This window comes from Meiothermus cerbereus DSM 11376 (assembly GCF_000620065.1).
In the GTDB taxonomy this organism is placed as follows: Bacteria; Deinococcota; Deinococci; order Deinococcales; family Thermaceae; genus Meiothermus; species Meiothermus cerbereus.
Genome location: NZ_JHVI01000013.1, coordinates 55675 through 101318, shown reverse-complemented (window position 1 = coordinate 101318; position 45644 = coordinate 55675). Strand labels below are relative to the sequence as shown.

The window sequence follows — 45644 nt, the reverse complement described above, 5'->3', positions numbered from 1 at the left end:
CTACCGCTCCTGAGCGGCAGAGCTGGTCGGAAGAGGCCCGCAGCGCAATCCAGTACCTGGAGCAAAGGGCCGATCGGATGGACTACCCGGCCTATAAAGCCCGGGGCTGGCCCATCGGTTCAGGCCAGGTGGAGGGGATGAACAAGCATGTCATCGGTGCCCGCATGAAACGCTCGGGGATGCAGTGGAGTCGCCCTGGGGCTTCGCGCACAGCAGCCCACCGCGCCCAGCTATGTAGTTCCCATCCGCTGGTGGCCTTCGAGGCCCTGAGGTGGAGGGCTTTCCCTGTACGGAATTGCTGAGATGCACCCTTGTCTTGTCTAAGGCTTTTCGAGCGGCTGGGGGTTATGGTAGACTTTGAAGGCTTGTGTTTTGAACCCCTCCTATTGGGGTGGTGTGAGCAAATAAGAAAATCCAGTGCTGGTTGATGTCTGGCAACGGAAAAGTTTTGGAGGAAGGGAATGGAATACCGCATAAAAGCCCAAACCCGTGGGAATGAAAAGCCCGCGGCCCTGCGTGACGCCGGCAAACTGCCCGGGGTGGTCTACAACCGTAGCGAAAACTACAAGGTCATGGTGGATCTTAAAGAGTTCAACAAGGTCTTCATGGCCGCGGGGATTCACCATGTGATTACCCTCGAGCTCGACAACGGGAAAACCGTCGACACCCTGGTGCGTCAGATTAACCTTGACAAACGCCGCCGTCGTCCCGAACACGTAGACTTCTACGCCCTCTCGGATGAGCCTGTGCTGATGTGGATTCCGGTCAAGATTGTGGGTACGGCTCAGGGCGTGCGTGAGGGGGGTGTGCTCCAGCTGGTCAACAACGACATCCAGGTCAAGGTTTCGCCCAAGGCCATTCCGCCCCACATCGAGGTCAACGTAAGCCACCTGCGCATTGGCGATAGCATCCACGCCGATGAACTGAGCCTTCCCCCAGGCGTCAAGCTTGCCATGAACCCCCGCGATACCATAGTGGCCATCGTGCCACCCGAGGATGCTGATAAGCTCACGGCCGAGGCGGCAGCCACACCTGCCGAAGTAGAAGTTATCAAGAAGGGCAAGACTGAAGAGGAGAAGTAAGCCCATTACCCAGGCTTGGGGCCGAAGGCTGCCGTTCTCGAGGGCTTTCGGCCCTTTTTATTTGTATGCTCTTGATTGTCGGACAAGGGAATCCTGGAGCCCAGTACGCCCGAACCAAGCACAACGTGGGGTTTTGGGTGCTGGATCGGCTCAGCTCGGATTTCCGCCCCAATGGCAATGCCCTTATTGCTGAAATACGGTTTCAGAAGGGCTCGGGTGAGTGGGTTTCGGGCTTGCTGGTCAAGCCCACCACCTTCTACAACGCTACCGGAGAGGCTGTAGGGCCGCTGGCCCGGTTTTACAAGATTCCACCCGAGCGCATTCTGGTAGTTCACGACGAGCTGGATTTGCCGCCAGGGCGCATGCGCTTTAAAGCAGGGGGAAGCAACGCTGGTAATTACGGTTTGGAATCCATTACAAGCCATCTGGGCACCCGGAATTTCCACCGTCTTCGCATAGGAATTGGCAAGCCCCCCACGCCTGAGCAGGGAGCGGGTTGGGTGCTCTCCGGTTTTCACCCCGAGCTAGTGCCGGTGATGGAAAAGGTAGTCCAGATGGCCGCCGAAGCGATTCAAGTCTGGGCGACCGAAGGTATTGAAGCCTGTCAAAAGAAATACAATGGCCTCAACCTGGCTACTCCACAAAAACCCACCGAGCCCAAACAGACCACCTGACCGCCGTTATCGAACTCTTCACGCGTGTGGTCTCTCATCCGAGAGGCCAATGTGCTGTGTGAGAGATTCAAGAACCATGAAGAGCGCTCTAATGAGGTTCTTGTGGAAGCCGGCGACCCCGCCAACCAGCTTGTGGAAGCGCTTATCCGAAGCGACCGGTAATGTAGGCCTCAGTGCGTTTATCTTTGGGGGTGGTGAACAACAAACTGGTGGGGCCAAACTCCACCAGATCGCCGTTCAGGAAGTAGCCGGTGAAGTCTGAAACCCGGCCTGCTTGCTGCATGTTGTGGGTTACGATGGCAATGGTAACGTGATTTTTGAGTTCATTTAGCAGGTCTTCGATGGACTGGGTCGAGATGGGGTCGAGGGCGCTGGTGGGTTCGTCCATTAACAAGACCTCGGGCTCCACGGCCAGGGCCCTGGCAATGCACAAACGCTGTTGCTGTCCCCCCGAGAGGCTCATGCTGGGTGCATGAAGTCGGTCTTTGACCTCGTCCCACAAAGCCGCCTGGTTAAGTGCGCGCTCCACAGCCTCATCCAGAAGAGATTTTTTGCGTATGCCCACCAACCGCAAGCCTGCAACTACGTTGCCATAGATGGACAGGGTAGGGAAGGGGTTGGGCTTTTGGAACACCATTCCTATTTTGCGTCGCACCTCTACCGGGTCTACACCAGGGGCATAGACATTGACGCCATCCAGCAGAACCTCGCCGGTTACGCGGGCGGTGGGTGTCAGGTCGTGCATTCGGTTCAGGGCACGAAGAAAAGTGGTTTTCCCGCAGCCCGAAGGGCCAATCAGGGCTGTCACCTTGTTGGCGTAGATGGGCATGCTTACGTCTTTAACGCCTGATTTTTGACCGTACATTACGGTTACGTGTCGGGTCTCGACGCGGGGCTTAAGGGTGGGGTCGAGGGTCATAGCTCCGTTTTGGTCGGATTCGATCAGGGAACTAAATTCACGCATGTTTTACTCCCTTAACGCCCGCGGGTCGCCCAGCGGGCCAACAGACTGGTTAGCACAACTAGACCAAGCAGCACCACGGCAGCCGCCCAGGCCTGGCGATGCCAATCCTCGTAGGGGCTGATGGCATAAGCGTACAAACGCAGTGGAAGAGCGTCCATAGGCTTTGAAAGGTCGAAGGTAAGAAGGCTATTGCCAAAGGCAGTAAAGATAAGGGGGGCTGCTTCACCTGCGGCCCGGGCAGTAGCCAGCAACAACCCGGTTACAACGCCACTTCTGGCGGCGGGCAAGACCAGGGACAAAATTACCCGCCAGCGGGGTAAACCCAGGGCCAGCCCCGCCTCGCGGATATTCCAGGGAACCAGCTTGAGCACGCTTTCGGTGGTTTTGGCAATGATAGGAATCATGATAAAAGCCATGGCCAGCGATCCGGAGAAGCCTGAAAAAGAGCCCTGGGTCTTGACTACCAGCACATAAGCCAGCAACCCCTTCAGGATGGCTGGCATTCCGTTTAGGGTATCGGAAAGCAGGCGCAGGGTGGGATTAAGTTTGTTGTCGGGGTACTCAGCCAACAAGATGCCAGCCCCAACCCCGAAGGGGGTTGCCATTAGCAAGCCCACGCCGGTGATGAGCAGCGTACCAACGATGGCAGGGGCCATACCACCCCCGAGTTCGCCTGGAGGTTTGGGGGCCTTGGTAAAAAAATCCCAGTTGAGCGAAGAAAAGCCATTGACCAATGCGTAGCCCAGCACCAGCGTGAGCGGCAGGGCTGCCAGGATGGTGCCGACGATGACCACGATGAAGATCAGGCGGTCGCGGGTATAGCGTGCTTGAAGGTTGCGCATAATATTATCCTCTAAGCCCGTTGCTCCCCCACTTTTAGTTTGTTGAGCAGGTAGCTTGCAGTTGCGTTGACGATAAAAGCGATTAGAAAGAGGTAAAAACCCACTCCAATAATGGCCGAGTAGTGCAGGTCTTCCACGGCTTCTTTCAGCTCGAGGGCAATTACGGCTGGCATGGTGGAAGCGGGGCCAAAGAGGGTGTAGGGCAGAATGTTGCCGTTGCCAATTACCATCGCTACCGCCATTGTTTCACCCAGGGCACGGCCCAGCGCCAGCATGGCCCCAGCGAAAATGCCACCCCGGGCGTAAGGCAGGATTACCATTTGCATGACCTCCCAGCGGGTGGCTCCCAGGGCATAGGCACCCTCGCGCTGGGCGGCAGGAACCAGATTGATGGCATCGCGCGAGAGGGCGGCTGTGAAGGGAATGACCATGCTCGACAAAATTACGATGGCAGTAAACATGCCATAGCCAGAGGGGTTACCTAGATAGCGAGACAACCAGGGGGCGTTTTCTGCAGCCCACAAAAAAACAGGCATATAAAAGATTTCTCGCAAAAACGGGGCCAGAACAAAGATGCCCCAGATGCCATAGACCACGCTCGGCACAGCAGCCATCAGGTCTACTAGGTAGTTGATAAAGCCCGCCAGCCAGCGGGGAGCGTACTCGGCGGTAAAGACGGCTGCCGCAAGGGCCACCGGAACAGACAAAACTAGTGCTGCTAGGCTTGTAACCAGCGTTCCCACAACATAGGGCCAGATGCCAAACTCGAGCTTCAAAGCCGGATCCCAGGTGGTTCCGGTTAAGAAACCAAAAACCCCTTCTTTGTTTATAGCCAGTGACCCACCCAGATAGAGGTAGTAACCCAGACCCAGGGTGAGCAAAACGATGCTCAAAGCCAGCGCTAGAACTAAAACCAAGAAAATACGATCGCCCAGAACCCGGTAAATTGCCGAGGGCTTTCGTTTGATAAGGGGAGACTGTATAGGAACCTCTTGCATGCGCACGCCTTTAGTTTACAAAAGAGGTGGGAGCCCATGAGACCCCCACCTCCAGCATGTATTTAGCGGCCTACAATCTCCTTGCCGATGGGTTTGTCCTGGTAGGTAATGCGCGAGATCAGCGCAAGCGCACGGTTTTGAGCCACTTCGGTAATGCGGGCGTAGGTTAGAGGCTCGTTGAACTTTTGACCCTCTGTGACAACCCACTTAAGCATCTGCACAAAGGCGCGGGCCTCCGCCTCGCTTTTGAAGGCTTTGTTTTTGTCCAGCTTTTCGTAGGCCAGTATGTAAGAAAAGCTCGAGATTGGATACCCATCGGGGGCTTTAGTATCTGTCAGCGAAATGCGGGCATCCCCAGGCATGACCACGTTTGCGGCAGCAGTGATGGTTGGGAGATCGGCCACAATGGCCCGGCCAGCCCGGTTGATCACGGCACCATACTGAATGCGGTTCTGTACAGCGTAGGTTACTTCGTTGTAGCCGATGGCCCCGGGGGTTTGCCGCACCACGCCAGCCACCCCTTCGTTGCCGCGCCCACCAACTTTATTGGGTGCAGGCCAGTTGACGCTGTTGCCGCGTCCCACCTTTTGAGCCCACTCCGGCGAAACCTTGGTTAGGTAATCGGTGAATACAAAGGTTGTGCCCGAGCCGTCGGAGCGGTGTACTACGGTGATTGGCAGAGGAGGAAGCCGCACACCTTCGTTCAGTTTGACAATGGCGGGGTCATTCCAGGTTTTGATATTGCCCAGGAAGATGTCGGCCAATAGCTCCCCACTAAAGACGAGACGCTGCGTTACGCCCGGAAGGTTGTAGGTGGGTACCACGGCTCCCAGCACGAACGGGATGTTAAGCGCGGGTGAACCGGTGTTCTTGCGAATGTCGGCCATCTGCTGGTCGTTGAAGGGGTTATCGGAAACCCCGAAGTGCACGGTTTGTTCGATAAGCTGACGCTGTCCCCCACCCGAGCCGATGGACTGATAGTTAACACGCACCTGGCCGTTGGTTACTTTTAGGTATTCGTCAAAGTATTTGGCGAGAACCGGGAAGGGAAAGGTGGCCCCAGCCCCGGTCAAGCTCACCTGGGCCAGGCCGGAGCTGGCCAGACCCAAGAGTGTAGTGGTGGCTATTAGCAGTTTTTTCATTAACGCCTCCTGTTTGATTTGTGATGCGCTTCGGCACCACGAACGCCTATAGCTTGTCAGCCCCATGTCAGGATACTGTCAGGAATATCACAAAAAACTCATGACCAACGGGAAATTCAACCATTCGGTTATACTAGCAGCAAATGCAGTGGAGTGGGGCCATTTTAGCAGGGGGAGCGTCCAGTCGGTTTGGGCAGGACAAGGCTTTGTATGCATACCGGGGAAAACCCCTTGTTGCCTGGGTTTTGGAATCTATGGCAGGAGCCTCGGAGTCCTTTGTGGTTGCTAACCGGCCTTACCCTGGCTTGGGGACGATGTACCCAGACCTCAGGTCTGGGGGGGATACCCTTACGGGCCTGCACGCTGCGCTGGCCCACGCCAGGTACGACTGGGTAGCGATTGCGGCCTGCGACCAACCTTTTCTAACCCAGGATTTCTGGCGGTTCATGCTGAGCCAGGCCAGGCCCGACAGCCAGGCGGTGGTGGCGGCTTCAGGCAGTTTTTTCGAGCCGCTGGGGGCTTTCTATCACAAGTCGCTCGAGCCCGAGGTCTTGCGTCGGCTCGAGGCGGGGGAGCTCAAAATGCAGGCCCTTTTGCGCAGCATCCCCCTGGTGGTGCTGGATAAGGAGGCGCTCGAGGCCCGTTTTGGCCCCCACTTGTTCTTGAATGCCAACCGTCCCCAAGACCTGCCGGATTTTTAGCCGCCCAGGGCTTTTTTGAGCTCTTCCAGCTGGATGCGCAGGTCGCGTACTTCGACCTCCAGAGCCTCGAGGCGGCGCTCGAGCTCACTTCTGCTTTCCATCCGAATGATGGGGGCCGGTGTGCCGGCAAGAAGGTGCGCGTAGCGTACCTCCCGCTCGCCCGGCTGGCGCTCGAGCTGGGTTACGAGCGGATGGGGTGCCAGGCTTATCAAGGACTGCACTACTGCTTCAACCTCTTGCAACGAAGCAAACCTGTGGTTCATGCTCTCGGCCCTGGTTCGCAGCTCGCCTAAGGTCTGGGGACCGCGCAGCATCAGCAGGGCCATCAGGATGGTGGCGGGGGGCTCGAGCTTAAACTCCCTATCTAAAAACTGCCGGTATTTGGGTGCTCGTGCGCCATGCTCGCGGAACATGCCGCACAGCCGCTTGTGCTGTAGCGCGTCGAGGGCTTCGCGCACCTCTGCTTCACTCAAGTGGGTGACGGGGTTACGGTTGTTTTTTTGGTTGGCCCCCAGCCGGATGGCATTCTCGGTCATGGGGTAGTGGTCGGGGGTGGCGTACTGCTTCTCGATCAGGGTGCCCAGTACCCGCACCTCGGCTTCGTTCAAAAGCTTCACGAATACAGATTTTATCGCACTCTTCACAGACGGGGCCTCCCCTCTGGGAGACAACTGTGCAGTGCAGGACAAAGCAATCAAGCTGTAAGCAGCTCAATATTTGCGAAGAACGCTCTGAACACTGGAACCTGCTACGCCCATGCCGTCCAGTAGTTTGCTCTGGTGTTAATTCACTTTTTATCACCAGGGGCTAAATTAGCAAGACCATGAGCCTGGCCGAAACCGTTACCCAGATGGCCGCGATGGGGGATGCCCGCGCCCGGAAGGTGTTGCGGCAAACGCGCGAACTTGCCGAGGCCGTGTGTGCCAGCGTAGGGGATCGCCGTTTCCTGCAGCCCCTGATAGACGCAGGGCTCAACAACAAACTGGATTTGCTGTTGCTCAAGCAGAGTGCCGAACAACACTACCTTAACCGAAACCGGCTAGCCGAGTTGCTGGAAAGTTTTTCTGGGCGTTCCTGAACCACCCTGCGAGCTGGTTATAAAGCAGTTTGAACTGGAGGCGGGAATGCTGGCTTCACGTAGGCGCACTTCAATGAGGTGCATCGCTGTGAAGCCTGGCGCAAACCCCTCACTCCGTTTGGCGAAAAAAGCATTGTCCAGTGGTGCTCACTGGTTCAAATGGTTGTCCAGGCCATCGCTTGGGCATCGCCTCCTTGTCAATAGCGAAAGCCCCAGTTTAGAGCGGTCTTTAGAGGGAATGGTAAAATCCCGATCATAACAAGTACTGTTCAGGGCGGATTTTTTGCCGCTAGGGCACTCGAAAACATGCGTCTGGGCTAGGTTAGCCACACTGTGGCTATGGCTCACGCCACCCCCTGGAAGACGCATTTTCATTTTCGTGCAGCGGCAAAAAAGGTGAAGACCGCGTTGGGCGAAGTGGACTAGCGCGTTCCTAGAACCTCGAGCGCCAGCCGGTAGGTTTGGGCATGGCCTGCGATGGTGGTCTGGGGGTCGCGGTTGTAGCCGCCGCCCATCACGATGACCAAAGGCAGATTGGCCTGCTGGGTTTTTTCCAGAACGCGCCGATCCCGCTCGGCCAGCCCTTGCAGGCTAAGCCCCAGGCGACCAAAGCGGTCGTTTTGCAGCACATCTACCCCCGCGTTGAAGAAGACCAGATCGGGCTGGTGGCTGAAGGCCTGTTCCAGCGCAGGCTCCAGGGCCTCGAGGTAGGCTTTATCCCCGGTGGCATCCTCTAGGCCCACGTCCAGGTCGCTCTGCTCTTTTTTGAGTGGGTAGTTGCGCTCAGCGTGTACCGATAGGGTGAACACGGTGGGGTCGTCGCGAAAAAAGGCCGCGGTGCCATTGCCCTGATGGGCGTCCAGGTCTACGATCAACGCCCTGCCCTGCCAGCCCTGGGCCCGCAGGTGGGCCAGGGCCACGGCCACATCGTTGAACAGACAGTAGCCCTCGGCCCGATCCGAATAGGCGTGGTGGGTTCCTCCGGCCAGGTTGAAGCCCAGCCCGGTTTGCAGGGCATCCAGGGTAGCGGCCAGGGTGCCCCCAGCCGCGTGCAGGGCCCGTGTTAGCAGGCTCTGGCTCCAGGGCAGCCCAACCTTGTGCGACTCCTGGCGGCTTAGCCCTTCCAGGCGAAGCTTTTGCAGGTAGTCCTGGCTGTGGGCCAGGGCTAGGGTCTCCCAGCTGATGGCTGGGGCTGGACGAACCTCGAGGTGGCTTTGCAGGGCCTCAGCCACCCCGGCGTACTTGTATTTTGGGAACGGATGGTATTCGGGCAGCTCGAGCACACAGTGGGAGGTGGAGTAGGCGCGGTACATCGCCTTCAGGATGCCACAGACTTTTTCGGCCTTATGTGGTTTGCACAGGCTTCAATATCTTTTGCATAACTTGTTGCTAGGCTACTGTTGCTTGGCCCTGAGCCACCCCTGCTCATAAGGTTCCCATTGGAACCCCTCGGGGCCAAGCACCTAACCTGGCGCCAAATTCCCCCTGCATTTTGCCCAGGCATATTCGCCCCCCCGTCCTGGGGGGATTGATTTTTTTCTGACCCCGCCTGTAGCCACGGCTTACCGCAACTTCAGGTGCCGAGTTTTCCCCCAAACCGCTCAAAAATCGATCTCGAGCTTATAGCGTTCGCTCCGGCCCTGCTGGTCGAGCTCGAGCTTGAAGCGTTCGGCACCCCGCTGATAAACGGCCTCGACCTTGGTTGCAGGGCCTTTGTACTCCAGGCGTGTGCGCACCCAGCCCCGGTTCACCAGCCAGTTGGGGAAGAAAGCGTAGATCTGCAGCATGGGCATAAAGCGGCCAGGGGCTACCTCTATGCAGTAGATTTGCGGAATGTTCCCATAACGCGAAGACAAAATCCCCCAGGGTAGCTTATGGGGGCGACTTCCGGTAAAACATAGGCGGGAGTTCTGGATGCCTACCCTCAAAGAGCTTTTTGCGCTATTCGGTCAGAGCGGCCCGGCCCAGGAGGCTCTGGGTATAACCCACGACTCGCGCCTGGTGCAGCCTGGTTTTGTGTTTGTGGCCGTTCCCGGCGTGCCCCTGCCCAGCCGCAAGCCGTTCGACGGGCACGACTACATTCCCCAGGCCATCCAGAACGGGGCGGTGGCGGTGGTGGGGATGCGGGCGCTGCGCCTAAATGTGCCCTACCTGCAGGTTTCGGACTCGCGGGCGGCCTTGGCCGACTTGTCGGCGGCGTTCTGGGGGTATCCGGCCCACAAGTTAGAGCTGCTGGGGGTCACGGGCTCCAAAGGCAAAACCACCGTTACGGTCTTGCTGCATCACCTGTTGCAAGCGGCCCATCCGCCGGTGGGGCGGCTTTCCACGGTGGGGATCAAAATTGGTGACGAAGAGCTTTTCTTGCCCGGCCACTTTACCACTCCCGAAGCGCCGCAGGTACAGGAGATGCTGCAGCGGTTTGTGGCGGCAGGCTGCAAGCAGGCCGTGCTCGAGGTGAGCAGCCATGCCCTGGCGCTGGAGCGGGTGCGGGGACTGGAGTATCAGGTGGGCATCTTCACCAACCTCTACGAAGACCACCTCGACCTGCACGGCAGTATGGAAAACTACTTTGCCGAGAAAAAGAAGCTGCTGGAGCGCTCGAGGTTCGCCATCGTCAACCGCGACAACCCCTGGACGAGGTCGTTGGCGGGGCGCTCCGATACCTGGACGTATGGCGCAGAGGGCGACTGGCGGGCCCAGCACCTGGAGCAAAGAAGCGATGGACTGCACTTCGAGGTGGCCTCACCCATTGGAACTTTTGCTGTGCAGGTGCCAATGGTGGGGAGCTTTAATGCCGACAACGCCCTGGCCGCGATGGCGGCTGCGGCCCGGATGGGACTTTCGGTAGAGCAGCTTCAGGCGGGCCTGGCCGGCTTCCCCGGCGTGCCGGGCCGGATGCAGCTTGTGCAGAGCGAGCCCTTTCGGGTGATTGTGGACTTTGCCCACACCGGGGCCAGCCTCGAGGCCGCCCTCAAGACCCTGCGCCCCACCACCCAGGGCCGCCTGCTGGTGGTGATCGGGGCTGCCGGCAACCAGGACCCCAGCCGTCGGGTGGGCATTGGCCGGGTGGCGGCTCAACTGGCAGATTTTGCCGTCTTCACCGAGGAAGACCATCGCACCGAGTCGCTCGAGGCCATTTTAGAGACCATGGCCCAGGCCCACGGCGACCCCCGCCGCTTTGCCCTGATACCCGACCGGCGTGAAGCCATCCGCTATGCAGTGCGGGAAGCCCAACCGGGTGATACCTTGCTCTTTAGCGGCAAAGGCCACGAGCGGACGCTCGAGCGGGGCACCGAAACCATCCCCTGGAACGAAGTAGAAGAAGTTCGCGAGGCATTGAGGGAAGGCACATAAACGGCCTTGTGCTTTTAGCTGGGCAACTTCGGCTTTAGACTGACAGCTATGTACCGCGATGTTTTAGTACGTTGGCTGGATGAGTATCTCAAAATCCACGACTTCAAAGATCCCTCGCTCAATGGGTTGCAGGTGGAGGGCAGGGCCGAGGTACGTCGAATAGGGGTCTCGGTAGACGCAGCTCAGGCGATTTTTGATAAGGCTGCCCTGGCCCAGGTGGATTTTTTGATTACCCACCACGGGCTCTTTTGGGGGCAGCAATTCCCAATTGTGGGCCACCAGAAGAAGCGGCTGGAAAAACTTTTTTCGGCGGGAATCAACCTTTACACGGCCCATCTCCCGCTGGATGCCCACCCCGAAGTGGGCAACAACGCTGTCCTGGCCCGCGAGCTGGGGCTGCAAAGCCTGGAGCCCTTTCCCCACCCCAAGTATGGCAACATCGGCTGGGTAGGCCACTTTGCCGAGCCACAGCCACTGGCCCTGGTAGAAGAGCGCATCGGTGAACTGACCGGCATGCAACCCCTGGTGGTTCGGGCCGGACTGGAGGCGGTGCGCCGCGTGGGTATCGTTTCGGGGGGTGGAGCGGGCGACGTGGGGCTGGCTAAAGCCCTGGGCTGCGACCTCTATATCACCGGCGAGCCCTCGCACGCCCACTACCACGAGCCCTTTGAGCTGGGTATCAACGTGATTTATGCCGGCCACTACGACAGCGAGACCTTCGGGGTCAAGGCCCTGGCGGCCCGGCTGGAGCAGGAGTTTGGCCTGCCGTGGGTTTTCCTCGAGCATCCGACCGGACTATGAAAGGTTTGTTCATCACCTTTGAGGGCCCGGAAGGGGCGGGCAAGTCCACCCAGGCCCGCTTGCTGGCGGACTGGCTGAGGGAAAAGGGCCGCGAGGTGGTGCTGACCCGTGAGCCGGGCGGCACCCGTCTGGGACAGGCTATCCGAGAGTTGCTGCTCCACCAAGACCACATGTGCTTCGAGGCCGAGTACCTGCTCTACTCCGCCGACCGCGCCGAGCACATGCAGACCCTCATTCGACCCGCTCTGGAGAGGGGTAGGGTGGTGCTGTGCGACCGCTGGCTGGACTCCTCGCTGGCCTACCAGGGTTATGGGCGGGGGCTGAACCTGGGCTGGCTGCAGGCGGTGGCCTCGGGTGCGACCCAGGGTATAAAGCCCCGCAAAACCTTCCTGTTCGACCTGCCGCCCGAGGTGGGTTTGGAGCGCTTTGAAGGGCACGACCGCCTCGAGCGCGAGCCTCTGGAGTTTCACCAGCGGGTGCGGCAGGGCTACCTCGAGCTGGCCCAGGCCGAACCCCAGCGCTTTGTGGTGCTGGACGCAACCCAGCCCCCGAAGGCCCTGTTCGAAGAGCTAAAGGGCCATCTACAAAACCTGCTGGCCGAGGCCGGACTGGATAATCCTTGACCCCGGTCTCATTCATCTTTGGGGGCTTGCGGTAAGGTAAAAGGCGTGGCTCGAGCGTTCTTTACCCTCCTGGCCCTGCTGGGGATGGCCCTGGCCCAGCCCCAGATTCCGGTCTGGGGCTTCCGAATCGTGGGCACCTACCCCCACGACCCCCAGGCCTTTACCCAGGGGCTCATCTACCACCAAGGTTTTTTGTACGAGGGCACCGGCCTTTATGGTCAGTCCAGCCTGCGTAAAGTTGAACTCAAGACTGGGCGGGTGTTGCAAAGCCGGGTGCTGCCGCAGAAGTATTTTGGCGAGGGCATTACCCTGTTTCAAAACCGCCTGTACCAGCTCACCTGGCAAAACCAGGAAGGCTTTATCTACGACCTGAACTTCAACCCGGTGGGGCGTTTTACTTACCAGACCGAGGGCTGGGGCCTCACCCACGACGGACAACGCCTGATTATGTCGGATGGCTCGGCCCAGCTCTTCTTTCTGAACCCCCGCACCCTGCGGCCCGAGCGCACCCTCACGGTGCGGGCGGGGGGGCAGCCGGTGACCCGCCTCAACGAGCTCGAGTACATCCAGGGCCGCATCTGGGCCAACATCTGGATGACCCACCGCATCGCCATCATCAACCCTCAGAGCGGTAACGTGGAAGCCTGGCTCGATCTGACCGGGCTGTCCCTGCTGGCCCAAGCCCGCAACCCCAACCCCGATGCCGTGCTCAACGGCATTGCCTACGACAGCCAGAACCAGCGTATTTTTGTAACCGGTAAACTATGGCCTTTTTTATTCGAGATTGAAGTGGTGTCAAACCCATGAGTCAGGGGCATCTGCGAGGGTACGGCCTGGGGCTCTTGGCCCTGGCGGTGGCGCTATCCACAACGGGCTACTTTTTGGCGGGTCAAATCCTGAACCGCTCGCCAGAGCGTATGCCGCTCACACCCACAGCGGTGGCGCGCATCACCAGCCCTGGCGGAACCGTGGAGCTGTCGGTGTACAGGCTGATCAACCCCAGGGGGGTTACCTTGCCTCGGCAAAGTCCGCAGGCCGACCGGGGCATTCTGTATAGCTTTATGCAGCCCCGCGATGACGGCTGGACAGGGCTAGGCCTCAAGACTCCAGTCACAGTGGCCTTTTTGGATAGCCGGGGTAAAGTCCTGACCATCCTCGAGGTCGAGCCCTGCCCCACACCCCCCCAGGGCAACGGCTGTCGCGTCTACGAGCCGGGGGTGGTGTACAGACAGGTGCTCGAGGTAAAACAGGGCTGGTTTGCCCAGAACCGGATTGGGCCTGGCGCTACGGTTCGCCTAAAGCCGCGCGAGGCTGCCCCCTAGCGTGCGGGCTGGGCTGGCTGGCTGAGGTTTTGCAGACTGCGCAAATCCAGCAGGAAGTTACCGGTGGTGGGCACCATGATGGTGTTGATGTTGGGGGCCAGTTTTTCGGCCACTGTAAGCTGGATGACCTGCGGGCTTTGCCGCAGGGCCTCACCCCGCAACCGGATGGCCTGGGCCTCGCCTTCGGCCCGTAAAATGGCGGCATCGCGCTCGCCCTTGGCCTGTACCACGGCCCGCTGGGCAGCAATTTCGGCCTGCTGGCGGCGGTTAATCTCAACCTGTACCTGCTGTTCAGCAGTCTGCTTCTCCTCGATGACCTTGGCCACCGAAGGCGGGATATCAATTCGGCGCAACAGCACCGAGATGAGCTCGATATGCTGGGCCCCCAGGTCTTCGCGCAGCTCTTTGGTAACGGCGGCCTCGAGCTGGGTTCTTTGCGTGCTGATCAGCTCGGCAGCGTTGAACAGGCCCACTGCGTCGCGCACCTTGCTGCGGATCTGCGGCACGATCAGGGTATCCAGGTAGCCTGGCCCTAGGTTGCGGTGAAGCTGCGGGGCCTCGTCGCGCTTGATGCGGTACTGCACCGTGATGTCTACCCCGATTTCCAGCCCTTCCTTACTGCGCGCATTGATGGCGTCCTCGCCGGGGCTGCTGGCACCGGCTGGGGCTGGCCCCTTAGCCAGGGTTACCTCCTTTAGGCGGGCATCGTAGAGAATTACGCTTTGAATGCCGGGTATCACAATGCGAAAACCTTCGCCCAGGGGAGAAGGCTGAACGCCGCCAAACACGTTGAACACCACCCCCACGTGGCCCGCCGGAACCACCACAAAGCTTTGCGATATGGCTGCTATGGCCAGACCGGCTATGAGGAGCGGCACCCCCAGGGCGCGCCGGCCACCCGGTTGAGCCAGCAAAAAGATTCCCAGGATAGCTACTACGATGCCTACGAGTAAGAACATACACACCTCACCTCTTTCACCACACGCCATTCAGTATGGTGCATTGAACGCCTGTTATGAAAGAGGAAAGAAGCCACAAGCCTTCTGGAGCGCTCGCGGCTTCTTGTTAGCTTTGGGGTTGTTTCAATCTGCTGCCGTGCTGCAAGCACCGGTGGCACAGCTCGAGCCCGCATTAGACGAGGAAGAAGCGGTCGAGGCCTTGGAATCCTTGATGTACCAGCCCGAGCCCTTAAACACCACTGCCGGGGCAAAGATCAGGCGCTTGATGGGTGCGCCGGTTTCGGGGTGATGGGTGTAGGCGGGGTCGTGAAAACCCTGCTCGAACTCGTATTGCTCGCCGGTCTCGAGGTTCTGGTAAACGTATCTGGGCATAGTTGACTCCTGGGGGACAAATTTGTCTCGAGGGGTCACCTCCCTCACCCATAGGATTTTGACAGACAACACCTGCGACTGTCAACCAGCCTTTGGTTATCGCCCCAATAACTTTTCGTTGGTGGGCAGGCCAGCTTTTGGTGAAATACTGACAGCTATGAACAAGGCTGAACTCCGGCGCTGGGCCAAGGAAGTACGCAAAAACCTGCCAGTTGAGGAGCTTTCACAAGCGCTCAACCGGCACCTGGCGCGCTTCCTGCAGGAGCATCGGGCTGGGCACATTTTGCTCTACAGCGCTTTTGGCTCCGAGCTAGACCCCGCCGGGCTGCAAGGCCTTTACCCGGCCACCTACTACCTGCCCAGGGCGAGAGCCTACCAGCTCGAGGTGCACCCCCTGCCCTGCAAGCTGGTCAAACACAAGTATGGCTTCTGGGAGCCTGCTGCAAAGACACCCCGGGTGGAGCCCGACCTCCTGGATGCGGTGCTGGTGCCGGGGCTGGCCTTCGACCCCTGGGGCCACCGGCTGGGGTATGGGCAGGGCTTCTACGACCGCTTTTTGGCCAGGCTACCCCCCCGTACCCTGACGGTGGGCCTGGTGGCCGAGGCGTTGCTTCTGCCGGAGCTGCCCCACGACCCCTGGGACGTGCCGGTGCAGTTTCTGGCGACCGAGCAGGGAGTTCGTCCGGTGCTCACTGCCGCCCAGTAGCAGGCCGGTATTACGGAGCGCTCAAGAACCAGGGGGCGGGGTTGGTGGGGATGCCGCGTACCCGGATTTCAAAGTGCAGGTGGGGCCCGTTGGAAAGCCCGGTGTTGCCCGAGTAGCCCAGCAGGTCGCCCGCCTGCACGGTCTGGCCTGGCTGCACCACAATGCGCGAAAGGTGCCAGTAGCCGCTGCACACCCCCAGCCCGTGGTCGAGCGTAACCGCGCCCCCCCGCACAAAGAGCCGCTCGGCCAGGCCCACCACCCCGGGGGCCGGGGCATAGACCGGGGTACCCTCGGGGACGCCGTAGTCAAGCCCCTCGTGGTAGGAAAACGTGCGCCCCTGGTCGTAGCTGCGGCGGGTGCCAAAGGGGTCGGTGATGCGGTTGGTCTGGATGGGCTTACGGAAGGGGCCACGCCACTGCTGGGGCCGGTTGAAGTCGCAGGAGCCCACCACCCGCAGGCGCTCGGCCCGCAGCCGCTCGGGCACCAGCAGGGCCTGGCGTTCGGGGGGGAGCTGCAGCACAAAGCGCCCAAAGCTCCCGGCCACCACCCGAACCTCGAGCCGAACCACATCTTGGCCCAGGCGCAGCAGGGCGGGGTAGACCCCAGGGGCTTGCAGGGCCGGTACGGGCAGGAGAACACGGTTTTGCTGGATGGGGTAGGTGTTGTTCAGGAAGCGAACCTCACCCTGTACCGCTTGTGGGGCGGTGATGCGGATTACCGCCAGGTGGCCCTGCACAGTCTGGCGGGGCCACTCGAGGGCCTCGATGGGGGCCGGCGCCTGGGTGAGCCGGTTGAGGGCGGTGCTGGGCTGCCCGCTTACCCGCAGCACCTGCCCCACCCGGAGCTGGGTGGGGTCGCCGATCTGGTTGAGCACCTGCAAGGCTTCCACGGTGGTGCTGTATTGCTTGGCGATACGGTACAGGGTCTCGCCGGGTTGGACGGTGTGGGTGACCTGGGCAAAAGCCAGGGAGCACAAAGTTAGGAAGGCGAAAAGCCAGTAACGCATGGGGTCAGTCTAACGGGTGGGGGGTGAACTGGGGCAAGGCGAGAAGCACCGATCCCCACTTCAGAAACAGTCGTAATCGGGCCAGTGCTGCACGGCCTGGGTGGCGCTCTCGAGGCCCCGCCGCAGCTCGGCAATAAAGCTCCAGTCGTTCCAGGGGCGGCTGTTGAACAAAGCCGCCAGCACCACGCCGTTTGGCAGGCGTAACAGCAAGGTGCGGCTGCCGGCAAAGGTTCCGTCGTGGCTCCACTCGAGCTGTTTCCACGGCAAGGTGAGCACCAGGGGAGGCTGGCCCGCTGGGGTGTGGGGTTCGCTGCTGCCCTGTCCGCTGGCCCTGGTCGGGGGTGGATTGAGGGCCTGGGGCTGGGGTACCCGCACCCCCCAGCCCAGGGCGTAGTAGCGCGGGTTTTTTTCGTACTGGGGCAGTTTGGGGCGTCGGAACATCTCGGCCAGGGTTTCGCGCGAGAGCAGGGCAGGCGGGCGCAGGCCTTCCAGCGCCACCACAAAGCGCACCAGATCGGGGGCCGAGGCCACCAGGCCCCCGTTGGCGCCATGGGCCTCGAGGTAAAACTCGCCATAAGGGCGGTTGACCAGGCTGCCGTCCAGTACCGACCTAACCAGGGGGGCTTTGGGAAAGTCGTAGTAGCGCACCTCGCCCGGCAGGCGGTCTTGCAGGCGGGTTTTACCGGCCCGCACGCTGTAAATGCCCAGCGGTTGCAGCATCGCCCGCACATAGCTTTGGTAGCTCTGGCCGCTCAATTGCTCAATCACCTGTCCCAGCACGGCATAGCCCAGGTTGGAGTAGGCCGAGCGGCTGCCGGGGGCAAACTGGAGTGGGCGGCCCATCATGAAGCCGATAAGCTCCTGGCTGCTCAGGGTTTCGGGCCGCTGCATGGCCCTGGCAATATCGCTCAAGGTGGGGCGGAACATGGGGTCGCCGGCCCAGCCCCGGTGCCAGCCCCCCGAGTGCTGCAAGAGGTCGCGCAGGGTGATGCGCTCGAGGCGGGGGTCGGCGATCTGCCCGCCATAGGGCCTGATCTGGACAATCTGGAAGGCTTTTTGGCTCAGGAAGGCGTTCAGGTTGGGGTAGACGCCCCGAAGCACCAGGCCCTCGCCGAGGTGCAACACCGCAGCCGCAGTGATGGGCTTGGTGAGGCTGGCCAGCCGAAACAATGAGCCCGGTTGCACGGGTTCTTTGGCCTGCAGATCGGCCCAGCCGTAGCCCCTAGAGAGTACCAGCCGCCCATCCTTGGCCACCGCCAGAGCCCCGCCGGGGATATGGTAGCGCTCCATCAGCCGCTGCATGACCCGGTCGTAGGGCTCGAGGCTGGGGGCGCTCAGGCCGGTGATGGGGCGGCTCGGGTGGGGCGCCTGGGCCGGGGGTGGGCAAAGGGTCTGGGCCAGGGCTGCCCCGCTCAGGCCGATCAGGGCGAAGAAAAAGTGTACAGCACGCGACATATTGTTCAGCGCTCGAGGTCGTGGTCAGGGGGTTTGCTCCAGGGTCTCTTCCAGCACCACCAGCCAGTAGGGCAGGGCGCGGGTGACTAAATCCCAGAGAATTTCGTCCTGGATGCCAAAGTGCAGGTGGGTTACCAGGTCGGGCAGATCCAGGATGCTTCTCCAGGGTAGTTCGGTCAGCGCTTCGCGCTCGCTTTTGTGCAGAGCGGCGGCCACAACGCCCATGCGGTGCAGGTTGTAACGCACGGCATCCTGGGTGCGGGGGTCGGCGCTGAAGGCGGCAAAGTCCATTCCGGCGGTGTAGTCCAGGATGCGCTGGGCGGCTTCTTGCATCTGCTCGAGATGCACCCGCAGTAGCAGGTGGGGGTTGGGGGTGTTGGTGTGGCGCATAAGCCCCTTTCAAACCAACCGCACCGCATCGGCCTCGAGGTGCGGGCGCAAACCGGCTGGCACTTTTTTAGCGCTCACCAGGTCAACCTTGCTGCCCAGCATGTCCTCGAGGTGGTGTTTGAGGCCGATGTAGTTTTCGAAGGTGGGCTGCTCCAGACGCACCAGAAAATCCACGTCGCTGCTCGAGTCGGCCTCGTCGCGGGCGGTGGAGCCGAACAGGTACAGGCTCTTAATCTGGTAACGTGCGGCCAGACCTGGCAGGCGCTCTTCCAGGATAGCCAGCACACTTCCCCTGCGCATGGAACCATAGTACAGCCTGGCTTTTACCAGGCTGGGTCGTTCAGCATGCTATTTACCGGGTTTTAGGGGGCATCCTCTGGAGATACACGCGACTTTCCACGACCCACCTTTCGGGCCAACTTGCGTCCGTTTTTCTAAATAGTATAGGCAAATTTCCCAGACTTCTGGTAAGATTGACCCATGGAAACCACCTACTTCAAGCTCGAGCCCCTGCTGCGCCAGCACAAGAAAACCCCTCTGGCGCTGGCCCAGGTCAGCGGGCTGTCCAAGACGACGGTGTACAACCTGGTCAACAACAAGGCCAAGGCGGTGGAACTCCAGACCCTCGACAAGCTAATGGCAGGCCTCGAGCAGCTCCTGGGCAGGCCCGTGCGCTTCGACGAAATTCTCGAGAAGCGCCCTTCCTCCAAGCAGGAGCGGCTGACCCGACTGCTGAAGGATGCCAAGCCCTTCTGTTGGAAGGACGTTCAGAGGGATCTGCCCCCCCTAACCCTGGAAGAAAAGGCCGAGAACGAGGCGTTCATGCGGTTGCTCGAGGAGGCCCGCAAGACCGACCTCGAGCTGAGTCAAGTGCGCGACCGACGGCTGCTCGAGCTTTTCGAACCGCAAAAGCCCCGCAAGAAGGGTGCGGTGCCCAGATGAACCTGCTGGTGGATACCAACATCATCAGTTACGCCTACAACGAGCACAGGCTCTGGGAGGTCTATCAGCCGATGCTGGAGGGCCAGCAACTGCTGGTGGCCGCCCAGTCCGTGGCCGAGCTGCGCTTCGGGGCTTTGTTCAAGAACTGGGGCGAGCGCAAGCGGCGCCGCCTCGAGGTCTTGCTCAGTAGCTTCGTGGTGGTTCACACCGACGACGAGATCTGCACCGCTTGGGCCAGGGTTCGCAGCGAGGCCCTGACCAAAGGCCGCCCCATCGGTGCGGGCGACGCTTGGATCGCCGCTACCGCCAGGGTGCTGGACATCCCTTTGGTAACCCACAACCGCCGCGACTTCGACTTCCTCGAGAACATAACCCTCATTTCGGAGAACGGCTAGGCTTGTTGCAATACCCAAGGGCTGGTGTTGCAGGCGGCCTGGGCGTGGATGGATGGCTTCCCGTGTCTTCCTGAACCCAATTCGATGGGGCGGTTGTGCGGTTAAATGGAAGTATGAAAATCTACACCAAAACCGGCGATGCGGGCGAGACCGGCCTTTACGGGGCCGATCGGGTGGGCAAAGACCACCCCCGGGTGGAGGCCTACGGCACGGTGGACGAGGCCAACAGCGCCATCGGGCTGGCTCGGGCGGCCCTGGCAGGGGCCCACGCCGATATCGAGGCCGACCTCGAGTACATCCAGAACGCCCTCTTCGACCTGGGGGCCGACCTCGCAACCCGCGCGGGCGGCCCTTACGAGCGCAACCTGGCCCGCATGGACGCCAGCGACGTGGAAAAGCTCGAGGCCCTGATCGACCGTTACCAGGAAGAAGCCCCCCCGTTTACCGGCTTTATTCACCCCGGCGGCCACCCCGCCGCGGCAGCTTTGCATCTGGCCCGCACCATCGTCCGGCGGGCCGAGCGCCGGGTGGTGGAGCTAATGCGCCACGAAGAGGTGAATGGGGAGGCCATGCGCTACCTGAACCGGCTCTCGGATCTGCTCTTCACGCTGGCTCGAGTGGTCAACCGGCGCGAAGGCTTCGCCGAGGATAAGTGGCTGGTCAAAAAGCGTCGATAACGAGCGAACCCGTATGCGCCTGGTGAGCCTGACCTGCTCCAACACAGAGATCGTCTGGGCCCTGGGCTGCCTGGATAGTTTGGTGGGGGTGGACAGCCACTCCGACTTTCCCCCCCAGGTGACCCAGTTGCCCAGGGTAGGGCCCGACCTCCAGATCGATCTGGACAGGGTGCAGGCCCTGAAGCCCGACCTGGTGCTGGCCAGCCTGAGCGTGCCGGGGATGGAGCGGGTAGTGGAGGGCTTGGCAAAGCGCCAAATTCCCCATCTGGTGCTCGACCCGCAGACCCTACAGGACGTCTACGCGGACATTCAGCAGGTGGCGCGGGCGCTGGGGGTGGAGCAGCGGGGCCAGCAGGTGGTATGGGCCATGCAGCAGATGATGGCCCAGGCCAAAGGCTCGCTGCCGCACTGGGTGCGCCCGCCCAGGGTGATGGTGGAGTGGTGGCCCAAGCCCATGATTGCCGCTGGGAAACATAGCTGGGTCACGCAGATGCTGGAAGCCCTGGGGGCCCAGAACGCCTTTGCCCACCTCGAGGTGCGTTCCAAGCCCCTCACCCCCGCCGAGGTGGAGGAGGCCCAGCCCGACCTGATCACGGTCTCCTGGTGCGGGGTGAGAAAACTGCGTCCGGAGGTGGTTTTGCGCCGCAAGCTAAACATTCCCGCCCTGAGGCATCGGCAGGTGTTTGCCCTGGAAGAAGCCTACCTGGGCCGTCCGGGGCCGCGCCTGGCCGAGGGGGTCAAAAAGCTGGCCGACCTGCTGCGGCAGGTGCCGGTCTGGCAGCACGGAGGCCGACCATGACCCCCCTCAAGGTGGTGACCTTCTGGGTGCGGCCCCTGGACGAAGAACCCCTGCCCGAGGCCAGAGCCCGGCTGGAGGCGCTTCTGGCCGTGTTCTACCAGGCCTTCCCTGAATACACCGGGGCGCTGGCTTTCAGCCAGTCCCCCCGGCCCCCCCGCTATGTGTTTGTGTATACCAACCCCAGCTGCGCCGGGCTGTTCCCCTCCGCGGGGCAGTTTTTACAGGGGCTCTTGCAGCAAGCCTTCCCCCAGGGCGAGGTACGCCCGTATGGGCGGGTCTGGCTGGAAACCTCCTGATGTGAACCCTGCCTGAAGCTTTTTGTTTTGGGCAGGTCAGGGCCGACCGGATGCAAGGGCAACTCCTGGCACAGCTTCAGGTGGGGGCCCCAGCAAAAGGACATCATGGCTTAAACAGCGCAATCGTTCCGGCTTGCCGCAGGGTGCCGCTGCCCACGGCCAGCCTGCCGTCGCGGGCCCAGGCCACTGCGTAAAGGGGCCGTACAAAACCCGAGGTGGTTTGTAAAAGCTGCCCCTGGACGCTCCACAGGCGCAGGGTTTTGTCCCAGCCCACGCTGGCCAGCCGCTTTTCGTCGGGCGAGAAGGCCAGGGCCTGGGCAGCCTCGGTATGGCCGGTCAGGGTTTGTAGCAGCTTACCGGAGCGGGCATCCCAGAGCTTGAGGGTCTGGTCGTGGCTGGCGGTGGCCAAAAGGCCCCCGCCCGGGCTCAGGGCCAGGCCATAGATGCCCCTGGAGTGGGCCATGATGCGGCGCTCGAGCCGTGCCCCCTCGGGGCGCAAGCGCCACCAGGCCAGGCTTTCGTCGGCGCTGCTGCTGTAAAGGGTGCGGCCATCGGGGCTAAAGGCCAGGCCGGTCAGGTGCGACTCGTGGGCGCGGAACTCGAGTGCCTTCTGGCCTTTGGCCCAGTCCCAAACCCGAATAAGCCGATCGCGCCCGCCGGTGGCCAGGGCCCGACCGTTGGGGGCGAAGGCTAGGGCCCCCACCCCGTTGCCGTGGGCCTCGAGGCGCTGCACCAGCCGCCCGCTGGTCGTTTGGTAGATGCGGGTCAGGCCGTCGCGGCTGCCTGCGGCCAGGTGCTCTCCGTCCGGGCTAAAGGCCAGGGCGGTAATCTCCAGCGTGGCCTCGCGGAGCTGGCGCACCGGCTGACCCTGGCGGTTCCAGAGCCAGACCTCGCCGTCCCAGCCCCCACTGGCCAGCCAGCTTCCATCGGGGCTATAGGCCAGGGTGGTGACCGAGGCGGCGGGGGGCTTTAGGGTTTGCAACAGCAATCCCTCCCGGCTCCACAGCCGGGCCTGCCCATCGTCGTGCCCACTCAGAAGCTGGTTTCCAGCCAGCGCCAGGCTCAGCACCGAGGCGGTTTGCAGGCTTTTCAGGGGTCTGTTGCTGTCCCAGAAAATAATCTGGCCATCCTGCCCCCCGCTGATGAGCTGCCCATCGTCGCTCCAGACCAGGGCCCCCACCGCCAGGCGGTGGGCTTTCCATTGCTGCACAAAGCGCCCCTCAGCATCCCAAAGCTGGATCTGCCCCTCGCGGTCGCCGCTGGCCAGCTGTCCCTTCGGCCCCCAGGCCACAGCCCGCACCGAGATCTGCCCCAAAAGCGGCAGCCGGTAGCCGGTTTTGGGATTCCACAAAAGCACCCCATCCTGTCCACCGGCAGCCCACAGATTTTCCCTGGGGCCAGGCCCGAGGCTGTATACCCAGCCGCGCCCCATAGAGATGGACTGGCTCGAGCCTCGCGCGTCCCACAGGCGCAACTCACCGTCGGCGCTGCCGCTCAGCACCTGCTGACCATCTGGACTGATGCGGGCCGACCAGACCTGGTCGCGGTGGCCTTGCAGCACACCCTTCAGCAGACCGCTCTGGGGGTTCCACAGCCGCAGCGTGGTGTCGGACGATGCGCTGAGCAGGGTGCCATCTGGGGCGAAGTCCAGCGCACGCACCGTGTCGGCGTGTCCGCTCAGGGTACGCAAAAAAACCCCATCGGCGCGGTACAGCTGAACATAGCTATCGGCGCCCAGGGCCAGCATACCCCCCGGGCCGAAGCCAACTGCGCCCACCGGCGCCCGATGTCCCACCAGAAGCTGCTGCGGCTGCTGGGCCAGCGCCAGCGAGCAACATAAAAGCCAGCCAATCCACCTGTACACGGTTACAGACTACCGAACTTTGCAATAATGCATAGCTGAGGCCGGGCTGGGGTTTTTGGCAGAGGTAAGCGCCCTGGCATAGAATTCCAGCAGGAGCCAGCATGAACAAATACCGCATCCAGCCCAATGGTTCTTTTCGCCTGAAGGACTATGACCCGGACGAGACCAGCGCCTTCAAGGGCGGCAAACAGGAAGCCCTGGAAGCCCTGGCCAAGCTCAACAAGCGCCTGGAAACGCTGCAAGAGCTGCTCTATGCGGAAGGTAAGCATAAAGTGCTGGTGGTGTTGCAGGCCATGGATGCGGGTGGCAAGGATGGCACCATCCGGGCGGTTTTCGATGGGGTAAATCCCAGCGGGGTACGGGTAGCCAGCTTTGGCGTACCCACCGAGCACGAGCTGGCCCGCGACTACCTCTGGCGTGTCCACCAGCAGGTGCCGCGCAAGGGCGAGCTGGTCATCTTCAACCGCTCCCATTACGAGGACGTGCTGGTGGTGCGGGTCAAAAACCTGGTGCCTCAGCAGGTTTGGCAGAAGCGCTACCACCACATCCGCGAGTTCGAGCGCATGCTGGCCGATGAGGGTACCATCATCCTCAAGTTCTTCCTGCACATCTCCAAAGAAGAGCAGCGCAAACGCCTGCAGGAACGCCTGGACAACCCCGAGAAGCGCTGGAAGTTTCGCAAGGGCGACCTCGAGGATCGAAAGCTATGGGATCAGTACCAGGAAGCCTTCGAGGTTGCTATCCGCGAAACCAGCACCGAGTATGCCCCCTGGTACGTGATTCCAGCCAACAAGAACTGGTACCGTAACTGGCTGGTCGGCAGCATCCTGGTAGAAACCCTCGAGGGCCTTAGGATGCAGTACCCCCAGCCCCAGATTGGTCTGGAAAAAATCGTAATCGAGTAGCCCGCTGGCTGGGGCCCAACGGATGACCCTAGGGCTATTTGCCCCAGCAAGGGATGGAACGGCTGGCCAGCAGGATGCTTTTTCCGTCGAAAAGAAATCTTTCAAGCGGTAAAGTGAAGCTATGCCCAAGGCTTATCAGGTTTATCAACGGGTATTGCAGGTGGGCCGGGTGTTTTTGAACCGACCCAAAGCAGACGACCGGGAAGTGGCCTCGAGCCTGCTGGAGCTAGATCAGGCCAATTTTGCCCTGTTTGCCCGAGAGGTGGGGATTAACAGCAGCAAGCACCTTCGTTATACGGTGCTTCCACTGGCCTGTTTGCAGCCGCCCATTGGCCCCGTGTTGCACCGGATGCTTGCAGCAGGTGCGAGCTTTGCCGAAGTGCAAAAGCTTTTGAGCCGCTATCGGAAGCGGAGGCTCGGGCTGGCCGAGCTGCAAAGAGCGGCCCAGGAACACACCTGGCGAGCGCTGCTGGTACCCCGCCGGGCCGTGCCGGGCTGGACCAGCAAGCCGGTCTGGATTTTTCCGGTGGATAAGCGTGCCCGCGCCTACGAGGGGCTCAACCCAACCATTGCCGAGGAGCTGGTTCGGCGCTATAGCCAGCCAGGGGAGTTGGTGGTAGACCCCATGGCCGGCCAGGGTACGGTGGTGCAAAAAGCGCAAAAGCTGGGCCGACGGGCCTGGGGCGGTGATATCGCGGGGGACGGCCAGCTGGTGCAAAAGCTGGACATTGCCGCGCTGGTGGAGGCCCTGGGCGAAGAAGTGGCCGACCTGTTGGTGCTGCACCCGCCCACCTTTGCCTGGTTTGTCCACAACATCTTCGATGCCAGGGTGGAAGACCCCCCTGAGGCCGACTACACCAATTGGCTCTCCCAGCACCTAAGCCATGCCCTGCCGGTGCTCAAGCGTGGTGGGCGGCTGGTGCTGATTGTGCGGCCTGAACACAAGCCCAGACCGCTGATCCGGCAGGAGGGGATTTTGCGCTGGGCCTTTGTGGCGCCGCTGGAACTGCTGCTTAGCGAGCATGAAATCGAGCCTGTGTACTACCACCTGGCTGTTTCGGCGGACGGCAAGGAGGACTGGAGCATTTTTGTGGGCCGGAAGCCCTAAAGGTTTGCCGCCAGAACCGGTACTTGTAGCTGCAAGCGCTATTTTTTGGCCGAATCGCTTCGCAGCCAGACCTGGGCCTGGACAATCTGGGTATCATTGGGCTGGCTCAGCAGGTTGAGCTCGAGCCCTTCCACCTCGGGTAGCTCCTCCACCAGGCGGGAAACCCGCAGCAACAGGTCTTGCAGGCCCTCGAGGTGGGCTTTACCCGACAGGGGCTGTAGCATCTCCAGGGCTTCCCGGTCGGTAAGAGGGGTGATGCGGATGCCCAGCAACTGCTCGCCCAGCGGGAGTCCGCTCAGGGATAGGCTCAACACCGGCCCAAAGAGGGCATCGTGCCGGATTCGCACGACCATAGCAATGCCCTGGCGGGCGGATGGCTTTAGCGAGAGGCCAAAGTAGCCCAGCAGTTCCTGGACTTGCTCTGGGTTCAGGCGGCCTTTGACCCTGCTCACCAGGGCTCTAGCAGCGTCTTCCTGCACACCGTGGTCGGGAATTTCCCCTGGTGGGGTTTTGCGCCACTGTGCGTACACATAAGCTGCGGCCAAAGCCCGCCCTGCCGACTCGGGAAAGCGATACGAGGGCACCAGCTCGGCCCCAAGCCGTACCCTTGGCCGCCCTGTGGTCATAAAGCAGGTCAGCACGGGGATGTTGATGCCCTGAGCGCGGGCTTCGTTGAAGGCTGTTCGCAGCGCCTCGGTTATCTCTTCCAGGGTTGCGTAGCCAAGCGGCACGAAGAGGGCAATGGCAGCATGGTAGCCACCGGAGAGGAGCTCACGTGCGGCGGCCAGGTATTCCTCGGCGGTGGCCCTCGAGCCCAGATCGCGGGTATAGGTATGTAGCCCCTCGGCCTCGAGGGTATCTTTGGCCAGGTAGGCCGGCCCCGAGGCATTAGTAAGCAGGGCCACCCGGGGGCCTTCCGGCAGGGGCTGGTGGGCCAGTATAGCGGCGATGTCGAACACCTCTTCCAGGTCTTCGGCCCGCACCACCCCGGTCTGCTTGAAGAGGGCTTCTACCACCGGGTCGCGCCCCGGCCGCACCGCCAGAATAGGCTTTTTGCGCCCAACCCGTCTGGCCAGGCGGGCAAAGCGCCTGGGGTTCCCAAACGACTCCACGTACAGCAGAATGAGCCCGGTCTCGGGGTCTTCTTCCCAGTACTGGATCAGGTCGTTGGAGGAGATGTCTGCCTTAGCGCCCAGCGAGACAAAGTTGGAAAACCCCATTCCCATCTCGCGGGCATACTCCAACACCGCCAGCCCCACCGCCCCGCTCTGGCTGGACATGGCGATGCGCCCACGGAGGGGCAGACGCGGGGCCAGACCCGCGCAAAGCTGCACATCGGGGCTGGTGCTCATCAGGGCCAGCGAACCTGGCCCCAAGAGCCGCATGCCGTAGCGGCGACAGGTCTGAACCAGGGCCTTGGTTTGCGGCTCATCCATATCGGTGGTGACCACCATCAAAGCCCGCACCCCCCGCTGCCCACAGGCCTCGGCGGCTTCGAGCACCTTGTCGCGGGTGGTGGTGATGATGGCCAGATCAATCGGGCCAGGCACGGCCTTGACCGAGGTGTAGGCCAGCAGCGAGCCCACCACCGGCACCTCGCCTGCAGCGGGGGAGGCGGCTGGGTTAACCGGATAGACCGGGCCTTGAAAACGGTTCAGTACCAGGTGCTCCAGAACCTGATAGCCAACGCTGGTGGGGTCTCTGGAAGCGCCCACCACCGCCACGCCCCTGGGGCGCAGGACGGGAAGGAGCGAGGCCACCGTAGCCACGCGCTCGCGCAGCTCAAACCGGGCCACCATCTCGGGGTTGGGTTCGATGTCGAAACTGACCTCTACCTCGCCGGATTCGGCGTGCGACTCAACCTTGAAGCCGCTGGCCTTGAACACCTCCAGCATCTGCTTGTTTTCGGCCAGCGTGAAGGCATGAAAACGCCGGATTCCCCGCTGAACCCCAATCAGGGCCAGTCGCTCGAGCAGCAACGAGCCCAGGCCCCGCCCCTGGTACCAGTCGTCCACCAGAAAAGCCACCTCGGCTGAGGTAGAGCCGGGCCCCTCCTGTACGTACTCGCCCGTAGCGATGATGCGCTCGGGGTCGCCGGTGAGCACCACCAGGGTTACTTTGTCTTCGTCGGGTGGTTTACGCAAGAGGAGGTCGGCGGCGGTTTCCGGGTTGACCTCGGAGAAAAACCGAAAGGTGCGGGCCTGGGGCGATAGGCGCTGGAGGAAGTCCACAAATAGGGCCCGGTCTTCAGGTCTGGCCGGGCGCAAGGTGGCCGTCCGACCATCCTTGAGCAGGATGGGGCCGGACTCGAGCGCGTACTGTGGGGTGGGGGGTGGAATGTAGCGTTGTGGCATAAGACCGTCCTACTTAACAGAATAGACGCCTTTGGTCAGTAGAACTGTCCCATAAGAAAACTTCCCAGAGGGTCTGCCATCGGTCGGCTATTTACCCTGACCCGGCGGACGGCCTCCACCTGGAACAGACCGCCCAAGCTGCTCCCCCTGGGCAGGCTGAGTCAGGTAAAACTGGGGGTGTTCGGGGCAGCGAGAAAGCAGACTTTGTTCTCATTGCTCTAAGGTTTCCGCCTTATGATGGGAAACAATGCAAGCGGTACTCGAGGCCCTCCACCAAGGCGACTACGATACGGCGTTTGAAACGCTAATACGCACGTTGGCTTTAGCGCATGGGCAAGAAGCAGCCGAGGCCGCCTTGTTGCTGGCCGAGGCCTACTCGTTGTATGGCGAAGGGGGCATTGAGGGCGCCAACCGGGCGCTGGAAGAGGGTCTCAGCAGCGTACCTTCGCTGGAGTCTCATCCGCGCTATCGCTCCATCCTGGGCGAGATGCGCGCGCTGGAAGGTGCTTCGGAGGAGGAAGTACGGCAAATTTTGCCAAAAACTGCCGACCCCAGGGCCCTCTATCACCAGGCCCAGGCGCTGATGTACCTGGGTCTGCCGGAAGAGGCCCTGGAAATCTTGAACCGTCCCCTCGAGCTGCCTGCTTTCCTGGCCTGGCGTGCCCATACCCTGCGCGGTAAGGCCCTCGAACGGCTGGGGCAGGCCGCCGAGGCCGCAGCAGCATATAGAGAAGCTTCGCGTCTGGCGGTCGGCATGGAGCACTATTGGAACCTCATAGATGCCTCGGCGATGTTCGTGGAAGCCGGAATGGGCCTCGAGGCCCTGCAAGCTTTGCAAGAAGCCGAATCCGAAATATCTGAGGTGGAAGACCCCGAAGAGGCGGCCACCCGCTACTATCTCCTGGCCCGTAGCCACCTCTTGCTCGGCAACCCCAACCTGGCCCTCGAGGCCATCCAGCGGGCTTTGGAGCTAGAGCGGGGCGGAGCAGAGCCAGCGCACGGTACGCCTTTGGTGCACGGACAGGCCCTCATGCAGCTAGGGCAGCCCCGCGAGGCCATCGAGGCTTTCCGGGAGGCTGTGCGGCGCGCCGAAGAACCGGACAAAAGCTATGCTCTGCACGAGCTGGCCGTCGCCTATCTGGAAGCCGGCGAGTTTGCCGAGGCCGAGGCCACCTTGCGGGAGGTGCTGCGCGACCCCGAGTACGGCCACCGAGGCGATATCTATGGCGATCTGGCCGAGGTTCTGTATCGCCTGGGCCGCTACAACGAGGCCAGCTTGGCAGCCCGGGAGGCCATCCGTCAGGGAAGCCCAAGCGCCGGATACCTGATTCTGGGCAGCCTGGCCTACGATTTGTTGCACCTGGAAGAAGCCCTCGAGCACTACACCCAGGCCTGCGAAACGGCCCCCGAGGGCAGCCGCGACTGGGTCATGGCCCAGCAAATGGTGGTGGATACCCTGGCCCAGCTGGGTTTTCGTCGCCCAGGTGAAATAATTGCTCGCAGTGAGGCCGTCTTGCCCTACCTGCACCCTGCCGACGAATGGCATCAAACCCTCAGCAACTACCTCGAGCGGGCCCGCAGCCTGCTGGACGGAAATCGAACACTGAACTAACAGACTTTTTTTGCAGCCAGCGCAGCGGCCCCCAGGTCGGCCGTAATATAGAACCGATGAAAGCACTGGCCCTTATTGCCCACGATGGCAAGAAAACCGATATGGTCTCGTTTGCCAAAGACCACAAAACCCTGCTTGCGCGTTTTCCCCTGGTAGCCACTGGTACCACCGGGCGGCTACTGCAGGAAAAGGCCAGCCTGGAAGTAACCCGTATGCTTTCGGGGCCTCTGGGCGGCGATCAGCAGATCGGGGCCATGGTTGCCGAGGATAAAATACTGGCCGTTATTTTCCTGCGCGACCCGCTGCAGGCCCAGCCACACGAGCCTGACGTGCAAGCCCTGATGCGGGTTTGCGATGTTCACAACGTACCTCTTGCCACCAACCTAACGGCTGCCGAGGCCGTGCTGGCCTGGCTGCAAAGTGAGCTGTCGGCCAACGAGCGACAAGCAGACCGCTAGGCCCACCTCGAACCTCGCGTGCTTCCGGCTTTGCAGGGCGAGGTGCCCTAGATGGAGTCAGATGGTGTCAGAAAACCGAATGTTAGAAAAGTTGAGTGCTATATTAGCAAGTGGATATGACACCGGTAGAGTGGATTCAACAAATGGTGGAAGCCAACCGCGAAGCCCTTCGGCAGATGCCTTTCCCGCCCGGATTGGCCGAGTACGTGGAGGAGTTGGTGCGGACGGGTCAAACCGAGCAGGTTATCGCACTCATCAAGATGGGCTTCCTGATTGGGCTCCAGCAGGGGGCCAGAAGCGAGCCGGTGCCCGCTACGCCACCTGTGCGCATTCAGGCGTGAGCCAATGGGCCAAACCTTGCATCAGCACCTCTACCTGGGCAACCCAAGCATGGGCCGGGTTCTATCCCAAAGGGTTCGCCACAGGTGAACAGCGGCCCTGGCCGTCTGTCCCGAAGGGGATCGTCCAGTTGGCCCTGGCGGTTTCGACACCCAGCAGCCAACCGGCCAAATTCTGGTATTTAGGCCCTGGGACTCATTCCTCATTCCAGGATTGAGTACCATGATTTACAGTTTTAGTGCACTTGCCTGCCGTTATATAATCGGCAGAATGTGCACGGCCTGCACCGCAGGCGCCCAATGGAGGTTTTGGTTTGTCTAATCGCATCAACCCCTGGAGCTTGGCTTTGGTCGCCATTCTGGCTTACTGGCTCTTTACCTTGTTTAGTGGCAGCAACAATGCCCGCATTAGCATTCCCTATAGCGATTTCATCAGCTATGTCGAGCAGGGCAAGGTAGCCCGGGTCATTTTGCAGGAAGGTCGCATCAACGGTTTTTTTAAGGCACCTGAGCGCATCAAGGCTGGCAACACCACTGAAACCACCGACCGCTTTACTGTTATTGCCCTTCCGGCGGGCTACAGCGATCCCCAGTTCACCAACCTTCTCCGTCAGAATGGCGTAATCATCGAAAATCGCCTGCCTAGCATCTGGCCCCAGCTTCTATATACCGTGGGGCCCATAGCGATACTTATCGCGTTCTGGTGGTACTTTTTTATGCGTTCGCAGGGCGGGGCCGGACAGGTTATGCAGTTTGGCCAGAGCCGGGCCCGTCAGTACGGCAAAGAGCGGCGGGTTAATACCACCTTCAAAGATGTGGCGGGCCACAGTGAAGCTAAGCGAGAGCTGATGGAAGTGGTGGACTTCCTCAAAAACCCGCAAAAATACATTGCCATTGGGGCCGAGATCCCCAAGGGTGTGCTGCTGGTGGGACCGCCCGGCACGGGTAAAACCCTCCTAACCCGTGCGGTAGCGGGCGAGGCTGGGGTGCCGTTTTTCTCGGTTTCGGCCTCGGAGTTTATGGAGATGTTTGTGGGGGTGGGGGCCAGCCGGGTGCGTACCCTGTTTGAGGAAGCCCGCCGCAATGCGCCAGCCATCATTTTCATTGATGAGCTGGACTCCATTGGCCGCAAGCGTGGGGCCGGTATTGGGGGGGGCCACGACGAACGCGAGCAGACCCTCAACCAAATTCTTTCCGAGATGGATGGTTTCGAGAAGGATACCAGCGTAATTGTGCTGGCTGCAACCAACCGCCCGGACATCCTCGACCCAGCTCTTTTGCGTCCAGGGCGCTTTGATCGCCAGGTGGTGATTGGGCTGCCTACCCTGGAAGAGCGCAAGGAAATCCTGCAGGTTCATATGCGGGGTAAAAAGTTTGCCCCTGATGTCAATGTAGAGAACCTGGCCCGTCTGACCCCCCAGTTCAGCGGTGCCGATCTGAAAAACCTGGTTAACGAGGCCGCCCTTCAGGCTGCCCGCGAAAATGCCACCGAGATTGCCAACGTGCACTTCCAGACCGCACTCGACAAAATTATGCTGGGCCTCGAGCGCGGCACCCTCAAGCTGAGTGAGCAGGAAAAGCGGGCTGTGGCCTACCACGAGGCCGGTCACGCTATTGCGGGCGAAGAGCTGCCTTATGCCGACAAGACCGAGAAGGTTTCGATTGTGCCCAGGGGAATGGCCCTCGGGGTGCGCTGGAGCAAGCCCGAGGAGCGTATCCTGATGAGCAAGGAGCACCTCGAGGACACCCTGGCCATGACCTTAGCGGGCCGGGCCGCCGAAGAGCTGTTTGTGGGCACCATCACCACTGGAGCGGCCAACGATTTCAAGCAGGCTACCAGTCTGGCCAAGCAGATGGTGCTTGACTGGGGCATGGGTGACCACTTCAAAAACGTGGCCTGGGGATCCAACACCGGCCCCATCTTCCTGGGCGAGGAAATTGCCAAGAAGCAAGACCACTCCGAGGAGACCAGCCGCCTTATTGATGCGGACATCAGGGCTATTCTGGATCGGGCTTACGAACGCGCTAAACAAGTGCTGTCCAACAATGCCAGGGCCATGCACCAGCTGGCCGCAGAACTCCTGGAAACAGAGATTGTGCAAGGCGAGCGGGTGCGGGAAATTATTGCCCAAAGCAAGCAGCCAGAAGCAGCTACCGTGGCTTTTAATCCCGAGGCCTGATGTGTGAACCCCACCCGAATCGTTCCGTTAGGGGCGGGTTGGAGCACCATCGTTTTTCAGGCTGCTGCCCGCGCTTTCAGGCGGGGGCCCCAGAAAAAGAACCAATCGAGGCTTTTGCGGCCTGTTGCCAGCTTGCTCTGCTGTGCCTGAGTACCAGGCTCAGTAGCGCCGCTTGCGCTGGGGCAGCAACAGCATGAAAACCCCAACCACCACGCAAGCATCGGCCAGGTTCCAGATGGGAAAGCTGTCCAGGATAAAGATGCCTGTGCGGTTGATGTCCACATAGTCCACCACCCAGCCGTGGCCCAGACGGTCTATTGCGTTGCCGAGGGCACCTGCGGCAATTAGCGAAAAAGCCATCTGGCTCAGAAGCGAGACCCTTCGGTGGTTCGTGCTCAGATAGAGCAGAATCCCGATGCCCACCACCAGGCTCACCCAGACCAGAATGCGGGCACCGCCCTGGAAAATTCCAAAGGCTGCGCCGGTGTTTTTGATGAAGGTCGCGTCCACGATCCAGAACAGATTGGTCAGAAAAATGGCGCCCACCCCTTCGTCAAAAATGCGGGGGCCTACCGCCCACAACACCATAAGTTTGATGGCCTGATCGGCGACCAGTAGGACGGGAACCAGCCAGGTGGCGATGTTCATACCGCTGGGAAGTCTAGCACGGCCCCGTGAGGGTATGCTATACTCGCTACTGTTGCCCTGAAGCAAGGGGTTACCCCTTGTGTTGGCAGTTAGGAGTCCTGCGATGTCGAAGATCTGCGAAATTAGCGGCAAGCGCCCCACGGTGGCCTACAGCATCATCACCCGTGGTAAGGCCAAACGGGAAGGTGGGGTAGGTAAGAAGATTACCGGCTACACCAAGCACTGGCAAGAGCCCAACCTGCGCAAAGTGACCGTAACGGTGGCTGGCCACAACATCACCTTCCGGGTGGCCAACAGTCATGCCCACAAGGTCTACGAGCTGGTTGAGCGCTCCAAAGGTATGAAGCTCGAGGGCCTCAGCGCCAAGCAGATCAAAGCCCGCCTTCTGAGCCTGCTTTAAAAAAGCAAGACCATACTTAGAGACGTGGCTTGCCGCGTCTCTTTATTTTTGGCATAGAATAAACCCATGCCGATCAAACCCGGCTGGGTTGTGCTCGCTCTGGTTACGCTTATAGCCTTGTGGCAGAGCGCCCAACTATCCAGTGCGCGCCGGCAGATGGCGGGTTTGCAGGCGGAAATTGTCCGACTAAAGCAAGAGCTGCAAAAAGGTCCCGAGGGCTTTATGCTGCCCCTGCCGGGCGCCTGCCTTCCCAAAACCGACAGCAACCTGCCCGGTGCCCCCCGCGAATACCGCAAAGGCACCAACCCCGGTTTTGTGTTTATCGATGGTGATGCTTGTGTGCCGGTGCGCTTTGGCATGGGGGTGGTGGCGGCGGCGGGGGGCGAGGTGATTAAGGCCGAGACCACTTACAAAGAGATGACCCGCGCCGACTTCGAGGCCCTGATTCGGGCGGTTGCCAATGGGGCCAGCCCCGAGCAAATGGATCGGCTGCGCGGGCGAGAGGTCTGGATTCGCCACCCAGGGGGCTTTACCACCGTATATGCCCACCTTTCCGAGATTGCCCCTGGCCTTAAGGTGGGCAGCAAGGTTCACAAAGGGCAGTGGATTGGCCGGGTGGGCAACAGCGGCACCGAGGCCGCCCTGCGGGGTCGGGGCGAGGGGGCACGGCTGCTCTTCGAGTTGTGGGATGGCGAGCCCGACAAAGACAGGTATTTTGGTCAGGGTCTGAGGCCCGAGATGGTGCGGGCCAAGGCCAAGCTCGAGTTCGGTCTCCCCTAGAGGGTACGGTATTGTAATCCCCATGCGCCGCGACCTTGCCGAAGTCTGGAAGCTGCTGTGGATTCGGATTGCGGTTTATCTGATTCTGGTCTACCTGCTCCTTCAGCTACTGGGGGCGGTGTTTGGCGGGGCCAGAGCGGCTCTGGTCACGCTCTTTCTGGCCTTTATTTTTGCCTACCTGACCTCGCCCATTGTGCGGGCCTTGGAAAAGCGCAGGGTGCCCCGCTTTGTGGGGGTGCTTTTGGTCTACCTGGGGCTGGGATTGTTTTTGGGGCTGGCCTCGTTTTTGATCGCCGACATGGTGAACGTGCTGGCCCGCTTTGCTACAGAACTTCCCCGCCTGCTCACGCCCCTGCTGGCCTGGATAGAAAATATCCCTTCGCGCGTGGGTCAGATTGAGATTCCCCCCGCTTTGGAAGGGGCCTTCGCCCAGGCAGCCCAGAGCCTGCAAACCCTGCTCGAGGGCTTTACCCAGACCCTTTTGCAGGGGCTGCGGGCCCTGCTGGCCCAGGGGGGCAACCTGGTGGGGTTCCTGGCGTCGGTGGCGGGGGGAGTGCTCCAGTTTTTTGCTGCGCTCATCATCTCGATTTATCTGCTCTACGACCTACCCCAAATCTCCAAGACCCTCTTCCAGGCCATTCCGTTGCCCTACCAGCCTTTTGCGGCGGATATGGCAGCCAAACTGGATCGTGCTGTGGGGGGTTATATTCGCGGGCAAATCCAGGTGGCTTTTTGGGTGGGCTTGCTGGTGGGACTGGGGCTCTGGGTCTTCGGGGTGCCGCTGGCTGGTTCGCTGGGACTGCTGGCGGGACTGTTCAATATCATCCCTTTTGCGGGGGTGATTATTTCCACGATGCCTGCGCTGCTTTTGGCACTGACGGTAGGCTGGCCGCAAGTCATAGCCGCGCTGGGGGTGGTGGTAGTTGTGAACCAGGTGGAGGCCCACTTCCTGAGCCCCCGTATTCTGGGGCAGGCAACCAGCCTGCATCCCGTTAGCGTGATTGGCGCAATTCTGGTGGGCTCGAGTCTCTACGGGCTGGTGGGCGCACTGGTGGCGGTTCCGCTGCTGGCCTTCTTCAAGGTCATTTATGCCGAGTTTTACCTGAAAAGCCACTTTTACCGCGAGGGCTGAGGGAGTATGGGCGCAACTTTGAGCTGGGCCTGGCAGAACCCCTGGGTGCGGGTGGTGGTGTACGTGGGCCTGGCGGGCCTAGCATTTTTGCTGCTGAGCTGGGTGATGAACGGGGCGCGTACCGCTGTGAATATCGTGCTGGTGGCTTTTGTGTTTTCGTATGTGGTCGGCCCGGTGGTGCGCTGGTTCGAGGTGCGCCGCCTCACCCGAGCTTTGGGCGTGGTGGTCGTTTTTGTGGGCATGTTGTTCTTTATGGGTCTGGCTACGGTGCTGCTGGCGGGCATGGTGGGTCAACTGGCCCGTTTTGCCGCGGGTTTACCGGCGTTGTTGTGGCCTCTGATTGGCTGGGTACAAGGCCTGCCCGAACAGATAGGCCGCGTCGAGCTGCCGCCGGTTTTGCTCGAGGCCCTCGATCAGGCTGCCCTCAACCTGCAAACCCTGCTCCAGGCCTTCACCCAGACCTTGCTACAGGCCCTCCAGGGGGTGCTGGCCCAGGGGGGCAACCTACTGGGCTTCTTCACCGGGCTTTTGGGGGGGGCTTTTCAGCTTCTGACGGTCATTACCATCTCGATTTACCTGCTCTACGACCTCCCCCGCATTGGGGCGGCTTTGCTGCGGGCCATTCCCGCGCCTTACCAGCCGCGCACCCTCGAGCTGGCCCAAAAAGCCGATATGGCCTTTGGGGGTTATGTGCGTGGCACCATTCTGGGGGCGCTGTTCAACGGAGCACTCATCACCCTGGCCATGTATATAGCCTTTGGGGTGTTCCAGGGGTTTGGCCTCGAGGTTCTTACCCAGGCCATGTCGCTGGGCTTTTTGGCCTTCATCTTTAGCTTTGTGCCGGTGCTGGGGGTGATTATCTCGGCCATACCGGCGCTGGTGCTGGCTTTACCGCTGGGCTGGCTGGCTTTTGCGGTGGTGGCTTTTACCTTGTGGCTGTGCAACCAGATTCAGGGCTTCGTCTGGCCCATCATCATGGGCCGCACCACCAGCCTGCACCCGGTCACGGGCATTTCCGTGGTGCTGATAGCGGCCTCGCTATTTGGGCTGGGGGGTGCTTTGCTGTCGGTGCCGCTGGCAGCCTTTGTAAAAATCCTGTACACCGACTACTACCTGAACAGCCGCTTTTACCGGGAGGGGTAAGGTTTTGTACACGATGCGTCCTTACCCCACTTCGGTGGTGAGCAGGCTGAAGTGGTGTTCCAGGCGGGGTAGCTCTGCGCCCCGAAAGCGGAGCTGGGCCACGGTATTAAGCGGCAGGTTTTGCTCGAGGGCTACCTGCGTAACCAGCCCTAGCTCATTCATAAAGAAGAGGCCCTGCAGGCCGCGCCGCTCTACCAGGGTTCCGGAACCTTCATAGCCTTTTTGCAGAAGGTGCACCAGGATCCAGTGATCCCGGCTTTTTCGCTCGGCTTCCCGCACCAAATCGGCCATGGCCTCGGCCGCGCCGACCCGCTCGAGCAACTCGGCCTGGGATAAGGGTTTTTGCCCGCGCAGCCAGGCTCTGAGCTGCTGATGGGCCACCAGGTCGAGGTAGCGCCGCAGTGGACTGGTCACCTGGGCGTAGAAGGGCAGGCCCAGACCGTGGTGGGGCGCAGGGGTGGACTTGAGCTGCGTGCGCTTGAGGCCCTTGCGCTGGGCCCACATGCCAGCCAGGCCGGATGCCTCCACCTGGAAACTGGGGGCTTCCTGGGTAGCAAAGGGAAAAGGAAGGTCTGCTTGCAGGGCTAGCTGGGCCGCGGCATAGCCGGCCAGCAGCATGGCCTCGCGCACCCAGACCCGGCTCGGGTACGGGGGAAGGGGCAGGATATGGACGGCTTCTCCCTCGACCCGTATCTTGACTTCGGGCAGGGCGATGTCCAGAGCGCCTTGCGCGACCCGGCGGGCCTGCAAGACCTCGGCGACGGCCTGTAGCGCCTGGAGCGCTGCTACCTCGAGGGCTTCCTGGTAGGTGATCCGTTGCACCCGCACCAGGCTTGGGTAGACGCTTTGCTGCAAAAGTTCGCCTTCCTTCGAGAGCCACAACTCGAAGGTTAGGGCGGGGGAGACCTCCTTTAGCCCCAGCCCTAAAGCCTCTGTGAGGGCGAAAGGCAGCATGGGGATGGTTCCTTCGGGCAGGTAAAGGTTGGCCCCTCGGCGCATGGCCTCCTGGTCCAGCGGGCTACCTGGGGTTACCAGGGCGGCCACGTCGGCCACATGAACCAAAAGACGGTAGCCTGAGGCAACCGGCTCAACGAAAATGGCGTCGTCTGGGTCCTGGCTTCCGGGGTCATCAATCGCGTAAGCAAGCTGCGCGGTGAGGTCGGTTCGTTGCTCCGGCGGCAAAGGGGGTATAGCTAACTCGGGTGGAAAGAGACGGAGGCCTAGCCGCTGGGGGTGCGGGTTCTCGTAGCGAAAGACCCCCAGGTCGAGCAGAAGGCGGTGGGCGCTCTCCGGTGTTTCGGGATGTCCCAGGGCCCGCAACACGGGGCTTTCCTTGCGCTTGCCCAAAGCCAGGGCCTGGAGTTCGGCCAAGAGAGGGGCATCCTCCGGGGCCGGGGCTTTTTGCCTAAGCCGCTGTACACCCTGCAAAAAGGCCTGTTCACGCTCTTCTTTGTGCCTTTTATCCCTCAAGATGGCCTCTAGCTCAGCCTGGGTACGGGCTCGAGCCCCACTTCCTTCCAGCACAAAGCGCGGGTCGTTCTGGGTCAGTTGATACGCAGCATACGCTGCCTCGGGGGTGTACTGGCCATAGACCAGTTCGGCCAGCTCCCGCAGGCTTACGGTCTGGCCTTCTAGCAGGGCCCAGGCTGTCTCCACCTCACCCTGGGGTGGGCTGAGCTGCAGAAGGGCAGGCCCGGGGTGCAGCAGGAGAACGTCCTTAGGGCGCACCCTGAGGCGCTCGCCCGAGGGCAGCTCGAGCAGTAGCTTGTCCCCGGCCCCGCGGGCCAGGGCGGGCTTGCCTTTGTAGATCACCAGCGCGTCATGCACGTTTTCAGAATAACCTTACCAGTGCCCGCCTGCTTCCAGTGCCTTACTGAACCACGCTGGGATCTCGAGCCCAAAGCGCCTTCGGGCAAAATCCCGGGCGAAATCGCCGTAACTGCCTGCCCGAATGGCCTCCCGGGCGCTTTCCATCAGGCGGTGCAGGTAGCGCAGGTTGTGCAGCGAGATCATGCGGGGGGCCAGCATCTCCTCGGCCCGCACCAGGTGGCACAGATAGGCCCGGCTGTAGTGGGTGCAGGCGTAGCAGTCGCACTCGAGGTCGATGGGCTGGGGATCGTCGAGGTAGCGGGTGAGCTTGAGGTTGAGCCGGCCTTCGGGCACCAGGGCGTAGCCGAAGCGCCCGGTGCGGGTGGGGTAGACGCAGTCGAACATATCCACCCCCAGCGCCACCGCGGCCACCAGGTCTTCGGGGTGGCCCACGCCCATCAGATAGCGGGGCTTATTTTCGGGCAGCAGCCGGGTGGAAAGCTCCACCGCCGGATACATGCCCTCTTTGGGCTCCCCCACCGCTAAGCCGCCAATGGCAAAACCGGGGGTGCCGAAGGCCACCGTTGCTTCTGCGCTGGCTTTACGGAGCGCCAGATCAACTCCGCCCTGGGCGATGGCAAAGAGGGCCTGGTCGGGGCGGGTTTTGGCTTTCAGGCTGCGCTCGAGCCAGCGCAGGGTGCGCTCGATGGAAGCCTTCAGGTACTCCGGGCTGGCCGGGTAGGGCGGACACTCGTCGAAGGCCATGATGATGTCGGCCCCCAGGGCTTCTTGCACCTGGATGCTGTACTCGGGGGTGAGCTCGATCAGGTCGCCGTTCAGGTGGCTGCGGAAGGTTACGCCCTGCTCGCTGATTTTACGCAGGTCGCCCAGGCTCATCACCTGGAAACCGCCCGAGTCGGTGAGCCAGGGGCCGTCGTAAGCGGCGAACCTGTGCAGCCCGCCCAGGGCCCGCACCCGTTCGGGGCCGGGCCTGAGGAGCAGGTGGTAGGTGTTGCCCAGGATAATCTGCGAGCCGATCGCCTTGAGTTCCTGGGGCGAGATTCCCTTCACGCTGCCCTGGGTGCCCACCGGCATAAAGACTGGGGTTTGCACCACGCCGTGGGGGGTGTGAAAAAGCCCAGTGCGGGCCCGACCAGACTGGGCGGTGATGGCAAATTCGAACACCTGGGTATTTTGCGGCCTAGAGGCGCAAAGTGCAACCGCCCTGGCCCCCACCCCAGAGGGTTTTATCTTCAGTTGGCGGTACATTTGTTGGGGGCCTGACAGCTAAAAGTGCGGGCCTGCTCGATGCTGGGCCCGTCGTAGCTGGTCTCGAGGCCCTTGCCCAGCACCTTGAATCCGGCCTCGACCTTGCTTTTACCGTTGATGCCGGTTTTGAGGGCCGCCGAGCCGTTATTGCCGTTTAGGGTCAGGTTGATGAAAGGCTTGGCCTCGAGGCTGGGCCCCGCCACGCCATAAAACTTGATGTCCATGGCCAGCCCCGCGAAGGCATTGCCCGCACCCTGCACCGGAACCGAGTAGTTGAAGGTGGGATTAAGGGCAAAATTGGCGCTAAAGGTGTTGTTCCACCCGCCGTTGGTGGTGCGGCTGCGGTCGTAGTCGAGCTGGAGGTTGGTGGTAAAGGTAGGGGCAATGCCCACCTGCACCGTTACTTTGCCGCTGGCGTTGCTGCTCACCCCGGCAATCAGCTTGGGCTGCAAGACCACCACCACAGGCACACTGCCCACCAGGAAGGCCCGCTTGATGTTCCAGGAGGCCAGCTCTTTGTTCAGGCTAAAAGGGCTGTAGCTGGCGTTGGCCTGGATGGTGGCGGTAATGGAGGACTTGAGCGTGCCGCTCATACTGGCCCTGAACACCTCCACGCTGCCGCTGCTAATCTTCAGGTTGAAGCTGGGTTTGAGGGTCTGCTCGATAAAGCCATTGAGGGTGATGCTCCCGCCGGGAACACCCGGGATGTCGAACTTGACGTTGGTTAGGTTGATGCGCCCGGTGAAATCTTGCACGCTCACCCCATCCAAAGCCTGCACCATGTTGGCCTCGCCGATGGTCAGGTCGGTCTCGAGGCTCACATCGCCTGAAGCAATGGCGTCCTCGAGGGTGGCTTCCTCAGTCTGGATATACACTTTCCGCACCGCCTGGCTGGAAACCCCACCGCTTGCGACAGACTGACTAGAGACACTCTTAACTTTGCGCAACAGGCCATCGTTGCAGTTACTAACCAGCACATCGCCCGCGCTAGCGTTAAACGCGCTGTCGGTAACCACCACCTGACTGGGGGCCACCTCGGTTTTGTCGGGATCGAGCACCTTTAGGGCGCTCACAGGTGTGAGGCTACCGGTTACGCTACCCAGCTCAGTAACAGGGGTACATACCTGCGTCGAAGGGCCAGGAGGTGTACAGCCTGCCAGCAGTAACATTGCCAGGGGGAACAGTATAAAAACCCTCATTCCACCGCCTCCATCCAAGTCTCGGCCACATCGCGTACCTGGGCCCCGCTCAGGTAAGCCTGGGTGTGGCGGTTGAACTCCTCGTTGCTCAGTTTGCCCCTAAACAGCTCCCGGTTGGTGGCGGGCACATTGGTGTACAAAAGCCGGAAGCGCGAGGGCCCCAAAGGCGGTACGACCAGGTAGGTGGCCTGGCCCTGGGCGTTGCGGTCGGTGGCCAGTGGGAAGGTATGGCGGCCTGCGGGTAGCTGCACGTTGCGCTCGAGCACCACCGTGGTGCTGTCGGAGTCCATGGTAACCAGGGTTACGTAGCCCGGCTGGCTCAGGGTAAAGCTAAAAAAGACCCGTTCGCGCAGCTTGTACTTGCCGCCCTCGCCTCGATCCGGGGCAAAGTCAGCAATAATGGGTTGCAAACCCCATTCCCGGCGCTGGCTATCGCTAATGCCAGGCTGGGGCGTACAGCCGGCCAGCAGAAGAAGTACAAGAAGGGGACTCCAAAATTTCATCCTTAGAGTCTACCCCAGCTAAGCTGAGAGCTTTACCTTGGACTGGATTAAGAGGGGCTTTAGGGAAGATACTGTGCAACGTGGAGCGCTATCTACTGGTCATGCTGGGCGGAGCCCTCGGGGCCGCCTTGCGCTATGGGTTGGGGGCCTGGGTGCAGGGCCTCTGGGGGCCGGGGTTTCCCTGGAGCACTTTTTTGATTAACATCACCGGCAGCTTTCTAATTGGGTTGGTGCTGCGACTGAGCCTCGAGGGAGCCATGAGCCCGGAGTGGCGGCTGTTTTTGGCAGTGGGGCTACTGGGCGGCTACACCACCTTCTCCACTTTTAGCTGGGAAACCCTCACGCTGGTGCAACAAGGGGAGTGGCTGAAGGCTTTTTTGTATGTGGCCGGTAGTGTGGTGCTGGGGTTTACCCTGGTCTTGCTGGCCTACCGTTGGGCCGGGAGGTGGGTATGAAGCTGCAAGGGGAAGCCAAGCTGGTACGTATATTCTTGGGTGAGTCGGACAAGTGGCAGGGACGGCCCCTCTACGAAGCTATTGTGCTCGAGGCCAAAAAAGCAGGCCTGGCTGGAGCCACCGTCTACAGGGGGTTCATGGGTTTTGGCGCCCACTCTCGCATCCACACCGCCAAAATACTCCAGCTTTCCGAAGACCTGCCTATCTGCATCGAGATTGTAGACAGCGAGGAGAAAATACAGGCCTTCCTGCCCATCCTCGACCAGATGGTGCAGGAAGGCCTGATTACCATGGAGAAGGTCGAGGTGATTCGCTACCGCTCGCGCTAAGGTTTTGTGCCCCCGCTTACCCGGGCCTTCTGGCCCTGCGTCTATCCTGCATTTATGTTTGGCAATTTCTTCAAGCCCAAAAATGTGGACAGCGAGCGGGTGCCCCCCGGCCAGGTGCTCACCGAGAAGTTCCCCGTGCTGACCTATGGCCCCACCCCCAACGTGCGCCCTGAAGAAGTTAAGTTTGAAATCAAAGGACAGGTGGAAGAACCCAAAACCTTGGGTTGGGAAGACCTGCTGGCCCTGCCGCAATCCGACCTCACCGCCGACTTCCACTGCGTAACCCGCTGGAGCAAGCTGGACGTAAAGTGGCGCGGTATCCGGGTGCCCGACCTGATGCAGCAGGTTCGGCTCAGGCCCCAGGCCCGGGCGGTGCTGGTTCACTGCTACGGGGGCTATACCACCAACCTGAGCCTGGATGACTTTTTGCTCGAGCAGAACCTGCTGGCCCACACCCTGTTTGGCCAGCCTCTGCCCCGCGACCACGGCGGCCCATTGCGCCTGGTGGTGCCGCACCTTTACGCCTGGAAGAGCGCCAAGTGGGTGCGGGGGTTTGAGTTTTTGGACAGGGAAGAGCTGGGTTTTTGGGAAGTTAACGGTTACCACCGCCGGGGCGACCCCTGGAAAGAAGAGCGCTTTAGCGATTGAGCTTTGGCCAGGCCTGTGCCAGAGCTGGCCATAACCCACCCAACGGCGCTGAGGAAGGCCTCGGACGCGCCCCACACCCGCAGAGATGACACTGGGTCGGGGCGAGCAGGACAGTTTGCTTTCCGGAGCAGCGGCAAAATTAGCGAAGACTGCGATAAAATGCCCGTGTGGACTGGAACGTCTGGTTTGTTTTGTTGCTGGCTTACTTGTTCGGCGCGATTCCTGCGGGGGCCTGGGTCGCCCGTTACTATGGTGTGGATATTCAGAAAGTGGGTTCTGGGAATACCGGGGCCACCAACATCCTGCGTACCCTGGGGGCTGGCCCGGCGGTGGTGGTGGCTGTGTTTGACGTATTCAAGGGGGGCATTGCCGTTTTGCTGGCCCGCTTATTTAACATCGAGGGGCCCCTCTTGGGCGGGGTGGCCCTGGCTGCGGTGCTGGGCCACAATTACTCGGTATTCCTGCGCTTTACGGGGGGGAAAGGGGTAGCGACCAGTTTTGGAACACTGCTGTTTCTGGATCCACTGGTGGCCTTGCTGGCCTTTCCGGTGGGCATTCTGACCATGTGGCTGACGCGGTTTGTATCGGCTGGGAGCATGGTTGGGGGTCTTGCCGCGGTGGTCATTACCATCGCGCTGGGGCGGCCTTTCTGGGAAATTCTAACCGTGTTGCTCCTGGCAGGCCTGATTTTCTGGACGCACCGCGAGAACATCAAGCGCTTGCAGGCGGGCAACGAGCGTCGCCTGGGAGATAAAACCGGGGTCGCGGAGGCCCCCCAGACCGACTCCGTTACACGTTAGCTGAATTCTGAGTGCCAAATTGGCACCAAGGCGCTCGAGTCTCCTCTAGACTGGAGGGGTGCAGGGGTTGCCGACAAATGTCCTTCGGGATAGAAAACGAACGGCCTACTTTTGGGGCGTTCTGCTGGCCATACCGGTTTTGCTTTTGATCTGGCTCATGCGCCCAGAGGAAGGCTTTATTCGATGGTTGTACCCACTGTTTATTCTGTTGTGTGCTAGCTGGGCCTGGCGGCTACTTCACCAGACCAACCTGGCGCGTATAGAGCGCGAGACCATAGCCGCAACGACAGTGTTTTTCACCCTCAAGTTTGTCTACTACCTGTTTTGGGGCAGCCTCGAGCACAACTGGGTCGAGATCGAGAGCACCTACTGGGTTATGGCTTTTGTTATGGTTCTGGCTTACATCGTGCTGGATGCCCGGATGGGGCTGGTCTATAGCCTGGTTCTGGCGGCGGTTACCCTGGCTTTGGGCTTGCTGCGGCTGGGGGGCGAGGTGGCACTGGGGCAGTACCAGGCCGAGTTTTTGTCATTTGTGCGCAACCAGATGCGGCTGTTTGCTATGGCGGGTTTACTGTACGCGCTGGCAATTGTTAAAGACCAGCTTGCTCATGCCCACCAGCAGGTGGAGCAGATGCATACCTTGGCCCGCACCGACCCCCTGACCAGCCTGCCCAACCGCCTGGCCTTGAGTGAGTTGCTGGAAGAAGCCTCACACCGCATCCATGGCGTGTATGTGGTGTTGCTCGACATAGACCGCTTCAAGCAGATCAACGACCGCTTCGGGCATGCCGCGGGCGACGATGTGCTCAAAGAAGTGGGGCGCCGCTTGCGTACCTCTTTGCGTAAGAGCGATATGCTTGGGCGCTGGGGTGGGGAGGAGTTCATGATTATCATGCGCGGCGACAACCAGCACGAAGTGCTGGCGGCAGTGGAACGCTTGCGCGAAGATATTGCCTTCTGGCCCTTCGAGAAAGTAGGGGCGGTTTCGGCCAGCTTTGGCGTGGCCCAGGGGCATATAGGCGACAGCATCCACAACCTGGTTGAGCGGGCCGACAAGGTTCTGTACCAGGCCAAAAGCCTGGGGCGCAACCGGGTTGAAATCAGCCCGGCCTAGACCTACCTCGAGGCCACCTCATCCCCTGGAGCGGGTGTCTGGGGTCCTACCTGGTACACCGCCTGCCAGGGGCGGTAGTTGGAGTTGAGCTGGTCGGTGCTTACCGTGCCGTCGGGGTGGGTGATGGTGCGGGTGATGCGGGTACGGAAGCCATCCACGGCCCAGTCCACCTGCTTGATCTGGCCGGGGCGCAGGCTGGTGTCCACGATGTACTGCGGCGGCGGGTGGGGGGTGCGGGAGAGGATGACGGGCTGGGAGACCACCACCTTGCGCCCGTCGGGGATGCCGTATAGCTGCACGGTAAGGCTAGACTGGGTAAATGCTGTGCGCACGACAATGGGGCCGGGGGTGTTGTTGGTGGCCCGCAGGTTGAGGTAAGGCTGATACACGGCTGCGTCGTAGCCCACGATGGGGTCGTACCAGCGCACCCGGTAGGCGTGCTGGTTGCGCTCGAGGATGGGCAGCCCGGCCTGGTACAAAGCCCGGAAGGTGGTGGTCGAGACCTGGCAGACCCCACCGCCCACGCCCTTAACCGTGCGTCCTTCCGAGATAACCAAGGCCTCCTTGAAGCCGTTCTCCAGACTGATGTCGCCGATAGCCTGGTTGAAGTTAAAGACCCCACCCGCTGGCACCACATAGCCATCCAGGTTGCGGGCGGCGGCGTGGACATTGGCAATACGCTCGCTGCTTGAGCCGCCATAGTTGGTGGTGGCCTCGGCCAGAAGCCGCAGGTTTTCGGCTTTGGGCAGGTCAGCAGCCCGCACCTGGGCTGTTTTGGGCACTACAGTCAGGCTAAACTCGCTCAAATCGGGGCGCAGAAGGGCCAGCTCGAGGCGTTTGCGGGCCTCGGGCTGGTTCAGCTTCCAGCCATCTACCTCGGGGCGCACCACCATTTGGCCCTCCGGGCTCAGGGTGTAGCGGGCATCCTGGGGCAATCGGTCGTGACGGGCAAACTGGGTCAGGATTTTGTTCAGGGCTGTGGTGTTGACCTTAATCTCGTCCTGGACGATCAAGAGTG

51 protein-coding genes and 1 pseudogene (1 of these 52 running past the window's edge) are annotated in these 45644 nt (G+C 61.2%); 31 read left to right on the top strand and 21 right to left on the bottom strand.

Translation table 11 applies throughout. The features are described 5' to 3' along the window. The 3 genes and pseudogenes from Q355_RS16875 to pth all read left to right on the top strand — a co-directional run. Positions 1-302 (top strand): annotated as a pseudogene (locus tag Q355_RS16875) (hypothetical protein); the annotation flags it as partial. A 159-nt stretch (positions 303-461) separates the two neighbouring features. Further along, positions 462-1082, top strand: coding sequence for a 50S ribosomal protein L25 (locus tag Q355_RS0106310; RefSeq protein WP_027877019.1), 621 nt, complete (start codon positions 462-464; stop codon positions 1080-1082). A gap of 65 nt (positions 1083-1147) precedes the next feature. After that, positions 1148-1756, top strand: coding sequence for an aminoacyl-tRNA hydrolase (gene pth, locus Q355_RS0106305; RefSeq protein WP_027877018.1), 609 nt, complete (start codon positions 1148-1150; stop codon positions 1754-1756). Between the two features lie 142 nt (positions 1757-1898). On the opposite strand, the gene pstB is transcribed toward pth, so the two are convergent. From pstB to pstS, 4 genes are all read right to left on the bottom strand, one after another. Further along, the gene (gene pstB / locus Q355_RS0106300; RefSeq protein ID WP_027877017.1) at positions 1899-2675 is read right to left on the bottom strand and encodes a phosphate ABC transporter ATP-binding protein PstB; all 777 of its coding nucleotides are present in this window, start codon (positions 2673-2675) and stop codon (positions 1899-1901) included. Between the two features lie 56 nt (positions 2676-2731). Then, on the bottom strand, positions 2732-3562 hold the full coding sequence (gene pstA, locus Q355_RS0106295; RefSeq protein ID WP_027877016.1) for a phosphate ABC transporter permease PstA: 831 nt from the start codon (positions 3560-3562) through the stop codon (positions 2732-2734). An 11-nt stretch (positions 3563-3573) separates the two neighbouring features. Continuing rightward, positions 3574-4560: a phosphate ABC transporter permease subunit PstC gene (gene pstC, locus Q355_RS0106290; protein ID WP_027877015.1), complete on the bottom strand. Its 987-nt coding sequence runs from the start codon at positions 4558-4560 to the stop codon at positions 3574-3576. Between the two features lie 62 nt (positions 4561-4622). Continuing rightward, complete coding sequence (gene pstS, locus Q355_RS0106285) at positions 4623-5702, bottom strand: phosphate ABC transporter substrate-binding protein PstS (RefSeq protein ID WP_027877014.1); 1080 nt, start codon at positions 5700-5702, stop codon at positions 4623-4625. Between the two features lie 143 nt (positions 5703-5845). Between pstS and mobA the strand changes: the two genes are divergently transcribed. Then, positions 5846-6403 (top strand): molybdenum cofactor guanylyltransferase, encoded by a 558-nt coding sequence (gene mobA / locus Q355_RS0106280; protein WP_027877013.1) that lies wholly within the window; start codon positions 5846-5848, stop codon positions 6401-6403. Here the strand turns inward: mobA and Q355_RS0106275 are convergent. Then, entirely contained in the window at positions 6400-7020 is a 621-nt protein-coding gene (locus Q355_RS0106275; RefSeq protein ID WP_027877012.1) for a YceH family protein, read from the bottom strand. The genes mobA and Q355_RS0106275 overlap by 4 nt on opposite strands. 206 nt (positions 7021-7226) lie before the next feature. On the opposite strand from Q355_RS0106275, the gene Q355_RS0106270 reads away from it, so the two are divergent. Continuing rightward, entirely contained in the window at positions 7227-7481 is a 255-nt protein-coding gene (locus Q355_RS0106270) for a hypothetical protein (RefSeq protein WP_027877011.1), read from the top strand. Positions 7482-7903: 422 nt separating this feature from the next. Here the strand turns inward: Q355_RS0106270 and Q355_RS0106265 are convergent, their stop codons facing one another. Both Q355_RS0106265 and Q355_RS15490 read right to left on the bottom strand, forming a co-directional pair. Beyond that, positions 7904-8794: a histone deacetylase family protein gene (locus tag Q355_RS0106265; RefSeq protein ID WP_027877010.1), complete on the bottom strand. Its 891-nt coding sequence runs from the start codon at positions 8792-8794 to the stop codon at positions 7904-7906. Positions 8795-9082: 288 nt separating this feature from the next. Next, complete coding sequence (locus Q355_RS15490; RefSeq protein ID WP_245597513.1) at positions 9083-9337, bottom strand: hypothetical protein; 255 nt, start codon at positions 9335-9337, stop codon at positions 9083-9085. A 58-nt stretch (positions 9338-9395) separates the two neighbouring features. Here Q355_RS15490 and Q355_RS0106255 point away from each other — a divergent pair, with 58 nt between their 5' ends. From Q355_RS0106255 to Q355_RS0106235, 5 genes are read left to right on the top strand one after another with little or no spacing between them, the layout of a single operon-like run. Beyond that, the gene (locus Q355_RS0106255; protein ID WP_027877009.1) at positions 9396-10835 is read left to right on the top strand and encodes a UDP-N-acetylmuramoyl-L-alanyl-D-glutamate--2,6-diaminopimelate ligase; all 1440 of its coding nucleotides are present in this window, start codon (positions 9396-9398) and stop codon (positions 10833-10835) included. Positions 10836-10883: 48 nt separating this feature from the next. After that, the gene (locus tag Q355_RS0106250) at positions 10884-11636 is read left to right on the top strand and encodes a Nif3-like dinuclear metal center hexameric protein (RefSeq protein ID WP_027877008.1); all 753 of its coding nucleotides are present in this window, start codon (positions 10884-10886) and stop codon (positions 11634-11636) included. Then, on the top strand, positions 11633-12259 hold the full coding sequence (tmk, locus tag Q355_RS0106245) for a dTMP kinase (protein WP_027877007.1): 627 nt from the start codon (positions 11633-11635) through the stop codon (positions 12257-12259). Before Q355_RS0106250 ends, tmk begins: the two co-directional genes overlap by 4 nt. A gap of 45 nt (positions 12260-12304) precedes the next feature. Next, positions 12305-13066, top strand: a complete 762-nt coding sequence (locus tag Q355_RS0106240; RefSeq protein WP_027877006.1) for a glutaminyl-peptide cyclotransferase — start codon at positions 12305-12307, stop codon at positions 13064-13066. Continuing rightward, positions 13063-13581: a DUF192 domain-containing protein gene (locus tag Q355_RS0106235; RefSeq protein WP_027877005.1), complete on the top strand. Its 519-nt coding sequence runs from the start codon at positions 13063-13065 to the stop codon at positions 13579-13581. The genes Q355_RS0106240 and Q355_RS0106235 overlap by 4 nt, the downstream gene beginning before the upstream one ends. Here Q355_RS0106235 and Q355_RS0106230 read toward each other — a convergent pair. Then, on the bottom strand, positions 13578-14540 hold the full coding sequence (locus Q355_RS0106230) for a prohibitin family protein (protein WP_027877004.1): 963 nt from the start codon (positions 14538-14540) through the stop codon (positions 13578-13580). The two genes, Q355_RS0106235 and Q355_RS0106230, sit on opposite strands and share 4 nt — an antisense overlap. Positions 14541-14663: 123 nt before the next feature. Further along, on the bottom strand, positions 14664-14912 hold the full coding sequence (locus Q355_RS15485; protein WP_051529337.1) for an FmdB family zinc ribbon protein: 249 nt from the start codon (positions 14910-14912) through the stop codon (positions 14664-14666). 157 nt (positions 14913-15069) lie between these two features. Between Q355_RS15485 and Q355_RS0106220 the strand changes: the two genes are divergently transcribed. Further along, positions 15070-15618: a 5-formyltetrahydrofolate cyclo-ligase gene (locus Q355_RS0106220; RefSeq protein WP_027877003.1), complete on the top strand. Its 549-nt coding sequence runs from the start codon at positions 15070-15072 to the stop codon at positions 15616-15618. Positions 15619-15628: 10 nt separating this feature from the next. Here Q355_RS0106220 and Q355_RS0106215 read toward each other — a convergent pair whose 3' ends face one another. The 4 genes from Q355_RS0106215 to Q355_RS0106200 are packed head-to-tail and all read right to left on the bottom strand — an operon-like array spanning position 15629 to position 18769. Continuing rightward, positions 15629-16624 carry a M23 family metallopeptidase gene (locus tag Q355_RS0106215; protein ID WP_027877002.1) on the bottom strand — a complete coding sequence of 332 codons (996 nt, stop codon included), beginning with the start codon at positions 16622-16624 and terminating at the stop codon, positions 15629-15631. Positions 16625-16684: 60 nt separating this feature from the next. Next, positions 16685-18079 carry a serine hydrolase domain-containing protein gene (locus Q355_RS0106210; RefSeq protein ID WP_027877001.1) on the bottom strand — a complete coding sequence of 465 codons (1395 nt, stop codon included), beginning with the start codon at positions 18077-18079 and terminating at the stop codon, positions 16685-16687. Positions 18080-18103: 24 nt separating this feature from the next. Next, positions 18104-18469 carry a HepT-like ribonuclease domain-containing protein gene (locus Q355_RS0106205; RefSeq protein WP_027877000.1) on the bottom strand — a complete coding sequence of 122 codons (366 nt, stop codon included), beginning with the start codon at positions 18467-18469 and terminating at the stop codon, positions 18104-18106. Between the two features lie 9 nt (positions 18470-18478). Beyond that, positions 18479-18769, bottom strand: coding sequence for a nucleotidyltransferase family protein (locus Q355_RS0106200; protein ID WP_027876999.1), 291 nt, complete (start codon positions 18767-18769; stop codon positions 18479-18481). Positions 18770-18949: 180 nt separating this feature from the next. Here Q355_RS0106200 and Q355_RS0106195 point away from each other — a divergent pair, with 180 nt between their 5' ends. The 5 genes from Q355_RS0106195 to Q355_RS0106175 all read left to right on the top strand — a co-directional run bounded on the left by Q355_RS0106195 (position 18950) and on the right by Q355_RS0106175 (position 21578). After that, positions 18950-19411: a helix-turn-helix domain-containing protein gene (locus Q355_RS0106195; RefSeq protein ID WP_027876998.1), complete on the top strand. Its 462-nt coding sequence runs from the start codon at positions 18950-18952 to the stop codon at positions 19409-19411. After that, positions 19408-19806, top strand: a complete 399-nt coding sequence (locus tag Q355_RS0106190; protein WP_027876997.1) for a type II toxin-antitoxin system VapC family toxin — start codon at positions 19408-19410, stop codon at positions 19804-19806. Before Q355_RS0106195 ends, Q355_RS0106190 begins: the two co-directional genes overlap by 4 nt. 113 nt (positions 19807-19919) lie before the next feature. Further along, complete coding sequence (locus Q355_RS0106185) at positions 19920-20483, top strand: cob(I)yrinic acid a,c-diamide adenosyltransferase (protein WP_027876996.1); 564 nt, start codon at positions 19920-19922, stop codon at positions 20481-20483. Positions 20484-20496: 13 nt separating this feature from the next. Next, a complete protein-coding gene (locus Q355_RS0106180) occupies positions 20497-21282 on the top strand; it encodes a cobalamin-binding protein (RefSeq protein ID WP_027876995.1) in 786 nt (261 codons plus the stop codon). Then, positions 21279-21578: a hypothetical protein gene (locus Q355_RS0106175; protein ID WP_027876994.1), complete on the top strand. Its 300-nt coding sequence runs from the start codon at positions 21279-21281 to the stop codon at positions 21576-21578. Before Q355_RS0106180 ends, Q355_RS0106175 begins: the two co-directional genes overlap by 4 nt. A 103-nt stretch (positions 21579-21681) precedes the next feature. On the opposite strand, the gene Q355_RS0106170 is transcribed toward Q355_RS0106175, so the two are convergent. Next, positions 21682-23442 carry a WD40 repeat domain-containing protein gene (locus Q355_RS0106170; RefSeq protein ID WP_245597512.1) on the bottom strand — a complete coding sequence of 587 codons (1761 nt, stop codon included), beginning with the start codon at positions 23440-23442 and terminating at the stop codon, positions 21682-21684. 101 nt (positions 23443-23543) lie between these two features. Here Q355_RS0106170 and Q355_RS0106165 point away from each other — a divergent pair, with 101 nt between their 5' ends. Further along, positions 23544-24347 (top strand): AMP/ADP-polyphosphate phosphotransferase, encoded by an 804-nt coding sequence (locus Q355_RS0106165; protein ID WP_036258844.1) that lies wholly within the window; start codon positions 23544-23546, stop codon positions 24345-24347. Positions 24348-24468: 121 nt separating this feature from the next. Next, positions 24469-25455: a DNA methyltransferase gene (locus Q355_RS0106160; protein ID WP_027876991.1), complete on the top strand. Its 987-nt coding sequence runs from the start codon at positions 24469-24471 to the stop codon at positions 25453-25455. Between the two features lie 38 nt (positions 25456-25493). Here the strand turns inward: Q355_RS0106160 and Q355_RS0106155 are convergent, their stop codons facing one another. Then, positions 25494-27809 carry a bifunctional acetate--CoA ligase family protein/GNAT family N-acetyltransferase gene (locus tag Q355_RS0106155; protein WP_027876990.1) on the bottom strand — a complete coding sequence of 772 codons (2316 nt, stop codon included), beginning with the start codon at positions 27807-27809 and terminating at the stop codon, positions 25494-25496. Positions 27810-28056: 247 nt separating this feature from the next. Between Q355_RS0106155 and Q355_RS0106150 the strand changes: the two genes are divergently transcribed. The 4 genes from Q355_RS0106150 (at position 28057) to ftsH (ending at position 32397) form a co-directional block, all read left to right on the top strand. Next, positions 28057-29421 carry a tetratricopeptide repeat protein gene (locus tag Q355_RS0106150; protein ID WP_027876989.1) on the top strand — a complete coding sequence of 455 codons (1365 nt, stop codon included), beginning with the start codon at positions 28057-28059 and terminating at the stop codon, positions 29419-29421. Between the two features lie 56 nt (positions 29422-29477). Continuing rightward, complete coding sequence (locus Q355_RS0106145) at positions 29478-29879, top strand: methylglyoxal synthase (protein ID WP_027876988.1); 402 nt, start codon at positions 29478-29480, stop codon at positions 29877-29879. 116 nt (positions 29880-29995) lie between these two features. Further along, entirely contained in the window at positions 29996-30220 is a 225-nt protein-coding gene (locus Q355_RS0106140) for a hypothetical protein (protein WP_027876987.1), read from the top strand. 311 nt (positions 30221-30531) lie between these two features. Then, the gene (ftsH, locus tag Q355_RS0106135; protein ID WP_036258842.1) at positions 30532-32397 is read left to right on the top strand and encodes an ATP-dependent zinc metalloprotease FtsH; all 1866 of its coding nucleotides are present in this window, start codon (positions 30532-30534) and stop codon (positions 32395-32397) included. 159 nt (positions 32398-32556) lie between these two features. Here ftsH and lspA read toward each other — a convergent pair whose 3' ends face one another. Then, positions 32557-33045: a signal peptidase II gene (gene lspA, locus Q355_RS0106130; protein ID WP_051529336.1), complete on the bottom strand. Its 489-nt coding sequence runs from the start codon at positions 33043-33045 to the stop codon at positions 32557-32559. 103 nt (positions 33046-33148) lie between these two features. On the opposite strand from lspA, the gene Q355_RS0106125 reads away from it, so the two are divergent. The 4 genes from Q355_RS0106125 (at position 33149) to Q355_RS0106110 (ending at position 36500) form a co-directional block, all read left to right on the top strand. Further along, entirely contained in the window at positions 33149-33445 is a 297-nt protein-coding gene (locus Q355_RS0106125; RefSeq protein WP_027876984.1) for a large ribosomal subunit protein bL28, read from the top strand. 66 nt (positions 33446-33511) lie between these two features. Continuing rightward, positions 33512-34225 (top strand): M23 family metallopeptidase, encoded by a 714-nt coding sequence (locus Q355_RS0106120; RefSeq protein ID WP_027876983.1) that lies wholly within the window; start codon positions 33512-33514, stop codon positions 34223-34225. Positions 34226-34247: 22 nt separating this feature from the next. After that, positions 34248-35357, top strand: a complete 1110-nt coding sequence (locus Q355_RS0106115; RefSeq protein ID WP_027876982.1) for an AI-2E family transporter — start codon at positions 34248-34250, stop codon at positions 35355-35357. 6 nt (positions 35358-35363) lie between these two features. After that, positions 35364-36500, top strand: coding sequence for an AI-2E family transporter (locus tag Q355_RS0106110; protein ID WP_027876981.1), 1137 nt, complete (start codon positions 35364-35366; stop codon positions 36498-36500). A gap of 21 nt (positions 36501-36521) precedes the next feature. Here the strand turns inward: Q355_RS0106110 and Q355_RS0106105 are convergent, their stop codons facing one another. The 4 genes from Q355_RS0106105 to Q355_RS0106090 form a co-directional block, all read right to left on the bottom strand. Further along, entirely contained in the window at positions 36522-38327 is a 1806-nt protein-coding gene (locus Q355_RS0106105; protein ID WP_027876980.1) for a ribonuclease catalytic domain-containing protein, read from the bottom strand. A gap of 15 nt (positions 38328-38342) precedes the next feature. Continuing rightward, positions 38343-39494, bottom strand: a complete 1152-nt coding sequence (gene tgt, locus Q355_RS0106100; RefSeq protein WP_027876979.1) for a tRNA guanosine(34) transglycosylase Tgt — start codon at positions 39492-39494, stop codon at positions 38343-38345. Positions 39495-39562: 68 nt separating this feature from the next. Beyond that, the gene (locus Q355_RS0106095; protein ID WP_245597511.1) at positions 39563-40651 is read right to left on the bottom strand and encodes a hypothetical protein; all 1089 of its coding nucleotides are present in this window, start codon (positions 40649-40651) and stop codon (positions 39563-39565) included. Between the two features lie 122 nt (positions 40652-40773). Then, positions 40774-41280 (bottom strand): DUF4384 domain-containing protein, encoded by a 507-nt coding sequence (locus tag Q355_RS0106090; RefSeq protein WP_027876977.1) that lies wholly within the window; start codon positions 41278-41280, stop codon positions 40774-40776. An 80-nt stretch (positions 41281-41360) separates the two neighbouring features. Between Q355_RS0106090 and crcB the strand changes: the two genes are divergently transcribed. From crcB to Q355_RS0106065, 5 genes are all read left to right on the top strand, one after another. Continuing rightward, entirely contained in the window at positions 41361-41735 is a 375-nt protein-coding gene (gene crcB, locus Q355_RS0106085; RefSeq protein ID WP_027876976.1) for a fluoride efflux transporter CrcB, read from the top strand. Beyond that, positions 41732-42064 carry a DUF190 domain-containing protein gene (locus tag Q355_RS0106080; RefSeq protein WP_027876975.1) on the top strand — a complete coding sequence of 111 codons (333 nt, stop codon included), beginning with the start codon at positions 41732-41734 and terminating at the stop codon, positions 42062-42064. The genes crcB and Q355_RS0106080 overlap by 4 nt, the downstream gene beginning before the upstream one ends. Before the next feature lie 54 nt (positions 42065-42118). Beyond that, entirely contained in the window at positions 42119-42712 is a 594-nt protein-coding gene (locus tag Q355_RS0106075; RefSeq protein WP_027876974.1) for a sulfite oxidase-like oxidoreductase, read from the top strand. Positions 42713-42879: 167 nt separating this feature from the next. Then, positions 42880-43512: a glycerol-3-phosphate 1-O-acyltransferase PlsY gene (gene plsY, locus Q355_RS0106070; protein ID WP_027876973.1), complete on the top strand. Its 633-nt coding sequence runs from the start codon at positions 42880-42882 to the stop codon at positions 43510-43512. A 157-nt stretch (positions 43513-43669) separates the two neighbouring features. Then, entirely contained in the window at positions 43670-44626 is a 957-nt protein-coding gene (locus tag Q355_RS0106065; RefSeq protein WP_245597510.1) for a GGDEF domain-containing protein, read from the top strand. A gap of 2 nt (positions 44627-44628) precedes the next feature. On the opposite strand, the gene Q355_RS0106060 is transcribed toward Q355_RS0106065, so the two are convergent. Next, positions 44629-45644: the 3' portion of a VanW family protein gene (locus Q355_RS0106060; RefSeq protein ID WP_027876971.1), read on the bottom strand. 715 nt of this gene lie beyond the right edge of the window; the window shows 1016 of its 1731 coding nt (coding positions 716-1731); its start codon lies beyond the right edge, outside the window; the stop codon is at positions 44629-44631.

Excerpts from the sequence above, each read along its gene's own strand:
- Q355_RS0106075 (WP_027876974.1), top strand. The coding sequence starts at position 42,119 with ATGTTTGGCAATTTCTTCAAGCCCAAAAATGTGGACAGCGAGCGGGTG.
- Q355_RS0106210 (WP_027877001.1), bottom strand. The coding sequence starts at position 18,079 with ATGTCGCGTGCTGTACACTTTTTCTTCGCCCTGATCGGCCTGAGCGGG.
- Q355_RS0106080 (WP_027876975.1), top strand. The coding sequence starts at position 41,732 with ATGAAGCTGCAAGGGGAAGCCAAGCTGGTACGTATATTCTTGGGTGAG.
- Q355_RS0106265 (WP_027877010.1), bottom strand. The coding sequence starts at position 8,794 with ATGTACCGCGCCTACTCCACCTCCCACTGTGTGCTCGAGCTGCCCGAA.
- Q355_RS0106255 (WP_027877009.1), top strand. The coding sequence starts at position 9,396 with ATGCCTACCCTCAAAGAGCTTTTTGCGCTATTCGGTCAGAGCGGCCCG.
- Q355_RS0106235 (WP_027877005.1), top strand. The coding sequence starts at position 13,063 with ATGAGTCAGGGGCATCTGCGAGGGTACGGCCTGGGGCTCTTGGCCCTG.
- Q355_RS0106110 (WP_027876981.1), top strand. The coding sequence starts at position 35,364 with ATGGGCGCAACTTTGAGCTGGGCCTGGCAGAACCCCTGGGTGCGGGTG.
- Q355_RS0106145 (WP_027876988.1), top strand. The coding sequence starts at position 29,478 with ATGAAAGCACTGGCCCTTATTGCCCACGATGGCAAGAAAACCGATATG.
- mobA (WP_027877013.1), top strand. The coding sequence starts at position 5,846 with ATGCAGTGGAGTGGGGCCATTTTAGCAGGGGGAGCGTCCAGTCGGTTT.
- Q355_RS0106185 (WP_027876996.1), top strand. The coding sequence starts at position 19,920 with ATGAAAATCTACACCAAAACCGGCGATGCGGGCGAGACCGGCCTTTAC.
- pstA (WP_027877016.1), bottom strand. The coding sequence starts at position 3,562 with ATGCGCAACCTTCAAGCACGCTATACCCGCGACCGCCTGATCTTCATC.
- pth (WP_027877018.1), top strand. The coding sequence starts at position 1,148 with ATGCTCTTGATTGTCGGACAAGGGAATCCTGGAGCCCAGTACGCCCGA.
- pstS (WP_027877014.1), bottom strand. The coding sequence starts at position 5,702 with ATGAAAAAACTGCTAATAGCCACCACTACACTCTTGGGTCTGGCCAGC.
- Q355_RS0106155 (WP_027876990.1), bottom strand. The coding sequence starts at position 27,809 with ATGCCACAACGCTACATTCCACCCCCCACCCCACAGTACGCGCTCGAG.
- Q355_RS0106175 (WP_027876994.1), top strand. The coding sequence starts at position 21,279 with ATGACCCCCCTCAAGGTGGTGACCTTCTGGGTGCGGCCCCTGGACGAA.
- Q355_RS0106195 (WP_027876998.1), top strand. The coding sequence starts at position 18,950 with ATGGAAACCACCTACTTCAAGCTCGAGCCCCTGCTGCGCCAGCACAAG.
- pstB (WP_027877017.1), bottom strand. The coding sequence starts at position 2,675 with ATGACCCTCGACCCCACCCTTAAGCCCCGCGTCGAGACCCGACACGTA.
- Q355_RS0106065 (WP_245597510.1), top strand. The coding sequence starts at position 43,670 with ATGCGCCCAGAGGAAGGCTTTATTCGATGGTTGTACCCACTGTTTATT.
- Q355_RS0106125 (WP_027876984.1), top strand. The coding sequence starts at position 33,149 with ATGTCGAAGATCTGCGAAATTAGCGGCAAGCGCCCCACGGTGGCCTAC.
- Q355_RS0106160 (WP_027876991.1), top strand. The coding sequence starts at position 24,469 with ATGCCCAAGGCTTATCAGGTTTATCAACGGGTATTGCAGGTGGGCCGG.
- pstC (WP_027877015.1), bottom strand. The coding sequence starts at position 4,560 with ATGCAAGAGGTTCCTATACAGTCTCCCCTTATCAAACGAAAGCCCTCG.
- Q355_RS0106190 (WP_027876997.1), top strand. The coding sequence starts at position 19,408 with ATGAACCTGCTGGTGGATACCAACATCATCAGTTACGCCTACAACGAG.
- Q355_RS0106270 (WP_027877011.1), top strand. The coding sequence starts at position 7,227 with ATGAGCCTGGCCGAAACCGTTACCCAGATGGCCGCGATGGGGGATGCC.
- Q355_RS0106090 (WP_027876977.1), bottom strand. The coding sequence starts at position 41,280 with ATGAAATTTTGGAGTCCCCTTCTTGTACTTCTTCTGCTGGCCGGCTGT.
- Q355_RS0106310 (WP_027877019.1), top strand. The coding sequence starts at position 462 with ATGGAATACCGCATAAAAGCCCAAACCCGTGGGAATGAAAAGCCCGCG.
- Q355_RS0106140 (WP_027876987.1), top strand. The coding sequence starts at position 29,996 with ATGACACCGGTAGAGTGGATTCAACAAATGGTGGAAGCCAACCGCGAA.
- Q355_RS0106220 (WP_027877003.1), top strand. The coding sequence starts at position 15,070 with ATGAACAAGGCTGAACTCCGGCGCTGGGCCAAGGAAGTACGCAAAAAC.
- tmk (WP_027877007.1), top strand. The coding sequence starts at position 11,633 with ATGAAAGGTTTGTTCATCACCTTTGAGGGCCCGGAAGGGGCGGGCAAG.
- Q355_RS0106205 (WP_027877000.1), bottom strand. The coding sequence starts at position 18,469 with ATGCGCCACACCAACACCCCCAACCCCCACCTGCTACTGCGGGTGCAT.
- Q355_RS15485 (WP_051529337.1), bottom strand. The coding sequence starts at position 14,912 with ATGCCCAGATACGTTTACCAGAACCTCGAGACCGGCGAGCAATACGAG.
- Q355_RS0106200 (WP_027876999.1), bottom strand. The coding sequence starts at position 18,769 with ATGCGCAGGGGAAGTGTGCTGGCTATCCTGGAAGAGCGCCTGCCAGGT.
- Q355_RS0106115 (WP_027876982.1), top strand. The coding sequence starts at position 34,248 with ATGCGCCGCGACCTTGCCGAAGTCTGGAAGCTGCTGTGGATTCGGATT.
- Q355_RS0106180 (WP_027876995.1), top strand. The coding sequence starts at position 20,497 with ATGCGCCTGGTGAGCCTGACCTGCTCCAACACAGAGATCGTCTGGGCC.
- Q355_RS0106215 (WP_027877002.1), bottom strand. The coding sequence starts at position 16,624 with ATGCGTTACTGGCTTTTCGCCTTCCTAACTTTGTGCTCCCTGGCTTTT.
- Q355_RS0106165 (WP_036258844.1), top strand. The coding sequence starts at position 23,544 with ATGAACAAATACCGCATCCAGCCCAATGGTTCTTTTCGCCTGAAGGAC.
- Q355_RS0106120 (WP_027876983.1), top strand. The coding sequence starts at position 33,512 with ATGCCGATCAAACCCGGCTGGGTTGTGCTCGCTCTGGTTACGCTTATA.
- lspA (WP_051529336.1), bottom strand. The coding sequence starts at position 33,045 with ATGAACATCGCCACCTGGCTGGTTCCCGTCCTACTGGTCGCCGATCAG.
- Q355_RS0106250 (WP_027877008.1), top strand. The coding sequence starts at position 10,884 with ATGTACCGCGATGTTTTAGTACGTTGGCTGGATGAGTATCTCAAAATC.
- Q355_RS0106230 (WP_027877004.1), bottom strand. The coding sequence starts at position 14,540 with ATGTTCTTACTCGTAGGCATCGTAGTAGCTATCCTGGGAATCTTTTTG.
- Q355_RS0106150 (WP_027876989.1), top strand. The coding sequence starts at position 28,057 with ATGCAAGCGGTACTCGAGGCCCTCCACCAAGGCGACTACGATACGGCG.